A 57,671-nucleotide genomic window follows, 5' to 3' on the forward strand; every position below is an offset into this window, starting at 1 on the left:
CTAATGTTAGTATGTTTATACTTCTGTAAATTTTATTTTTTATACTAAATTATATAAAACAGGACATAAGTTACTGAAAACTTCATAAATAATTCAATTTATTATAATAAAATATATGAGTACCAATTTAATACTAATTGACACTTAACAGTGGATCGATACATTTTCAAGAGTAAATAATGAAAGAAGGAAACGTATGCTGCAAAAAAAACTTGCAACAAAAATTACTGTGGTAGTAATGGTGATTCTCCTCTCCCTTGTTGTTATTCTGATTAGCGGAGCAAACTGGATTACAAAAACACACTACCAGGACCATGTGGAGAGGGAGATTTCTGTAAGGGCTGCAGCCCATGCTAATTTCATTGAGCAGCACTCGGATGATTTAGCAATCGATTACATAGAAGAAATTGAGGAAGGGAAAAATAGCGTTTTTATTATTTTGGACAGTGATCTATCAGCTATCAGCCAATCAGCAAATGTGTCAGGGGAACTCTGGAATTTAATAACGGATTGGCTAATTGAAAACAGAGAGTCGATTGAGCGCTTGGAAAACGAACCATTTATCGATCATGTAGATACTTATATTGTTCATCACATTCCCCATGTTTGGGCAATCATGCCAATATCCGATTCTGCAACAGATGAAGTAAGGGGATATATTTTTCTGGACCAAGATACAGGTGATATCAATCAGGCAAGGATCAAACTTGTAATATTATTATTTTTGATGAGTATTGCTGCAGTTGGGATCGGTTTGCTTTTAACTAAATATTTGACAAGGAAAGTTTCAAACCCATTAAATGAAATTAGTAAAATGACAGAAAAGATTGCGGAAGGTGACTTTGACATTAAATTAAATATTAGGGGAAAAGATGAAGTCAGTCATCTGGCAGACAGTATCCAGTCAATGACACGCCAATTAAAAGTCTATCGTGATTCAAGAAGACAATTTATTTCCCATATTTCTCATGACCTGCGTACGCCAATTACCTATATTAAAGGATATTCTGCATTAATGAAGGAAAGTGAACAAATAAACCATGAAGAATGGAAGGGAAATATAAATGTAATCTATCATGAGGCGAAAAGGATGGAAAAGTTAGTAAGCGATCTTTTCTTACTGACAAAATTGGATGAAGGAAAAATAATATTGGAAAAAGAACTAATTCCAATTGATGCTTGGCTTAAACATATTTATCAAAGCAGAGTTTTACTTTTTGAACAAAAATCGATTAAACATAGTCTGGACATTTCTGGGGAATGTAAAGGCTTAAAGGTTTTATTTGATCCGAACAGAATGGAACAGGCATTAGTGAATCTCCTGGAGAATGCTATTCGTCATACGCCAGTAAATGGAGAAATCAATATTTCTCTATCAAAAAAGCATGACCAAATTGTTTTATCATTGAAGGATACTGGCGAAGGTATTGCTGAAGAGGATATTGTGAATATTTGGGATAGATTCTATAAGGCGGATAAATCCAGAAAACAAAATGAAAATAGTGCTACAGGACTTGGATTAGCGATAGTCAAAGAGATAGTTGAACTGCATGATGGCTCGGTTTCAGTTGCCAGTGTTAAAGGAGAAGGGGCGGAATTTTTTCTATACCTCCCAGTTGAATAAATGACCAATTAGAGTTAGTTAGAAACCAGATGGTATTAACTTTTTCATGTTAATAAAATGACTTCATGACAGCAGAACGTTATTAACAAATTCGTCAAATATGCGAGCAATAACTTCAAGGTTTCTTCATATCTGTGACAGATAATAAAGGTATACAAGGTGCCAATGGTTAGAAGCTGAAAAGACTGGTACTGGAAAAATGAGGTGTAGTGATGATGAATACAATACAGCCACTGAACCCGGTTGCATTTGAGTTAGGACCTGTTACAGTATATTGGTATGGTATTTTAATTGGTCTCGGAGCGCTCCTTGGATACTTATTAGCTAATTCGGAAGCGAAAAGGCGGGGGCTGCCTAAAGACACTTTTGCTGATTTATTACTTTTTGCACTGCCAATTTCCATTATTGGTGCGCGAATCTATTACGTATTTTTCAGATGGGAGCACTTTGCCGATAATCCTGCAAAAATATTTGCAATCTGGGAAGGCGGGCTTGCGATTCATGGAGGATTAATTGCAGGCGCAATAACAGCTTTAGTTTTTGCGAGAAAGAGAAACCTGTCTTTCTGGAAGATTGCAGATATAGCGGCACCAAGCATTCTTTTGGGCCAGGCTGTGGGGAGATGGGGCAATTTCATGAACCAGGAAGTATATGGCGGGGAAGTTACCCGAAGCTTTTTAGAAAGTATGATGCTCCCTGATTTTATTATAAATCAAATGTATATAAATGGTGCTTACCACCATCCTACCTTCCTTTATGAATCTTTATGGAACCTGCTTGGAGTTGCAATACTATTGATGCTTCGAAAGGCAAACCTCCGAAGAGGGGAAATGTTCATCTCGTATGCTGTCTGGTATTCCATCGGAAGATTTATAATAGAAGGGATCCGGACGGATTACCTCCTTGTATTCGGAGTAGTCAAGACTGCTCAAGCAGTCTCTCTCCTTACAATAATCGGAGGAATAATCATACTTTTATACAGGAGAAAAACTGGGTTAGCGGAAGAACGGTATTTAAATAAAAATAATATAGATAGCAACAGGAAAAAGAAACATAGGATAAGCTAACAAAAAAATTCACTATACGAATCTCCTTGAAAAGAAATTATATATTCTAAATTAGATTATTTCACAACACCTCCTGAAAATGTTTTCAGGGGGTGTTGTTCCATGTTGTTCCTCTTAATTCAGCACTAAATTTATATTCTTTTATTTGCTTGGAACAGGGAGCGGCTTACCGATGAGGTAATGGCTGAATTTAAAGAAAGATAATAATTTTGCTAGTAAAACTGAGAAAATAATCGATGACAGGAAAGAAATTGCAAAATAAATAACAGGACTCATCCCTTCAATAGGCGGCAGATAAAACAAAAAGATTTTATGGAGTAAATAAATATTGAAAGAATATTTACTTATGAGCAAAATTAACTCAGGTGTCTTTCTGTACTTTGCAGTCACATATATGATGACCATTATAACTCCTGCAGTATAAATGGGCATATCAATTCTTTTGGAGGAAACTACAGTTACTATATCTGCTCTGACAAATAATATTAACAGCAGCAGAGCCAAGGGAGAGAGAGTAAAAATAAGAGCTCTGTACTGCTTAATTTTTTCTTTTAAAAGGTCAAAATATAGGCCGCTGTAATATCCTAAAGTAAAATAAAATATCCAGCCGATAAATGGCATCCAGTATCCCCTTGCCCACAAATATTCCCCCAATGCCCCAGAGAATGGCTCTGTAAAATTAAAGGCGGCTAAGTAAATCAAATTAACAATGAATGAAATGAAAATCACAGGCTTTGCAGGCAATGTTTTTAGGAAACGTGAAAACAAAATATGCAGAATATAAAATTGAAAAATTATCAAAATGAAATACCCGGTATATCCCCCTAAAAGGAGATTGAATAAAGTTTTCTGGAAGAATTCCCCTTTTGAACTGCTTTCTATCACTGCAAATACTGCTCCCATAAACACATAAGGAAAGAGTATGTATTTAACTCGTTTTCTAAGGAAACCTGGAGGAATCTTTCTTGGATAAGCACGGGAAATCAGTAATTCTGATATAAAAACAAAAGCAGATGTTCCAAAAAAGGCCATAAATCTAAGCATTATTAATAAATATTCTTGGAATTGGCTAACAGAGCCTTCGTAATTAATGAGGGTAGTATTGACTGCATGAGTAACAACTACAGCCATACAAGCTATTGCTCTAAGCCAATATGCTTCGTGAATTATTTTTTTATTAATTGAAGGCAACTCCTTTATTTAGTTATTACAATATAACATTTTAATCTAAACAAAACTTTATGAAGAAAGTTTGAAGGCAAACTTAACAAGCAATTTATTTGCGAAGTCTTCTCTTTACAAAGTTATAAAATATTGTAAAACCATTTAATATAGGGAATAATATTTGCAGCCTAAGTAAGGTCCCTGGCGTGGTGATTTTGAGATAAAATTTTATTTTTCTTCAAAATTTCTTCATATTTTTGGTGCATAATCTAAGGAATAAAGTAAAGGGGAGAGTTGCTATTTGGATAATAAAGAGGCGAAGATGATTGCATTTTTTAGTGCTGTTCTAATAATACTCACTGGCTGTACAACAGGCGAGGAAGAGCCCCCTGCAGTTGTGGACGAACCGGAGCGGGATCCTAGTGAAGAAGCTGAACAGCCGAATGAGGATAATGAACAACAGGTCAGGGAAGCTGTAGAGGAGATTGAACATATCCATGATATGGCTTTTGATAGAGAGGAAGAAGGCATCTTATATGTAGGAACACATCACGGCCTGATGCATGCAGACTTAAACAGCGGTGAGTTTTATTGGCAGGGGACGGAGGAAGACCGGCATGACTTTATGGGTTTCCTCATCACAGCTGAAAATATCTTCATGAGCAGTGGGCACCCGGGACATGGTTCTGAATTGGAAAACCCACTCGGAGTTATGAAAAGTGAAGACCAAGGCGGCACATGGGAAACAGGGGCCTTATATAGTGAGGTAGATTTTCACCTAATGGATGCAAATGAGGGAAACTCTGAATACCTTTACGGTTTTGATGCCTATGGTGGAAGAATGTTTAAGTCTCAAGATGGCGGCGAGGACTGGTCAGAAGTCAGTGCAGAAGGTATAAATGACCGGTTTCATGAACTTTATTCAATTATATCCGATCCTGAGGATTCTGAACGAGTACTAGCAGGTATGGCTAATGGAATTTACGAGTCTCTTGATGGCGGAGAAAATTTTAATTTATTTAACAATGAACTTACTATGACAAGTGTGAGCCAGGGGCCTGATGGAATCTTATTCGCTCACGGAATAGGCCGAATAGAGGGGTTAATGAAGAGCACTGATTTCGGTGAGACATGGGAAGTTGTTGGTGAACTGCCTGAGGAGGCTGCGCCTGTACTGGCTATTGCAGTTGACCATAACAATACGGATACTCTGGCGATAGGTACTGCTTCAGATTCTATATACTGGTCTGATGACCAGGGAGAGACATGGCAAATGATTGTGGAGAATGGAGAACCAGCTTAATACAACAAAGAGAGGATGATTATGATGAAGAAATCCAGTATTTTATCAGTTCTTGCGGCTTCAAGTATTTTCCTTACAGCTTGTAATAATGATGCAAACGACACAACAACAAATGACGGCGCCAACAATAACAACGAGATGAATAATGTGGAAATGAATAACGACGACGAGCACGCCGGGCACGGAGAAAATAACGATATGCATAATGATAATGAAAATGATAATAACGACCATGGCGGTCATGGTGACCATGGCGATAATAACAACGAGGTAAATGAGGAGCATGAAGGGCATGGAGCAGGTGGAAGAGAGGAAATAGAGGCTGAAGCATCAGAAGGCCCTCAATCGTTTAATGATAATGCTCTTGACGGACTTCAAATAGAAAATACGAAAAATGTTACTAGAATCAATAACGATGATCCAGTTACATTTTCAATTCTGGCTTCACAGACCATTTGGCCGGCAACTCACGAAGGAAACCAACCAGGAACTGTTATCCTTGGTCCCGCTGATTCATGGCAGCACTCCCTAGCAGCATTGACGCTTGTTCATCATCCGAACGATGGCCCGCTCCTCTATACAGATGGCTCCATCTCCGAAGATGTTCTTCAAGAGATAGAAAGGCTTCAGCCATTAGGAAATTCCGAGGGCACCCAAGTGATGGTTATGGATGACCTTCCGGAAAATGAACTGGACAAGCTGTCCGGTTTTGAAGTGGAACAAATTACAGCGGATGACCCTGCAGAATTTGCTGCAATGGTTGACCAGTATTACGCAGATATTACTGGGGACCTTCCGCAAAGTGTAATTATAGGATCTTCCGCAGACGATGCCCAGCTAATGACATCAGTGGCTGGAGATTGGATTTCCCACATGGATGAGCCATTGTTATATGTAACTGAAACTGATATTCCTGAGGCAACAATTGAAGCCTTGGGAAAGCGGAATGGAGGAGCTAACATCTATATAGTAGGCTCTGAAAACGAAGTTTCAGGAAACATTGAAGAGGAGCTGGCTGATTACGGACCAGTGACCCGTATAGGGGGCGATACACCAACAGAACTTTCTATTGCCTTTGCATATTATTTTGATGAAGAAACAGGCTTTGGATGGGGAATTGATGAGCCTGGACATGGCTTGACTTTCGCTTCAACGGCTAACCCTGAACTGGCACTTCCTGGTGCTCCGCTTGCACATTTAGGAAAACATTCTCCTATGATCTGGTTGGAAGAAGGAGAACTAAATCAGGCGGTATTTGATTATTTAGCACAATTAAAGCCAGCATATGAAGATAATCCAACTGAAGGACCATACAATCATGGTTATATCTTTGGAAGTACGGACTCAATCACCTTCCAGGTACAAGGGGTTATTGATGAAAAACTTGAAATTGTTTCTCTCTCAGGCGATGACCATGGTGGGCATTAAACGATAATTAAGTTAATTCAAACGTTAGCAACTGTATTGAGAACTCTAGAAAGAGATAGCCACTAGTAACCTTTAGTCATATAATTGTCCACTAAGCAGCAGCTACAGATGTTAATTCTTTTGTTTTGATTATAGGGGAAATAAATTCTGTTTTAAGTAAGCGCCACTATATTTGTTATAAATTATGTGCCTGCAATCATTTCGACACATGCGGAGTGCGTTAAAGGATTGTAAAAGAAGCAGCAGGTTTCAAAGGGTTCCTGCTGCTTTTATTTTATTTCAAAAGAGAAGACTATAAATTTTAATCTACTCTCTTCATTAACTTTTATGCGCTCAATAAAGTTAAATACTCTGATACTCTGCTATACCATACAATCCGATACGGTTATTTTGTAACTATGGATTATGTAGTATTTTTGAATTAATTAGACCTATATCCATAATTTGTTCAATAGTATGCAACAGGCTAGATTAATCTGTTTTACAACGTAGTAGACATATACTACGCAGCAAATAACATCATTTGTAAAAAAAGTTTTGAGTAAAGAATTTATTTATAATTGATCAATTTCTAGAATCAGGCCAGATTGTTGAACAAGTAAATTCTCCATATTTCAAAAATAAATCGGAAAATTCATGTAAATATGATAATAGAAAATGAGAGAATTTGTGAATTTTTTCACTTAAGCTAACGGGGAGCATACTTGAATAAAGCCGAGTTTAGTTTGTGAAACTAAACTGAGGTGATAATATGAAAAAAGTATTTACTACATTATTGATAGCATTATGTTTATTAGGCTATAATACGACAGCTTTTTCACAAACAATAAATGAAGCTGATACAGGTGCTCATATCACTTATGGTGAAGATATAGTAACAGTAAGTGATGACGGAGAGCTAATTGATTATAAACATTTGAAAACTTATCCTAAAGTTGAATTCAACAAAACTCTACTACGAAAAAGACGGTGAAAGAAAATTAATAAATGATAAGAATAAAGAGTTTTTACACGATATATATAATTCCCTTACAAAACCGAATGATTAAAATTTATCAACCTTATTTAAGGAACGGGTAAGCGTTAGTGGAATTAGCGAGTTGCATTGTTGCAGCTCTTTTTTATGTCCATTAACTGGAAAATAATGATAACTTAGAGGGAGTATAGTGGAAGAAGGTATATACGAGAAGGATGAATAAATGAATTTAAATAGTTAATCAGATTGGGGGAGGAAATAGTGAAAAGATTTTTATTTATTGTAATTGTATTTTTGGTTATAATTAGTATTATTGGTTGTTCAAATGAGGCAATTCAAAAGACCGATGAAAGCTGGGAAGAAAGTCCGACACTTGATATTGAAGTCATAATTACGGATGATGGGCAAACGGGTGATTTTATTTTCCGTATTGGAGATAATGGGAAACTTGGATTTGGAGAGTACGGTCCTTTTATAGCAGGTGAAACACAAAAATATATGTGGCATTTTTGGGGTGAACAAGAAATACTAACACAACCATTTAAGGTGATTGGAATTAATAAACAAACAGGTGAAGAAATAACTGTTCTTGAGTATCCTAAAGCCTCTTCTACTCTTCTTTCGCCTAACAACGGGGCAGACCATCACCTTCCTTCCACGATGTTGTTACCAAGTGCAGGGATATGGAAGTTAGAAGTATATTTTGGCGAGGAATTGTTTGGAAATGTTATTGTTGATGTAGAAGAGAAATAAAACCTTTCTTATTGAGCTAATGGAGAGCGTTAGTGGAATTAGCGAGTTGCATTGTTGCAGCTCTTTTCTTGTATCTGCGAACTGGAAAATGGTGTTAAACAACCATGAAAATTAACTCCTCACTTAGAAAAAAAGACAACACTAAAAAAGCCGCAGCTTATTGACTTTTAAAAGAGCGCCTGGTCCGGTCCTGTTGATAAAATTAAACACATTCAAGAAGCTTCTGATTCTGTAAGTGAGACAGTGTAACATAGGCTTTTTAGCCTGCGAGAGAACTGCAAACAATGGATTGTTGCCTCTCCTTATCAAAATAATCCTCACTAATGGGAATATGCGTTCTTATAAACTCTTTTCCATCCGTATAACAAAGCTTATGAAAAGTAGTATTGTTAATCTTAAATTTGATATAAACTTCGGTTCTTTACTATACAGGGGTGTTTTTGGCATAAATAACTGAATTTTCATCCAAATTACTTTAAAGGGAATGTGAGTTCGTGTTATGATAAACGTACAGAATTATGGAAAAAAATAGGGGGGTTATTTATTTGGGAGCACATTCACAGTTCAGGAAGCTTTTAAGCGATATTGAACCAAGCCAAAACACGAAAAGTGATGCAAGCACAGGTCATGAAAACCTCAGGAAGTTCCTTAAAGGTGATGAGATATTCAAAAATTACCGTGAAACAGATTTCTTATCTGGTTCATATAAAAGAAACACGGCTATAAGACCAAGAATAAAGGACGGAGTGGTTTCTCGCCCGGATGTAGACATAATTGTTGTGACAAATCATACAAAAAATGATGACCAAAAAGAGGTCATTGATTTACTGTATGATACATTAAAGCCTAAATATTCAACTATTCGGAAACAAGCCCGATCGGTGGGAATTGAAACAAATAAAGTAGATATGGACGTGGTGCCGATTATTGCGCCCAATGGAATGGATGGCACCTTATATATCCCGGATCGCAAGAAAGAGCAATGGGTTGAGACTAACCCTCCCAAGCATACGGAATGGACAACAAAAGTAAACACGGATAGTGGAGGGCGATTTAAACCACTGGTTAAGTTGATGAAGTGGTGGCGTAGGCAAAATCCTACTATTGCTAAGAAACCAAAAGGATTTGTAATTGAATGTATTGCGGCAGAATGTATGGACAATAACGAAAAGAAGTATGACGAGTTATTTGTGGGGACCTTAGAAAAAATCGTAGAAAAGTATGCTTTTTACATTGGATTACGGCTGGTGCCTCACATTGAAGATCCTGGTGTTCCGGGTAACTCGGTCACGAACGGTATTACTTTTGATGCGTTTGAAGGATTTTATTATAAAGCTAAATCCCATGCGGAAAAAGGAAGGCAAGCAATCAATGAAACAGATAAAGAAAAGGCGCTTAAATTATGGCGAGAGATTTTCGGTCCACGATTTCCTTCGGCCGAAGTTGCTAACTCTTCTTCCCTGTTAAAAAATGCTGCAGAACCTTCTTTATCTTTTCCCGACCGCCCTGTAAAACCAAATAAACCTGGAGGGTTTGCTTAATGAAATTTTGGTTCTTATCGGACACACGCCGTCTAACCAAAGAAAAGGATGAAATTGAAAAATTGCAATCAACGGCAACATGGTTGGAGGGAACAGAGTGGACTTTGGAAAATGGGTTAGCATTGATAGCCAAAATAAAAGCCCATGGGAACCTTTATGAAGTGAAGTTAACCTATCCGCCTTTTTTTCCATCCACACCGCCAATAGTAACTCCAATGGAGGATGGGGCGCATTGGTCGACTCACCAGTATGAAAATGGTTCATTATGTCTGGAATGGGGACCGGATAATTGGTATCCATCTGTTACTGGAGCGAATATGTTGGAAAGTGCCTACCGGTTAATTTATAAGGAAAATCCTTTAGGCGAGACCGTGGAAAAGAACCTTGTCATTTCCAGACACTTTTTAACGGAAGGCCAAAATTTAAGAAACAAAGCATTCAGGTTATATGTGGAACCTGAATTTTTGAACATCATATCAAATTTACAGGATCACTATATGGGAAACATAAAGTTTACTTTTGTTTTTGGGAATGAAGATACAGCCATTTTGCATGTGCTTGAATTAGAGCACAAGGAAGGGAAGGCTTGGAAAAACTCATCTTTACCTGAAGATTTCAAGTCTAATTATGAATTGACAGGTGTATTATTGAAGTCCAACTTATCATCAACTGAAATCAGGAACATGAAAACGGTTACTCAATGGAAACAGCATTATGATTTGGAGGTTGTTACCCCTTTGTCAGATACAATACTTATTATCGCAATGGATAATGAAAACAACCCCCATGTTCTAATGAATGGTACAAACAAGGAAAAATTGTTTTCTATTCCTCTGGTAACGGAAGAGCCCAAAGGGAGGCTGCCCAACCATTTAGTCGGCTTGAACGAAAAGAGGATCGGTATAGTCGGTTTAGGATCTTTAGGAAGTAAGATTGCACTATCATTAGCAAGGACAGGAGCCCGAAAATTCTACTTAGTGGATGACGATGTCTTTTTACCGGGAAACATGATTCGCCATACATTGGATTGGAAAAGTGTTGCCTCCCATAAAGTAGATGCAGTAAAAAATCAATTAATGAATATATCTACTGCTGTGAATGTAGCAGTTTCAAAAATTAATTTATCTGGTCAAGAAGCAACAACTTCATTGAACACGGTACTATCCAAGTTAGGAAATTGCGACTTGATCATAGATGCAACAGCCAACCCAAGAGCATTTAATTTCTTGTCAGCGGTTAGGACTACCTATGAAAAACCAATGGTTTGGGGAGAGGTTTTTGCTGGCGGGATCGGGGGATTAATTGCAAGAAGCCGACCAAAAGCTGATCCGGATGCACTAACGATGAGAAAAGGTTTTAACGGATATACCATGCAGCTACCCGAATTTGAATTTAAGATCCTTGATTTGTATGCCACAGAAGACCAGCAAGAAGAAGTAATGATAGCTTCAGACGCTGACGTTTCCATAATAGCTGGTCACCTTACTCGTTTTGCGTTGGATACCGTCTTACAACCTGACCAATCCATATATCCCTATTCAATGTACTTGATAGGTTTATCAAATTCTTGGATATTTGAGGCGCCGTTTGATACACACCCTATCCATATCAACCATCTAACAGATGAAACAGAAACAGTAGAAAATGAAGAAGAACGTAATGAAACTATTGATTTTATTGCATCTTTATTGGAGAAAAGTGATGATTAAGCTAATCCTTCCTAAGGCAATTGAACAGGAATTAAAGAAGGAGTTAATAGTAGCCGAAAGACAGGAAATTGGAGGTGTGCTTTTAGGGGAACATGTAAGCGAAGGGTTATTCCGGATTAGTGATTTCACCATTCAACGATCAGGCGGGACTGTAGTTTCTTTTATTCGACACATCCAACAGTCTTTAAAAAATCGTTTGACTGATTTTTTTAATAAAACAAAACATAACTACACCAAATTTAATTATTTAGGGGAATGGCACTCGCATCCCTCCTTCGAGTTAACACCGAGTATAAGGGATAGGGAAAGTATGTGGCAAATCGTGAACGATCCTACTGTGGGAGCCAACTTCGTTATGCTTTTATTGGTTAAATGCAATGAGGGGGTAGTTGAGGGAAGAGTGTCAATTTTTGTACCGGGAAATCCAATGATCCAAGGGGAATTAATAAGAGAGGAGGCAGAGTGAATGATGAAAAATGAAAATGGTAAGCAATCACCCTCGTTGTTAGAAAAAGAATCTACAGGAGGCGATATTGCTTCCTCCGGTTTCGATTTTCAAGCGTACCTTATACTGTGCAAACTTCCACATTGGTTATCTTTTGAGGGTTTTTCTTCAGTAATTTGGGAATCGGTAGGTGATATTGAAGCAAAATTTTTCGATCCTCAGATAGGAGAAGTGATTGAGGCAATTGAAGCTAAGGACCACCGGATAACACCAACAGAATTTTGGGAAGAAATCAATCGGTTTAAAAAAATGGACGAAGGTAGCCCGGGCACATACCGATGGTTCACGCTGTCCTGTACAGGGTTATCCGAAACCTTACATCCTTTGAAAAATGGATTGAGGAGGTTGCGCGATCCTTATCCGTTTTACAGTCACACATCAGGAGTTTTTGAAAACTCTTATGAAGAATATAAGGAAAAGGTAATCGGCTTAGGCAAAAGTGAAGAAATGGCTGAATTTCTTTTCCATAAGGTTTCTATTGAGGATAAATGGGGATCACTCAGTGAAAAGGCAAAGGGTATGTTTAATAACGAATTTAACCAACATCTCCCAGGATATGATTTAAGAGGAAGTGAACAAGAAAAAGTATTTGATGTGTTACATAGCATAGTTCGGTCGCAAAAAAATAAACCGGTGTTTCGTCAACAATTAAAGCAAGCTATGCACTCTGTTATTGGTGAAGATGCTATACCAACTGATCAAAAAATTTATATTCATACAGAAATTTATAAATTGCCTAAAGAACCTAGAAAAATAAATTTTTTATGGGAACCCTTTTTTGGTGAGAAGGATAGAAAATATCCAGAGTCTGCCGTTTGGACAGAAGAGCTGTACAATAATGTAGTTGAAACAAAAAAATGGATTGAAAAGAACAGGTCTTCGAAAAGGATTCATTTAAGTGGGAATCGCAGACTATCGTCAGCTATGGCAATAGGATCTGTATTTTCATCGGTATCAGGATTTTCTATTGAAGCAGAGCAAAGAGAAGGTGGTATTTGGGCAACGGATGCACACCCAAATAACCAAACCCCAGAATGTGAATTTGTAGTTGATTTTGAAGAAGGGGTGGATAATCAGCTGATTGTTACAATAGGGATTACAAGAGACAGCATAGCCAATGAAGTTGCAGTATATTTAAAAGGTCAAAGACATAGCATTTCTTCAAAACTCCATTTGCATACAGAATCACCAATAATTACTGCAGAGCAGGCTAATCTGGTAGTGAAAAAATTAAAAAAGGAAATTAAAGCAGCAGCTACCAAAGTGGATGCAGAGAAAGTCCATTTATTTTATGCCGGTCCATCTCATTTAGTGCTTTTTTTGGGTCACCGGTGGAACGGGATGCCGTCAGTCCAGTGTTATGAATGGGTAAATACAGGACAGTATGTGCCTACTTGCACATTTTAATACTATAACCCTAACTCTCATTAAGCCGATTTGATTTGTTATACAAACATCGTCTAAAACGGGAGAATACATAATTTGGTTTCAATTACTGCTAATAGTTAAAATTGAAATGATTATTTCATTCAAAAAGGATTTCCTTTATATAGCCTGCCAGCGTATATATTTTGAATCCCTTTTTGAATACCCCTTGAATACCCTTTGTGCAAAATGTCAAAAAATACCAGTTAATACCAAAGGGGAGAAACGTTGATTTAAAGCCGTTTATGAACTCCTATTTAATAAGGAAGAAACCCGTCTTTGAAAGAGCGTAAGAAATACGGTCTTAAAGCAGCACGTCGTGCACCTCAGTTCTCTAAACGTTAATAGGATTGTTGATATACCAACGTTTACAAAAATTTTTTGGTTCAAGTTGGTTCAAATCAGTAATTAATATTACAAAGCACTTAACAGATTTAAAGCATCGGCATCTTGCTGGTGCTTTTTTTCTGGCATTAGCTCTAGATAATAATTCTGTGTGGTCTGGATATTGATATGACCGAGACGTTTTGATACATATGCAATATCAATATCTTGAGCAAATAAAAATGATGCATGTGTATCTCTTAGCCCGTGAAAGGTTGTTCTTTGAATGTTTAATTCCGTTAATAGCTCAGTTAATAATTCGGATTGCTTAAACCCACCAAAACTAAAGATATAGCCATTCTCTTTAACAGGAATTTGACGAATAAGCTCATACACCTCTTTGTTTATAGAAACATCACGTTTTGCATTCTGTGTCTTTAATGAAGTGTCTTCAGAAGTAGGACTGATGGAATGTCTAACTTTTATTCCGTATTCATAAAGACTCTCTGGGCGTATTGCTAGTAGTTCTCCGCGTCGCATACCTGTTTCTAACGCAACTAATACAAGTACGTTAAATTCGTCTTCTGGATGCTTTAAAACGTAATTACGAAGCTTTTTAAAATCTCTAATAGATAAAGCTTTGTTTCGTTTCGGTGGGTTCTCTCCACGTGTTTTCACTAAACGAGCAAAATCATTTGCGATATAACCACGAGCATATGCATCACGTAAGGATGTTTTTATTTTAAGAAGAACCTCATGTGTTGTTTTTCGAGAATGTGTCTTGGCATACTCATCAATTTTCTTTTGAACGACAATATCATTTAAATCTTTCATTTGGATATCCTGAAATAAGTTTCTAATAATGCCTAAAGTACGAACATAATTTTGAAATGTCGTTTCTTTAACATCATTGACTTTTACAAGATAAATCCAATTCTCGAAGAAATCTGCAAAAGTTGTTGTTCTATGGGCAAGTTCTTTTCCTTCACCTTTCGCTAATTCCATTTCTAAAGCCCAGAGATTTGCCTCTTTCTTTGTTGGAAAGGTTTGAGCAATCTTTTTATGTTGACCATGTTTGTATAAAGAAACCTGTGCTCGATATGACTTTCCTCTTTTTACTATACTAGCCATACTATCATCCCTCTCGTAAAAATAGCTGATAGATGCTAGTTGAATACAATTATATTGTATTTCTAAACTAGCATCTTATCAACTGTTGGCATTTTTAAACGGAGTGTTTTTCGATAAAGTGTACTAAAGATTTCATTGTGTATCGTTCATGCTTGCCAATCATGAAGCGCTCTAGCTCATCGCGTGGTCGGATGTATTTATCAAAGGATTTTGGGTCTATCCCTAAGAAATCTGATGCTTGTTCTCTAGTTAAAAGATACGGATAGTCTTTGGTAGCCATGTTAGTGCTCATGTGACATTTTCTCCTTTTCGTTATTTTTATTCATATTCGTCTAACCCTTTCATTGCACTTTCAGCACTATCTTTAATACTTGCTAATAGAGCCTCAGGCGTATAGTTGTGTTTTTGATAATCCGAATCACTGGTCTTTTTGTTGATTGTGCTTTCACCCTGTAGAACTGAGTCAACAATTTCAATCACATTCTTTATGTTTTCTCTTACTTTTGGCTTATTCATGTAAATATCATCCTTCCCAAGGCTTACCTTCTAACAGATAAAGTGCCTTGTATTTATTCACCCATGATAGATGGTCATCATTGGGCTCAAATTCTTCATAGAACTTTTTATAGAAATAATTCATTAACTCCAATGCTGTGCCGTTGCCCCATATCTGCTCAACCTTCCACAATGTCGGAAGAAGACCAGATCCCTTAATTAAATGGTCTATCGACTGTTCCAATAAGTTGTTTCGTGGTGAAGGTGACTCAAAGTGAAAATCTTTCTGGTCCAACAAATCGAGCATTAATTTTGTAAGTTTATGTGGACGATTCGAGCTCGTGTAAAAGAACATGTATCGATCAATGATAGAGCTCACTATTAAGTTTTTGAGTTGTTCATCCGTATTACATTGCTTTATTGCTTCTGTTAGCTGATGCGCATAATCACCGGAATACTCTGCTTCAACGCGTGTCCAGTCATCTACTTCTTTGGCTACATGGCGCATGTGTTTCATGACAGTTGTTCCTCTTTTTTATCATAAATGCGTAAATGCACTTTTGTATTTCTGCTCTTTGCCCCGATATACAATGTTTGAGCCTGAAAGTTTTTGGACACGTCGGACACTTTCGAGTTGTTTCTTTTGTATGGTTTTTCTTTATTGTCATCAATAACCTTTTGCAGATAGGTTTTATTAGTACTTGCCATAGCGCAATTCAGTCCTTTTCTCTTCAATTGAACGTTTTAACTTAGCGATATCAATGCCTTCATTAAAAAAGTCGCAGCACATATCAATTCGTGAAAGTCTAAAAGAATACTCATCAGTATCAATCAACTTAAAAAAGGTGTGTAAATGAATTGGTTCGTTAAATTCTTCTTCATATCGCTTCCGATATTCATGCCATGCGTAAGCGCTAAATTTGACTATGACACCCATTTTCGTGAATGCTTCATGATAGGCAATGCAAAAGTAAAATGGTGCATTGATGAATGAATAGCCTACGGTATAACCTTCAGGTAGCTTAACGTCTGCTTCATCAAAGTCGTCGAATAGCTTATACATTTTTGATTTAACCAAGAATGTGCCTATTAAGCATTTTGCTACCCAGTCACGCCATTCGTCAAAGTCAAATACGCCTGTTGCTTGTAAAACTAGTGTGAATTGATCTATATCTGGTTTAATCATGTGCTGTTCACTCCATTTCGTTCGGAAAACTTTAGGGAAAGTTTTTCAAGTGTAAAAGCCTGCTATGACGGTGTTAATTGTTAATTTTGCTTCCTATCGGAGCTGTGGTGATTACCTGCACCACAGCTCTCCTAAAGGTGTAAAGCACGGAGCGGAACCTTCCCCGCCTAGACGGCGGGTCCCTTTCCGCTCTCTGTGCCGTCTCTCCTTAAGGAAAAGCTAGGTGCTTTCATTCAAGAAGCTACAGTAAGGAACCGTCAACAAGCGTGGATTGTCTGCACTTGCAAGCCCTGGATAACTGTAAATTCCTTGACCCGCAGTAAACTCAACTGGTGGTATATCCACACCAGATGAAAATAAAGTTCTATAGGTTTGCTCATCGCTATCACCTAAAGCAATCTTTAAGACGAGCTGTTCTCTAATCGCTGTTGGCATAGTTTGAGCATTCATTTGTTGTGTCGCTACCCATAAAATACAGCCTAGTTGACGACCCATGAATGCAATATCAGACAGTATGCTGTCGACTTCATCACGTTCCTTTTTCGCCAAAGTCTTCCACGACTCTCTTAATGCCCCAAACTCATCTATAAGCAGGATTAAAGCGGGAAAACCTGCATCCTTATACGTATTGTTACGATTTGATCTGAAATAGACTTGTAATTCATCTTGACGTTCTTTCATACGCTCATGAAATTGTTTAATTAGTTCAATCGCACTTTTCTTGTCGGCAGTTCGTTCATCACCAACGGAGTGTTTTGCCATTTGGTATACGTCTGTTCGCTTCGGATCAATAATGAATAACTCGTGGTTGGCCTTTTTCGATAATATTTGTTCAACTAGCATTTGAATAAAAAACGACTTTCCACTACCTGTTTGGCCGACTAATCCCATATGATGAAACGGTACAGTTGCACGCTCATCTAAACGTAAGGCATAATCGTCTGCTGTCTTATTTGTCCATTCAATCAAATCATTTGCTGATTTAATCTCCAGTTGTTTTTGTGAGTCTACAGCATAAAACTCATAGATGTAGCAATTACGGTCTCTAGACAAATATTGACGTTCACATACATATCCATTTAACGCTGAATCAATTCTCATGTCTTCTAATTTCTTGTCGAATTTAATGGAGTTTTGGATTAACACTTTTCCTGATTTTCTGGATCGGTTATCATCAAATACAATTTCGATGTTCGGTAATCTAACTAAACGATTATCAAACTCACGTTCATCTTCAAATCTTGCATCTTTGATATGCCTTCTCAATCGTTTTATCATCGAATAGTAATGAACGGAAAAAAGTGGTCCAAACCATAATTTATTGCGAAATGACCAACCAATAAATAAGCCAATTACCATCAACCCAACAGGAACCAAGAAGATATGTGGCTGAACAAGTGGAAGCTGTAATATCGTTATTTGTTCTACAATCAATGGATACAGTTTGTAAAAGAAAAACCATAAAACGAGAAACAAGCCAATGATTAGAAATGAAATAAACCCACGTTGCATTCGGTATGTTTTCTTCATGTAATCCACATCCTAATATTGTGATTCCGGACGGTCACATGCATTGAAATGGTAATGATAGAAAGGGAACTAATTGTCCCCTGTCCTTTATTTAGGTTGAGTAATTTCCACATCATCTGCTTTAACAGAAAGTTCACTCATGAACGTTCCATACACAGCAGCTGTCGGATTTACAAACGTGATTTTACTGAATTTCTTATACTCTTTTGGCGGCTTGGCGACCTTAACCACAACCTGCTCTCCTGCATTAAGGTCAGGTGCTACATCTTCTCCCGTGTATTCTGTTCGATCGGTTGCAATTACTGTTTTGTACTTAGTGCCTACGATTTTGGGATTCTTTCCGTCCGCATCGTATTCTTTCCAGTCCTCGTGTGACATCACTCGTACATCCTTGTCCTTGAAGAACCCTACTGCGTCAAAAAGGTTAAATTGGCGTAATTTCTTCATGTGAAGAATTCATCCTTTCTCTATGGATATTTTGATTGTGGCCTCAATCTATATACATCCTATCACGTTGATTTTATCTAATCTATGGCAGATAAAGCGCGTATCTCTATGGATATTTCTTTTATGATTGTGTTATAATTTAATAAAACATGAAGGGGTTCGTTGCACATGCATAAGTATTATGGCAAGGAAGAAATATTAACGTTAATTGACAAACGATTTGGTTATGAATTTGAGGGGAAAGAAAAGGATGATCATCTGATTAGCTCGAAAGCATGGAATAAATATTATAGAGATTTTTTTGAAGCGAAAGAGGATAAATTATATGAGACATTAAAACATGATGAATGGGACAAAATAGATAGTCTGATTGATGACGAAAAAAATAGAAGAACTAAAAGTAATAATAGATATAAAAAATACAGAGAAGACCTTGTAGAAGAAATTATTGCATTTCATGAAAAGCAACTAATAGATCAACGGAATGGTAATCGAAAAACGACTATAGACCATCACGCCATAAAAATGTTTGAACGTTTTGCAGAGGTGTTAGGAACAAAAGTTGATGAAAGTATTTATGAAAAAAGAATACCAAAAACAAAATACAACAAAATGATGAACGAAAGAATTCCTTCACCTACGAAAGAAGAAATAATGGAAAAGAAAGAGCAATTAGTAAATATTATATTTGAACAATTAATAGATGAGGATAAGTTCAATGATGATATACAAGAGCACTTCATTAGTAATAATTTAATTCATGGTTTGACAACCCCTCTTAAAGCCATTGAAGGCGAAGGTGAGTGGTTAGGGTTTCAAATTGATGCTAAAAATTATTTGAAAGAAAATGTAAAGCAAGAAATCATTAATGATATTAAAGAGCCATCTAAATAAAATAGATGTAAGTCACTGACTAGCTATGTATTTTTCCTTTTCAGCTCTCCCAATTGTAATCTCCTAATGCGTCCGTAGAGAATGGACGCATTATCGATTAGGTAAAGGGTCTTCGTTCTTCGGATGTTATGAGACAGCCAAGTAGGATAAGGGTGCGTAAGAAGGCAATTAACGCTTTTAACGCACCCTAATTCATTGGGCTTCCCCAGAATATCCACGAATCACTTGATAGCTTTGCTACTTACGCCACTTGACATTAATCGATGCGAAGATTCTCTCTGTGGTGACCAAAAAGGTCAAAAAATAATAGAGAGGTTGATCTAGATGGAAACCATTTTAGAAGTAGTTCGCATTGAACAAATTATCAGAGAGGCTGAAGAATGTGTTGATTATATCATTCGTAGTCCAGAAGACGGAGCAAAGATAGCGTCTCGCTTTATTGGTCGTGATGATCGTGAAGTGTTCTTTGTTATATGTTTAAATACGAAAAATAATGTCGTCGCAGTTCATCGTTGTCATGTTGGTTCGTTAAATTCCTCGATTGTTCATCCACGGGAGGTGTTTAAATCAGCAATACTTAATAATGCAGCAAGTGTCATTGTTGCACATCAGCATCCAAGTGGTGACGTTAAAACCATCGATGGAAGATATTAATGTGACAAAGAGATTAGTCGAAGCTGGAAAGTTACTAGGCATCGAAGTGCTTGATCACTTAGTGGTAAATAGTGATAACAGTTTTACTAGCTTGAAAGAAAGAGGCTATATTTAAAAAAGGGAGAAACAATTCCCTTTTTTTCTTCAAGATATATGAACAAATATTTTATATGATAGTATATAAATAGAGATTAATAAAGATCTATTACATAGATTAAATTATTAGAAGGACGGATTTTGACATGAAAACTAAAATTAATGAAGCAATTAAACAGGTTTTACAGCAATTTGGTGAAAAATATTTTATAGGAGAATTATTAAACAAAAATAAGGTCATTCGAGATTTAGATACATATGATAAAGATTTGCTTGAAGCATTTATTTCGAATGAAACATTAAAGAGCAACTTTACAATTGATATTGCAGGGAATATCGTCATGCAATCAAATAAACTCATTCAGCTATTTGAAGCAGACGAATACTGGAAAGACTCGTATACAAAATACTCGAAGAAAATTGGTTTAACAGCGGGAGGAAAATTTATCGATGAATCTACAGACGTTGTATTAGATTTCCCTTATAAAGATAGTGTATTAAAAGCAAGCATGAGTGAAGAAGATACAGATAAAGATGATTTACGTCCAAATGAACCGTTTTTGAACGAACTCATTGCAAAAGAAGAGATTGACGTTCTATTAGATAAGAAGATTTTAGTGAATGCTAAAAAATACGATGAACGTGGTGAACATGAAGTATATAGCTTTAGTGAAGATGACAACTTGATTATGAAAGGGAATAACTTACTTGCGTTACATACGTTGAAGGAAAAATATGCGGAGAAAGTGAAAATGATTTATATTGACCCACCATATAACACCAAAAGTTCCGCAACAACCTTTCATTATAATAATAACTTTAATCATTCTACTTGGTTAACGTTTATTAAAAATAGAGTTGAACTGTCAAAGGAGCTTTTACGCGACGATGGCGTGTTTGTTATAGCTATAGACGATAATGAACTTTTCTATCTAGGTGTTTTATTAGATGAAATATTTGGTGAATCAAACAGGTTAGGTGTTGTGTCTGTTGTACATAATCCAGGAGGAAGACAAGATGAGGAACATTTCCCAACTGCACATGAAAATATGATTATATACGCAAAGGACCGTTTAAAAGTTAAATTAAACTATTTACCATTATCAAAGGAAAAGATAAAACAGTTTAACAAAAAAGATGAATATGGCTTGTATAAAACCCGGAATTTTAGAAGAAGTGGAAATAACTCTTTAAAAACGGAACGTCCGAAATTATTTTACCCAATCTATTTCAATACTGAAACTAATGATTTAACTTTAACAAAGGAATCGTCAACAATTGAAATATTACCGATCGATCCAAATGGGATAGAGCGGTGTTGGAGATGGGGAAAAGAGACATTTTTACAGAAGAAAGATAAGTACATTGAGGTAATTGAACGGAATAATAAATATGATTTGTATGTAAAAGAAAGGGAATCAGATTATCAGGGTGAAAAACCAAAGACTATATGGAACAAAAGTGAATACACTGGGCAAACTGCAACACACGGACTTAAGTCATTGTTTAAAGATAAGGTGTTTAGTTATCCTAAGTCAGAATTTCTAATTAAAGATATAATATACGTTTGTACGGATTCAGGGGATTTAGTTTTGGACTTTTTCATTGGTTCAGGAACAACACCAGCAGTAGCAAAAAAAATGAAACGTCAATTTATTGGGATAGAACAAATGGATTATATTAATGAAGTAACTGTACCACGTCTTCAAAAGGTAATCGAAGGTGAGCAAAGTGGCATTTCCGAAGATGTGAATTGGCAAGGTGGTCGAAGTTTTGTTTACGTTGAATTAATGGAGAAAAATCGTGGGTTTTTAAAATCCATTCGAGATGCTAGAACACAAACAGAACTACATGAAGTGTTTGATTTTATGTTAAAAGAAGCGGAAATTGATTTCCGTGTTGACTTAGAAGCCGTTAAGGAAACGTTACATGTACTTTCATTTGACGACCAAAAGAAAACTCTCATTAAAATCATTGATAAAAATCAACTCTACTACAACTACTCTGAAATTGACGATGAGAACGTTCGTGATTTAATTTCTAATAGCGACTATGTATTTAATAAAGACTTTTATCATGAAGGTGGTGAATAGTTGTGGCAAAGAAAAAGAAACAACTACCATTACCTTTATACGACGAAGTAAGAGGACTAAATGAAAGCTTATTTAACGAAGAAGGTGCTTGGGAAACACCTGAATACATTAAACAGAACATGGTACATACGTTCAGGGATTATCAAGATGCGGCTTTACGCTTTTTTCATTATTCACAAGCAGCGAATGAGTTTCGTTTTAGGAATGTGAATCATGTACTATTCAACATGGCAACAGGAAGTGGAAAAACAGATTTAATGGCAGGGCTTATTTTATACCTCTATCAAGAGCAGGGTTATCAAAACTTTTTATTCCTAGTAAATACAAATGGTGTATTAAATAAAACGATTGATAACCTGACTAATATGGCATCGGACAAGTATTTATATAAACCGCAAATTGAAATAGATGGGGAACGAATAGAAATTAAGCAAGTTCAATCTTTCCCAAAAAATCAAAGTAAGAATACGATCTATTTAAAATTAGCAACTGTTCAACGTGTTGCTGCTGATATTTACACCCAAAAAGAAAATGCGATGGGTAAAGAGGATTTTGCAAGGAATAAAGTCGTTATATTAGGAGATGAAGCACACCATTACTCCGCTTCTACCAAGTCAGAACAAGAAGCGGAACAATCATGGGAAAAAGCAATCTCGACGATTTTAAACGCAAATGAAGACAATCGTTTACTTGAGTTTACCGCTACAATTGACTTGGAAAATAAAAATGTCTATGAAAAATACAAGGATAAAGTGTTGTATCGCTATGCACTCGACCGTTTCATCCAAGATAAATATTCCAAGAATGTAAAGCGAATTCAGTCGAGTAATACAGACGTGGACAACATGATGAATGTAGTCTTATTAAGTGAATATAGAAGAAGATATGCACTGGAAGAGCATGGTGCATATATAAAACCTGTTATTATGTTTAAATCACAGCGAATTGATACTTCTAATGAAGCCCACGAACAATTTAACGAGTTAATTGATACATTGACCGTTGAATCTTTAAAAGTGTTTCTTAATAGACAAGCACAAATAACTTCTGAAGATGATAGTGAAACATTGGCATTGGCACATAACTATTATCGTAAACATGAGGACGATTTAAGTGAAATAGTCAGGGATATAAAACGGGAACTTGCTCCAACTCGAATTATTAATGCCAATGACACGAGTCAATCCGGTATCTTAGAAAAAGGTCACTATGAAGCTTTAAACAGCTTAGAAAGTCCAATAAATTTATATCGTGTCATTTTTGCGGTTGCTAGACTTACAGAGGGATGGGATGTATTAAACCTCTTTGACATTGTTCGTTTAAGTGATGATCCAAAAGTAAAAGGAACGAAAGCAACGACTATGTCAGAAGCACAATTAATTGGACGTGGTGCAAGGTATTACCCATTTTTACTAGATGGACAACGTTCATATACACGCAGGTTTAATGACGATAGTAAAGACAGCTTGATTTTAGAAACGATTCACTATCATACAATTAATGAACCTCAATACTTGAAGAACTTAGTGAGCGCATTAGACGAAATGAATTTACCGACTGGGGAAGATAAAAAGAATCCGTTAATTGATGTTAAGGTCAAGCCTACTTTCAAACGGACAGATGTATGGAAATACGGCAAAATTTATTACAATGAAACCATTGAAGTAACGGATAACTACTACGATTCATTAGAGAAATATGGTATTGATACAAAAAACGATGTTGTGATTCCATATATATCTGCATTAAAAGAAGTGAGTTATAAAGATACTAAAGTTCAAGAAGACTATACAAACGCTTATAACGTTGCGATTACATTTGATAAGCGTTATCTCATTAAAATTATGAATCGTTTGTCGTTCTATCATTTCTCTAACTTGAAAAAGTATATTCCGCTACTAAGTTCGAGAGAAGATTTTTTAGAAGAGAAATGGTTAAATATTTATAATCGAACAATCTATGTTACGATTCCACGAACAATGGATAGTAGTGTACTAACGGCTACTGAAAAGTTAAACATTCTAGAGCGTTACTTTTCTTATGTCGCAAAACAAATAAAATCAGGTTACAGCAAACAACGTGGAACTGGTAAATTTATCGGTTATCCAATCAAGGAGTATATTGCAAACTATCGTAAACGTGTACCAAATTATGACACGGGTAAAACGTTTATGCAGGATAGTCCGCAGACAGTGGATCGTTATGAAATAAAAGAAGATTACTTTGTTTATGATTCCGCGATTATTAACCTAACCGAAAAGCAATTAATCGATCGAATTGCAGAAAGAGTTGCAGAGTTAAAGGAAGAATATTCTGATGTGTATTTAATACGTATGGATGAAAATATGCATCGTGAGTCAGCAAAAAATAATAAATTAAAATTGCATCAGTTTGGTAGTGGACATGGTGAAGTGAATTTGGCAGGATTCCAACCCGACTTTATTCTTTATCTACAAAACAGTGATTATTTCATTCAGATATTCATCGAGCCAAAAGGACGAAATATGGAAGAAGAACAGTGGAAAGAAGATTTACTAACTTACATTAATGAACACGAAGCTGAGATAGTTTTTGAAGATGAAATAGAAGATGTAAAAATAAAAGGGGTTAAATTCTATACGATGAATGACGGTAGAGGGACGATTAAACAAATTGGTGAAATCGCTCTTGGAAGACCGTTTGACAGTTTAAGTTTAAAAAACTAGGAAGTGATATTTATATGGCAAACCTTCTATATCATTATTGTAGTATAGAAACACTTGAATTAATTATGAAGAACAAAACTTTTAGATTTTCTAGTTTAGGGGTAGTTGACGATATGGAAGAGTCAATGACTTCTGATTATGAAGATATAGGCAAAATATGTTTTGTTTCTTGTTGGACTGATTTAGAGCAAGAATCTGTAGAAATGTGGAGAACTTATACTGGTGGAGTAAATGGTGTTAGAATTGGTCTCCCAAGAAATTTTTTTAGCGCTGGATTAAATGAAAATGAAATATTTAATATAAGTGCAGAGGTTGGTAATAAAAATGATGTTTATATATCGCCGCCATTATTGCCACCAAATCGTCCAGAGCTTATACCAGTTACCTATACAGAAGATGATTATTTGATTAATTTATCAGTAGTGAAAATGGGCAATGACGTTTGCAAAAAATGTGGTAACGAAACATCTAATTTTAATATCGATACTAAATACTTAGGACGTTTTAAGAGGAATTATTGGTCTGGACAATCTGAATGGAGATATAGATTAATAGCGGTACCGCAGCAATATTATCGAAATAACCAAAGCGGAAAGTATTTAAAAGGAAAGCCAGAAGAAATGGTAGAACTCATGAGATCAGACCTAATTAATATGTCTTTTAATAATGATTATATAGATTTTCCTTTTAACGAAAATGTTTTTGAGGAAATGGAGATATTATTAAGCCCTTTAAATTCAAAAGAAGATAATGATGACGTTAAATATATTTTAGAGAAGTATACAAGCCTAACTGATTTTGAACTTAAATCATCCGAATTGAAAATTCGAAAATAAAAAATTGTATTCAACTAACATCTGCGATTGGTTCAAATTGGTTCAAGTAATGTCATTTTTAATCCTTTTTCATACATTTTTATCCATATAACAATTCCCAAAACGTTGATATTAATGGGTTACGATGTATTCAATACACTTAGAGTTTATCTGTATATTTCTCAAAACGTTAATATCCCTTATATACCAAGGGTTCAGCCCTCTTTGCTCTTTTGGAGCAGGGAGGGTTTTTCGCGAGTGGCAGCACATGTGCTAAAGGGTGAAAGTCCCGAATGCATCGACTAGCCGGCAAGCATTAGCTGACAGGTAGTGCGTTGACTGTGAAGTAGCGTGCGGAGGATCTGAAGGCAAACCTCTGAACAGAGCTGATATCCCATGTTGGCACGAGAGTTGGATGACTGTGCAAGACAACAGAAAGTCCGAATAGTTAGAAACTCAAAGTGTTATGAGGGCTGGGTTAGAGGGAAAGTACATGATGTGACCCATTGAGATCTCCCTGCTTCCTAAAGTAGGTACTGATGTCACAAGGCTAAGCCAAGGACACAGGATGAGCTTTAAAGGGAGAAGTCAGAGATCGCCATAGTAGTGAAGAAGCACATGCCAATGACCTACTGGCGACAGTAGCGAGGACAGCACATGAGTGAAACTGTACATAGATACAGTTGCGAACCTATACTCAAAAGGTAGGGATTCGTGCGAAGGGCGTGACCCATAGAAGAACAATGTGAGTAGGCTTACTTATGACTGCGGAAGTAGACAGAAGCTGGACAAGAGCCAAGGGGGCTGATGCCAGGGTGGAACAGAAGGGTACACCGTCTACCGCCAAATGAGATGCACAAGTTATTGCCGTGAGCTATCAACCTTGTAGAATCACATTTATATGGGGAAGCAGAAACAAAGGAAGAAGCGAAAGCAATGGCGTAAGGGGAATAACAGATGAAAAGACGTGTATGGTACAGTTTGTATGACAAAGTGTACAAGAAAGCGAATCTAGTAAGTGCCTTCTATCAAGTGAAGAAGAATAAAGGTGCACCAGGGGTTGATAAGGTAACAATTGAAGGCTATGAAGCAAAGCTGGAGGACAATCTAGAAGTGCTCCAACAGAAGCTAAAAGATAAACAATATCGACCCAAACCTGTTCGACGAAAGATGATCGACAAAGATAATGGCAAGAAACAACGTCCACTAGGGATACCAACGGTGGAAGATCGCATCGTACAAGCTTCTCTTCGAAATGTATTGGAACCGATCTTCGAAGAAGAATTCCTTCCGTGTAGCTATGGTTTTCGGCCCGGAATAAGTGCTCATATGGCTTTAGACAAAGTCACTGAACACTTGAATGCAGGATACCATTATGTCATCGATGCCGACTTACAATCCTACTTTGACACGATCCCACATGATAAACTGGAACATCAAATAAGGAAACGAGTGACAGATGGGTCTATAATCAAACTCATTCACCGTTTTCTCAGAGCAGGTGTCATGGTAGGAGATCGATACGAAGATACCCCTGAGGGAGCTCCGCAGGGTGGCGTGCTAAGTCCATTACTTTCGAACATCTACTTACATCAGCTTGATCAACTGATGACTGAGCGAGGTCACCGAATCGTCCGTTTTGCGGATGATTTTATCATTCTTTGTAAAAGTTCAAAAGGCGCAGAAAGAGTTATGCGAAGTGTCTCAAGATTTCTTGAGGAAGAGCTAAGTCTAACTGTGAATCAAGAAAAGACTAAAGTTGTCAACGCCAACAAAGAGCCATTTACATTCTTAGGCTATGAATTCATCGGAGATATTCGAAGAATAGACCCTAAGAAAGAGGCGACATTCAAGGAACGAGTGAAAGAAATGACTCGTCGAAACCAAACAGTTGATATTCAACTACTTATCCAAGACAAATTAAATCCATACATTCGAGGTTGGGCAAATTATTTTCGTTATGGAAATGTGAAGAACAAATTCAAAGTATGGGATAGCTGGATAAGAAGACGGTTACGAATGGTACAACTAAGAAGCTGGAGACATATAAAGAACCTTTTATAGGTTCAATGGCTTAATTTTATTATATTTTAATGAGTATTCAGAAATATTCGTTAATTATCGACATATAAATAAAGGATATTATGACCTACGCATGATGAAAAGACGGATATCCTCGAAAGAACAAGAAAACTTCGTGTAGCTAAATAAATGCTTGTTCACTATACTTTTATCTGAAAAATAAATTAGGGAGTAGGAGGCGGTTGGATGAAAAAGAGAACGAAGTTGTTTGTGAATTCAGTTTTAGCTGGAGCACTCGTCTTTACAGCGATTCCCACAATTGGACAAGCCCATGATGCATTTGAAGGTACGAATAAAGGGGAACATCCTCCTTTTGACCATGATGCATTAGAAATGCTTGCTGATCCTGAAGAAGATGGAAATAAAAATGTGAAAAATTTGAGTGAGGTAGCTGCTGTTCAGATTGAAGAAATTGACGGTGTGCAAAACAATACAGCAGATGTTTATTCACATAAAGGATTTGCATATTTAGGAACACATACAGCAAACGGGGCAAATGGTGGTGTCCGCGTTTTTGATTTACAAGATCCAGAAAATCCGGTTGAAGTCGCTCGATTTGCTCATGATATACCTCATACTTGGCAAGAAAAGGTTATCGTAAAGAGAGTAAATACTCAGGAATTTAGTGGGGATTTAGCTGTCGTAAGTTTACAGCAAACTTCACGAAATCATCCAGATCGTCCAGATAGTATTGGTGGGGCTGTATTATATGATGTATCAAACCCATATGAACCAGAACGTCTCGGTTTTTATGAATTAGATCGTGCGATTACAGGAACGCATGAGCTATATTTAACAACTCAAGGGAATCGAGCACTTATGCTTCTTTCAAATCCATATGCAGACTATTATACGAATGGGGAAGAACGAGACTTTCAAATAATAGATGTAAGTGATCCAGCGAATCCGGAAAAGTTGTGGGAGTTCGATCCACGTGACCTTCCAGATGTAGCCGATGATTTCAACGGTTATCATTGGGATTCTCCAGACGGACATACAAGACCAGTGTTTAACCATAGTGTCATTACTGATAACAACGGTCATTATGCGTATGTATCGATGTGGGATCTCGGTACAGTCATATTTGATATTAGAGATCCAGAAAACCCAGAGTACCTCGGTCGAACGGAATTTGCGGATTACCAAAAAGGAGCAGCACACTCTGCAGCTTTAGCAAGAGGAGGTAACATATTAATTGAGACACGAGAAGTGGCAAACCCGCATGGCGAAGGCTATGAAGATGCCTATGGTTATACACGAATATTTGATATTAAAGATAAGACAAACCCAGTTTTATTAAGTGAATTTACGACTGATTTAACATATGATTTTATTGGAAGTACATTTGCTAACACGGTCCATGACCCGAAAGTTCATGGTAATACATTGTACTTGTCTTATTATTCTGGGGGAGTGCTATCAGTTGATATTACTGACCCAAGCAACCCAGAGGAAATAGGCAGATACACACCTGATCAAACTAACGTATGGGGAGTATTTGTTGACCGTAACTACGTGCTCGCATCTGATATGGGACAAGGCCTGAAAGTATTATTAAAAAACAACAATGGCAACCAGTCTAACGGTAATGGTGTCAAACGGTTGAATAACTAACAATGAATGGCGTCCTGTGAAAACAGGACGTTTTTTTGGACTATCAAGACTTATAAAATTTATGGATGATAATATAACCGCAACAAAAGGTTTCTCTAAATGCTCGATTATTCACAAAAATAAATCGTCCAATGGAGCCTTATTAATTCGAAATCCGAATAAATGTTCACAAAATTGTCGGGGACCTGGTCCCCGACAATTTGTGGTAAGGGGTTGACGCTTTTACATTTCTTTGTTGCTTTGGTGTGAAGGTTTATTTGTATCATAACCGTTTTTTTTGATGATTATTTCAGTTAACTTTTGGAAGGTGTGCCATGGGTGTTTCCTCTTTGTTTGGGAAGTATTTGCCCTTATGAATTTTCAGAGAGAATAGAAACTAAAAATGTCAGGGAAGACATCTTAGAGATAAAAGTTGAGGCGAATAATCATGAATGTCATTACATCTTTAGGTGAGAAGAGAAGGAAAAAGCAATGGAAATTTGAGCGTAGCATTCTTCGCTCATTGTCGATTCAAACGATGAAGACAGATGTATTTGAAACATTTTTCTCTCATCAATTTGGCGAATCAGTCGGGAAGATGTATCTAACTGATTTTTGCCTGGATATTGGAATAGACGCCTATTTATTAGGCTCTGAATTTAGCCGTTTCGGTTATTATGGGGATCCTCCTGAAAAAGTAAAACTTCGTTGTCAGGATGAATTACGTGCATACAGTGAACAATGTGCAAGTCAGTTTATGGCATGGTTTACTCTTGATGATAAAGAAACAGCTATCATAAGAGAGAAAAGCACAGCTTTTTTAGACAGATGGTGGATCCAAGGATTTAAAGAAGGAGAAAAACGCCATCGATTGAGGCTTCATTAAAATTTTTCAATCATAAAATACAACTCGTCCCATATATATTTAGAAGGAGACAAGGAGGGACGAGGAGATGAAGAAAGCATGGAAGTATGCCATTGGACTAGTATGTCTCGGAATACTCATTATTTTTATTCAACAGCAGTTTTCAAGTAATGAAATGACAGGGTGGAATTTGCCGCTATCAGGCAAAGTCATTGTCGTTGACCCAGGCCATGGGGGAATTGATGGGGGAGCCTCCTCACGTGTAGGTCAGTTAGAAAAAGACGTCACCTTGCAAATCAGTTTAATATTACGTGATTATTTACAGGAAGCTGGTGCATTAGTGATTATGACGCGCGAGACAGATCGCGATTTAGCTTCTGATGGTACGAAGAAAATCCGTTCCAGAAAAGTGGAGGATTTACGAAAACGTGTAGACATTATTAATGAATCAGATGCAGATTCCTACGTAAGCATTCATTTAAATGCCATTCCATCTGCGAGGTGGCGCGGGGCACAGTCTTTTTATAATCGAGCCATTGAAGGAAATGAAGAGCTTGCAAAACAAATTCAAAGTGAAATTCGCAGGAATTTAGAAAATACAACACGAGAGGCAAAACCGATTAACAGTGTTTATTTAGTAAAGGAAGCACGGATTCCAGGAGCGTTGGTCGAAGTCGGATTCTTATCAAACCCGAATGAAGCTGAGCTGTTATCAACGAAGGATTACCAGAATAAAGTGGCTGCTTCTATCTATGAAGGGTTTCTACGTTATTACAATGAGGATCCGCTGCCAGCAGAAGGTTAATGCAGTCTCTTCGCTTATTGAAAAAAAACGCACCAGGTCTCAATAAGATCTGGTGTGGTTTATAAAAAAAGGAAATTCTATATGTGTGATGCATAGCACGATAAAGGTGGAGGAGATATGTTATACTTAGGTTGTAAACGTATTCGACTACATATTTAACATAATTAAGGGCAGGTGTTACGATGTTAACTGAACAACAAGTGCTCAATGCATTGAAGGATGTTCAAGAGCCTGATTTGAAAAAAAGCCTCGTTGAGTTGAACGCGGTTAAAGAACTTAAAATTAAAGAGAATATGGTTAGTTTAAAGTTGGCAATTGCCCAACCAGGAACGGCAGAACAAATGCACTTACAGCAAGAAGTCGTCACAGCGGTAAAAGGTGCGGGAGCCGAATCTGTCGGCCTCCGTTTTGAAAAAATGTCTGATGAAGAAATTGAAAAACACGGTGGCACAGGCGGGGATGAAGAAGGATCATCTCTTCTTGACCGAACTGATCGTACAACGTTCATCGCTATTACGAGTGGTAAAGGCGGTGTCGGGAAATCTACGGTTTCCGTTAACTTGGCAGTTTCTCTTGCCCGCAAAGGGAAAAAGGTAGGGATTATTGATGCCGATATATACGGGTTCAGTGTTCCTGATATGATGGGAATTGAAGAACGTCCAAAAGTTGTTGGACAGAAAATTTATCCAGTTAATCGATTTGATGTTCAAGTCATTTCAATGGGCTTTTTCGTAGAAGACAATTCACCAATTATTTGGCGCGGCCCAATGCTCGGGAAAATGCTCAATAACTTCTTCAATGAAGTTGAATGGGAAGATTTAGATTACTTAATTCTCGACTTGCCGCCAGGAACTGGAGATGTGGCGTTAGATATTCACTCAATGTTGCCGCAGTCAAAAGAAATTATCGTCACAACGCCTCATGCGACAGCAGCATTTGTTGCTGCGAGAGCAGGTGCGATGGCACTAAAAACAGAGCATGAAATTCTCGGTATTGTTGAGAACATGGCTTATTTTGAAAGTAAGCTTACAGGGGAAAAAGAGTATGTCTTCGGAAAAGGCGGCGGTAAAAAGCTTGCTGAAGAACTAAAAAGCGAAGTATTAGCTCATATTCCTTTAGGTCAGCCTGAAATTGATGAAGAAAATTTCGCTCCTTCCGTTTATGATGAAGATCATCCGATTGGAAAAACATATATGGAAATTGCAGATAAAGTTATTTCAAAAACGAAATAAGAATATATTAAAGCCGGCCGTTTTGGCCGGCTTTTTCGTTCAACTGTTTCTCGTATAACTTCTGGAGTTGATTTGGGATTTCGAACATCATAAAGGCGAAGGTCCACACATTACTGTTGACCTCCACCTCCCTGATCCTCTTGTTGTTGTTCGTCTTGTTTTTTCATTTGCTCCTCGGCTACTTTTGCTAAAATTTCATTCACTTTTGCGACAAATAATGGGCTTTCTAATGCTTCGGTCATGACGTTCATAACTTGCTGCCGGTATTCTTTACTTTGCATAAGTTCCAAATATTTTTCTTCCATTTCTGGATCTTTCATGACATTGATCATCATTCCCTGATACTCTGGGTCTTTCATTAAATTCTTGATCATTTTTTCATTTTCTTGCTGAATACTTTCGGCAAATGCTTTTGAGAACTCAGGGTCTTGCATCACTCTCTGCCAGTACTCCTTACCTGCATCGGAAGTGAGTGTTGTTTGGATTGTCTCTTTTACATAATCTTCCTCCATGACGAGCTCTCGGCGCACTTCTTCATCTTGGAGTACTTCTTTAATTGCTTGTTTTCCTTCATCCGTCTTTAACATATCAACCATCATATTCTTCGTGCTTTCATAATCTGGCTGTTTAGGTTCTTCCGCTTGTGCGGCACAGCTCGTAAGAAAGATGATCGTTAATAATAATATAAAAAATGTAGATGCTCTATTGTTACGCTTCACAAGTCGAAGCCCCTTTCAGTCTTTATTCCATTAATAAGATTTTAACGGCTTCACAGTCAACACGATAATCTGGCTCAAAACAATGGAGCAAAGGCAGACTGTTATAGTAATCCAAGGCTTGTTTATAGGATGCTTTAGTCGGAATGGATTTATTCATTTTTGAACACCTTGTGTCCGTTATAATTAAAAGTGGCGAAGCGAAAAGAAATTTTGATACAATAGTGGGTGGACTGAAGTTATACAGGAGGAAGTATTGTGAATTCACGAAAAGTCGTCTTTTTATTTTATACAACGTTCTTAATCGGAACGACTGCTGGTTTCTTAATGGGATTTATGCTTGATTGGAATACACATATTAATGACTTGGCAAATATGCAGTTTGGCGGGATCCTCATGATCGGAATTACGGCAGCGATATGGACTGTCATTGCACAAATGGGATTCTTTGCATATTTAACGATCCACCGATTCGGTTTAGGAATATTTAAGTCCCAAAAGCTCTGGACAAGGGTTCAGGTGATCATCATTGCTTTTGCACTATTTGATTTAATGTTCTTCCGTCACATGGCATTTGCTGAGCCTGGTGAATCGATGGTGGCGTTTGCTGTCTTACCTGCGTTACTTTTAATTTATGCAATGATTGTCGCATATTTCAAAAGTAAAGATACGAATTATACAGCATTCGTGCCAACGGTCTTCTTTCTCGTTGTCGTTACATCGATTGAGTGGTTCCCTGCTTTAAGAGAAAATGATTTTACATTTTTACTCAATGCCATCGTGCCGCTACTAGTTGCAAACACATGGCAAGTGCTCGTCCTTCATCGTTTGCACGAACCAACGAAAGCAAAAGCAGAAGCTCAATCTTCCAAATAAGAGAAGGTCGAGCTTTTTTTCAAAACCCCAGAAGATACCAGGTGCCAGGCACCTGGTATCTTCTGGGGTTTATCATATGAAAGGGTCTTAGGGAGGAGCCTTTGACCGCTTTTATTTAATTTCTTCAGATGTAATTTCTGAGCCTGACAGTAGATCCGAAATTGTGACAAAATCATGTTCTTTATCTTTTAATACATCAATTATTTCAGGCAGTGCTTCGTTTGTTTGCTTTGCCGAATCGGATGCGTGTAACAGAATAATATCACCATTCGTAAGGTTTGATGTGACTGTCTCGACAATCGTATCAACACCAGGATTTAACCAATCTTTAGTATCAATACTCCAATGAATGATATTGTGATCTAAATTTTCTGCAACATCTAAAACTCGTTGATCGAACGTACCGTTTGGGGGTCTTAAATATTTCGGTGTATCTCCTGTAATTTCACGCACAACCCGATTGGCTGTTTGAATATCCTTTCGAATTTGGTCATTTTCCCACCGGGTATAATGCTCATGTTTATAACCATGAATACCAATTTCGTGACCATCTTCAGCTATTCGTTCAACGACTTCAGGATGCCTCTCCGCCCATGCACCTGATATGAAAAACGTTGCCCCCGAAATGTCGTGCTCTTTTAATGTATCTAATATTGGAACTGCTCGTTCCTCTCCCCAACTAATATTAAACGTAAGAGCTGTCTTTTTTTCCTCAGTTTCCACCTTGTATATTGCTACAGCTTTTTCACCAGTTGAAAAAACAGGGATTTGCGTCCTTTCGACATAGAAAATCCCTGCGGTAAAAAACGCAGCAATTGCAATAATCATATATTTCTTTAACGTCTTGGCGTTCCACACCCAAATGAAGTTCATACCTTTTCCCCCTTGTCCATTCTTTAATTCATTTGTATTCCTTGGACAGGCAATTATGAATAAAATCCGATAAAAACGAAAATAATTTTTCTATAGTTTCTTAATCCTCTTTTTGGAAAAAGTTTTTTGAGAGATCAAAATAAAAAGCAGGTCTGGAAGCTCACAGTAGTCGGAGGTGTCGATATGTTAGGTCTAATGTTAAATGGAAAAGAATCACAGGAAATCGAGTATTTATTAAAACGAGAGCTTGAGGAATTATTATTAGATTTAACCGATTCAAGAATAGATGGGATCGTAAAAAGAGCGATGGAAGAGAGGTATCAAATTATTTTTCAGCTGTATAAACGCTTTACAACCCCAAAAGAATATTTAAAATATGTTAGGCAAAAACAATTTTCTGGTAAAAATATAAAAAGCCAAAATGATACGTGACGAACGTACCGATAAGCACTGATAGTAAAGGATTTTTGCTTGAGAAAAAAAGTTATTATTTTTTATGAAAAAGGACTTGCAATTAATAAAAAAAAATAGTAATATATCAAATGTCTCAAATAAAGCTTCTCCGAATGAGTCGGGGAGCAACATATGTCTGGTGGCGATAGCGGAGAGGTCACACCCGTTCCCATGCCGAACACGGAAGTTAAGCTCTCCAGCGCCGATGGTAGTTGGGGGATCTCCCCCTGTGAGAGTAGGACGTTGCCAGGCATTGAAAATATTCCACAGTAGCTCAGTTGGTAGAGCAATCGGCTGTTAACCGATCGGTCGCAGGTTCGAGTCCTGCCTGTGGAGCCATTGCTTCCTTAGCTCAGTTGGTAGAGCGCATCCATGGTAAGGATGAGGTCAGCGGTTCAAGCCCGCTAGGAAGCTCCATAATGCGGCCCGTTGGTCAAGTGGTTAAGACACCGCCCTTTCACGGCGGTAACAGGGGTTCGAATCCCCTACGGGTCACCATTCTTATTTTTTTTGCCTTCATTTCGTATGAAATCCTTATTGTTGGACAAGCATTGAAATGAACAGTTACGTTAAGAGTGAGTGGAGCTGACAGTGTGTTCCGGTGGCAACATGTTTGTGACGAAGTGGAGTGTTTTTAAGTACGTGAGGATGCGAGAGAGCGCATCTGACGAAGAGATTCGCCGCCAATATTAGAAAGAATTGGTTTGAAAGAAGCAAGAAGGTCGAGGAAGAAAGAGAAAGAGCACCGGATCGTATGTTGATACGTGAGAATGCGAGAGAGCGTATCTGACGAAGAGATTCGCCGCTTATTTCAAAACAATAAGGAGGATTAGCTCAGTTGGGAGAGCACTTGCCTTACAAGCAAGGGGTCGGTGGTTCGAGCCCGCCATCCTCCACCATAAATGCTGGCCTAGCTCAATTGGTAGAGCAACTGACTTGTAATCAGTAGGTTGGGGGTTCAAGTCCTCTGGCTAGCACCAGTAACTTTTATACTAAAGGGCTATAGCCAAGCGGTAAGGCATCGGATTTTGATTCCGTGATTCGCAGGTTCGAATCCTGCTAGCCCTGCCATTTTACTTTGTCTTTTATGTGTTGTTTCGGTACCGAAGCGTAATGAATAACATCATTGAAAAAGCTACGAGCCATTAGCTCAGTGACGAGCGTGTACATCACGAATCAGCTTCGAGTTGTCTCGACGGATACGCTCCAGAGAAATACTTGCAGAGGAAGAGACAGGAAAGACAACGAAGCGTGACATCGTCCGTAAGCTACATGAAAGTGCATCGTGGAAAAGCTACGAGCCATTAGCTCAGTTGGTAGAGCATCTGACTTTTAATCAGAGGGTCGAAGGTTCGAGTCCTTCATGGCTCACCATTTTAAATGTAAAGATTTAAAGTGTAGAAACACTTGGGTTAATGTGCCCGAGTTTTTTTGTTTTATCGTCATATTACTTTTGCGATGGAACTTTATATAATGTGTATATATGCCATAACACTATTGATTGTATTATAATGAACATTGAGCAAATGTTTGTGCCTGCTTCAAAAATAGAAAAACCAAATAAATTTGGTTTTTCCGTCATTACTTAGCTACTGAGCTTTATTGAATTGTTTCGCATTGATATACTGGTATTGGATTAGTAGTGTGTCTAAATACGTGCTCATTTCTACGACCTCTTTGGAGGTTCTCTCTTTTTCTGTGGATAAATGATGCATTTTATTTCTAGCATACTCAATTTCCTTTAAAAGGTCTTTTTCACTAAAAATAACTTTATCCATAAGCTCTCTCCTTTGTAGATGAGGCTTTAAATTATTTTTTATATACCCAATGTAGTAAAATGTAAAACATGGATTTTTGTTGGAAAATCCATTTATTTTTTTTCTAGTAATGATAAAATAAGATTGTTTGAAACCTTTTAAAGGTTGTTTTCGTAAATGGAGATAACCGCGAGAGAGCGGAGGTTATACAATGGATGTAGTCGTCAAAAAAATAGTTATGGAAGTGAAAAAGGGGAATCAGCAAGCGTTCGAAGAGCTTGTTGAGCTTTATAAGGATAAAGTGTATCAAGTTGCGTACCGCATGCTTGGGAATACACATGAAGCACAGGATATTGCTCAAGAAGCTTTTTTGCGAGCATATACAAACATCGATTCCTATGATATTAACCGTAAGTTCTCAACTTGGATTTTTCGGATTGCAACGAATTTGGCGATTGACCGAATACGTAAGAAAAAACCAGACTTCCACTTGGAGGATCAAGTGGCAGGAACAGAGGACCTTACCTATTATTCACAAATAGCAACAGATGAAGATTTACCTGAAGATCAAGTGGTCCAATTAGAAATGCAGGAGTGGATCCAGCACGAGGTCATGATGCTGCCGCCGAAATACAGATCAGCTATCATCTTAAAATATATGCAGGACCTTTCTTTAAAAGAAATTAGTGAAATTTTGAATCTTCCCGTCGCGACTGTGAAAACACGTATCCACCGTGGTAGAGAAGCTTTAAGGAAGAGATTGCGTGACTCATAAGTCGACAGGAAAGGAGCTATGGTGATGGCTTGCAAAAAAGAAAAACAAGAACAAATCCATAAATATTTAGATGAAGAGATGACATTGCTTGAAAAAAAGCAATTTGAAAGTCATATCGTCAAGTGTAAAGAATGCGAAAAATCTTTGCGGGAATTACGTAAAACAGTTGCAATTATTCAAAGTGCCTCTCATATTGAAGCACCTACAGGTTTTACTGCAAACGTCATGAATCAGCTGCCAAAACAATCAAAATCTGACAAGTGGAAAACATGGATGAGAAGACATCCGATCGTTTTGACTGCCGCTGTGTTTTTCCTTGTATTTGTCGTCAGTATTTCTTCGATTTGGAATGACGGTCCAAAAGAGATCAGTGTTCAAGGAGACGGACACTTTATCGTTGACGAGGATCGAGGGGTTGTCATCATTCCTGAAGGCGAAACGATTAATGGGAATTTAGTTGTTCGTAATGGTGATATCGAGATTAATGGCAGAGTGCAAGGAGATATTACGGTCATTAATGGCGAACGATATATGGCTTCAGCAGGGCAAGTTGCCGGAGATATACAAGAAATTAACCGCATGTTCGACTGGATGTGGTTCCAAACGAAGTCGTTTTTCTCAGAAGTCATCGGATTTGTGAACGGTGATGGTGACGAAGAGGAAGAGTCTTAAATTCAGGATCATGTATCATGTAACCACTCTAAAATGGAGTGGTTTTTTAAAGTGAAGAAAATAAAACAAGTTTAGGCGATACGACATAGCATAAGAAGGTTTGTGCGAAAATACTGTGCAAATAACCTATAAATTTAAAATGAAATGACATGTGGATTCCGACAAATTTCAACACTCTTCAACGAAGTAAATAATCAGGCTTCAAAACGCATACGAATAAGTCATGCAGACAAAATTTAGCAAATGTGTAGAAGTAATATGACAATAATTTATGATATAATGATAAAGTTACCACAATAGAGGGAAAAGGAAGTTAACACTATGTTGGAGGACATGCCATGCTTGAGGACATTTCCTTATTAAGAATACTTGTTGTAGTCGTTGATATATCGCTTGTAGCATATGTAATATATAAATTAATTATGGTGATTCGCGGGACTCGTGCAGTCCAGTTAGTAAAAGGGATCATCGTCATACTTGCCGTCTGGTTTTTGAGCGGCTACCTTGGTTTGAATACGATGCAATGGATTATGGGAAATGCAGTTGCGTACAGTTTCCTAGCAATCATTATCATCTTTCAACCTGAGCTTCGTCGTGCATTAGAGCAGCTTGGTCGTGGACGCTTCTTCTCGTCTGGTCAATCGGCAGAAGAAGAAGAAGTGAAGCAATCGATCGAATACATCGTTAAAGCAGCAAATTATATGGGGAAGAGAAGAATTGGTGCGCTGATTTCCATTGAACGTGAAACAGGAATGACAGATTACGTTGAAACGGGAATTCCGATGAACGCAAACTTGACGTCGGAACTCTTAACAAATATTTTTATCCCGAATGCTCCACTGCATGATGGAGCGGTTATTATTAAGCAAAACGAGATTGTTGCAGCGGGATGTTATTTGCCGCTGTCAGAAAATCCGTTTATATCAAAAGAACTTGGAACACGTCACCGTGCAGCCCTCGGGGTCAGTGAAGTGACAGATGCAATTACTCTCGCTGTTTCTGAGGAAACGGGTGGCATTTCGATGACAAAAAATGGAGAGCTACATCGAAATTTAGATGAAGAAGCTCTTCGGACATTACTTGAAAATGAACTATTGAAAAAAGAATCCAACAGTTCCTCTTCTCGTTGGCATTGGGGAGGGAAGAAGAATGGATAAGTGGTTTAGCAATCCTTGGGTCATAAAAGGTGTTTCTTTATTAATTGCGATCATGTTATTTTTGATGGTTAATATGGATAACAACAACATGAGAACTCAGCCAGGAGGGATACCTGGAATTACTGATGGTGAGAGAGTGTTAGAGGATGTTCCTTTAACGATCCTTTATGATGAGGAAAACTATGTATTAACGGACGCACCGGAAACTGTGCAAGTGACGTTACGAGGACCGCAAAATCTACTCGTTCTTTCCCAACTTTCGAGATCTACATATGAAGTATTTGTTGATTTGAGAGAGGATGGAGCAGGCGAGCATTATGAACGTATTCGCCACAGTGGTTTTCCGCAAGAGTTGCAAGTATCAATTGTTCCGATGGCGGTACCTGTAACATTACAAGAAAAACAAACCGTTTCCTATCCGGTCGAAGTTGATCTAATAAACGAAGATGAACTTCCAGAAGGATATTCAGTGGGGAGTCCATCTGTAGAACCATCAACGATTGAAGTAACGGCAGCTGAAGGGCTCATTCAACAAATTGATTCCGTTCGTACAACTGTCGATGTGTCCGATAGGGATGGACCGTTCCAAGAGTCAAGTTCAATAGTCGTTCTTGACCGAAATGGAAATGAGCTTCCAGTTGATACAGAACCTAGTGATGTCGAGATCTCTGTACCGATATCAAGTCCAGAAAAAGAAGTTTCCGTACGTGTTGAGGAAGAAGGTGAAGCTAATGAGGGTATTACCATTGACTCCATTACACCTATTCCTGAAACTGTCACTATTTTCGGTCCGCTTGATGTATTAGATGGCATCTCATACATCGATGGAATTACAGTTGATTTAAGTGAAATTACGGGTGATACGACACTCGAAGTGGACGTGCCTCTGCCAGATGACGTTGAACGCGTTGATCCAGAAACGATCACGATTGAAATTGAAACAACTGAAGAGGAAACGGTAGAGTTTTCTGATATGGAAATTGAAGTGATAGGGTTATCTGAGGACAAAAGCTATTCGTTTTTATCTCCTTCAGAAGGGTTAATTGATATTGTTTTAATGGGGAGTCCAAGTGAGTTAGACGGTATTGATCGGGACGATATAGACATATTTATTAATGCTGAGGATTTATCAGACGGTGAGCATGAAGTATCGCTTGAAATAAACGGTCCACGAAACATAACAGTGGAGTCAAATCAGTCAAATGTGAATTTCATTGTTTACGATGGTGACGATGAAAATGCACAAGCTTCTGATTCGGATGAGTCTGACGATGAAGAAAATGATGAAACGTCTTAAATAAGTGCTTTTCATATAGATAGTTGTTTTATTGATCATTCGAAAAAGTGTACGGCGGCAGCCCCAGCGGGAAAAGGAATAGTCGACATTCACCTAGGTGCACACAGTGGAGCACGCTGGAAGTATTGTCCACGGTAAAGAATGCAAACGAAGTGAAGCATGAGTAGGTGGCGTACTCGTGCCTTGGGGTGAAAGTGTCCGCCAGTAGCGGATTCGAACAATCATAAACCAAAAGCAACAATCTTTTATGAAAAGCCTATAAAGACATATTCCTGCCATTCGGATAAAGATAAAAACCTTAAGGAGAGATTCTAAATGGGAAAGTTTTTTGGAACAGATGGTGTGAGAGGGGTAGCGAATAAAGAGCTAACACCGGAACTAGCCTTTAAACTTGGGAGATTTGGTGGCTACGTATTAACGAAAGAAACAGATAAACAACCAAAAATATTAATTGGACGAGATACGAGAATTTCCGGCCATATGCTTGAAGGAGCTCTTGTGGCAGGGTTGTTATCCATCGGAGCAGAAGTAATGCGGATCGGTGTGATTTCTACACCAGGTGTTGCCTTTTTAACGAAAGCACTTAGTGCGGATGCGGGAGTGATGATCTCTGCATCCCATAACCCTGTAGAAGATAATGGTATTAAGTTTTTTGGCTCTGATGGATTTAAGCTGTTAGACAGTCAGGAAGCTGAGATTGAAAAACTTCTCGAGCAGGAAAACGAAATGGAAGATGACTTGCCGCGACCAGTAGGAGATCAAATCGGTCAAGTGAATGATTACTTTGAAGGTGGACAAAAGTATCTTCAGTTCCTAAAACAGACGGTCGGTGTCGATTTTTCCGGGTTAAAAGTTGCTGTTGACTGTGCACACGGAGCGGCTTCTCCGTTTGCAACCCATTTATTTGCTGATTTAGAAGCTGATCAAATTTCAACAATCGGAAGCAAGCCAAATGGTGTCAACATTAATGATGGAGTTGGTTCAACTCACCCAGACGGACTTGTTGAGCTTGTTAAAGAAAAAGGAGCTGATATTGGGCTCGCTTTTGATGGGGATGCAGATCGGTTAATCGCTGTCGATGAGAAAGGGACTATCGTTGACGGCGATCAAATTATGTATATTTGTGCGAAATACATGAAGGAACAAGGACGTTTAAGCGATAATACAATCGTTTCAACTGTCATGAGTAACCTCGGATTTTATAAAGCATTAGAAGAGATCGGTATTGATACGGAGCAAACAGCTGTTGGTGATCGGTACGTCATGGAAGCGATGCGTAACGGGAACTATAATCTTGGCGGTGAACAATCCGGTCATATCATTTTCCTAGACTATACGACGACAGGTGACGGTTTGTTATCTGCATTGCAGCTTTGTCAAATTGTCAAAGCGTCTGGAAAACCGTTATCTGAGTTAGCATCCGAAATGAAAAAGTATCCACAAAAGCTTGTGAATGTGCGTGTCGCTGACAAACATGCGTTACATAACAGTGATGTGATTACGGATGAAATTAATGCAGTAGAAGCGGAAATGCAAGGTGAAGGTCGTATCCTTGTACGCCCTTCAGGGACAGAGCCGCTCGTACGTGTAATGGCAGAGGCTCCATCTGAAGAGCTGTGCGATAAATACGTACAAAAAATTGTAGATGTCGTTAAGCGGGAATTAGGATCGTTAGAATAAGAGTCTATATGCATGGGTAGCACTTTCACGACTATCCGTGCATATTTTAATTAATGAGAGCGAAGTGAGGCGAAATAAGCGAACGCTTACGAAAGTTCACACCCACTCTTATATTTATACGGTATCAGCTTGTTAAAGGAGGTGACAAAGGGAAGGAAGACGATGTGCAGAGCGAAGAAAAATTTTGATTGACCATGTTCTTTGCTGTGTAGTATGATGTATCTGATTCAAAAGAAGAGAGGAGGATCGTACAACTATATTTTTCCAAAAGCGCCTGAACTATTCAATGACCGGAAAAAGTTGAATAGTTGACGAGGAGGAGGTTTATCGAAGTTTTTCGGCGGATGCCTCCCGGTTGCCCATCACAACCGAAAAGCGATGCCCTAAAACAGAAAGGCGACTTTCTGAACAAAGGGGATCGTATTGATGCAATGACGAGAGAGTGTTCAACTGTGCCGTCACTTAGGAGACGGATAGTTGATCATGATTTGAACAAAAATAAATGCTAATTGACCAATAAAGAGTGGGGCAAGAATGCCCCAGGCATTTCTTGTCCCATCGAGGGAGGAAATGTTTTATGTGTGGAATTGTCGGATATGTTGGAACAGAGGATGCGAAAGAAATATTGTTACAAGGGCTTGAAAAGCTAGAATATAGAGGCTATGATTCTGCAGGGGTTGCGATTGCAAATGACAATGGTATCCATGTATATAAAGAAAAGGGCCGTATTGCGACTCTTCGTGAAGCTGTGGACGGAAATGAAAAGGGCTTCATCGGAATCGGCCATACACGCTGGGCGACACATGGTGCACCGAGCCAAATAAATGCTCACCCTCATCAAAGTGAGACGGAACGTTATACGCTCGTACACAACGGAGTCATTGAGAACTACAGTCAGTTACACAAAGAATACCTTCAGGATGTCGAGTTAACAAGTGAAACAGATACCGAAATCATCGTTCAGTTAATTGAACGTTTTGCAAACGAAGGCAAAACGACAGAAGAAGCCTTCCGTGAAACGTTACGTCTATTAAAGGGATCTTATGCGACGGCTCTGTTGGATAAAGAAGACTTTGATACGATCTATGTCGGAAAAAATAAAAGTCCGTTACTTGTCGGATTAAGTGACGGCGTCAATGTTGTGGCAAGTGATGCGATGGCAATGCTCCAAGTAACAAATGAATTCGTTGAATTGATGGACGAAGAAATTGTTGTCGTAACAAGAGAAAGTGCGACAATTAAAGCGTTGGACGGTACGGTTCTATCCCGTGAACCGTATACAGCAGAACTTGATGCAAGTGATATTGAAAAAGGGACGTATCCTCATTTCATGCTTAAGGAAATTGATGAACAACCGTTTGCGATTCGGAACATCATTTCAAAATACCAGGATGAAAACGACAATATTAAACTCGACGAAAATATTCGTCAGGCGATGAACGACTCCGATCGCATTTATATTATTGCTGCAGGAACGAGCTATCATGCTGGACTCGTTGGAAAACAGATGATCGAGAAAATCGCCAAAAAACCAGTTGAGACGCATATTGCAAGTGAATTCTTATACAACATGCCGTTAGTAAGTGAAAAACCACTCTTTATTTTTATTTCCCAAAGTGGAGAAACTGCAGACTCGCGCGGGGTACTCGTCAATGTTAAGAAAATGGGCTACCGTACGTTAACGATTACGAACGTACCAGGCTCAACATTATCTCGTGAAGCAGATTACACATTGCACACATTTGCTGGACCTGAAATCGCGGTCGCTTCAACGAAAGCCTATACGGCACAAATGGCCGTTTTAGCGATTCTTGCTGTAGATACAGCAAAGGCTGCAGGGATTGAAATGGATTTTAATCCGCTTCAAGAACTGGCGATCGTCGCAAATGCGATGGAAATTTTAACAGATCAAAAAGAAACACTTGAGGCGATTGCTCGCGAATACTTGAGTGTTACACGCAGCTGCTTCTTCATTGGGCGAGCAGCCGACTACTTCGTTTGTTTAGAAGGTGCATTGAAGCTAAAAGAGATCTCCTACATTCAAGCTGAAGGCTTTGCAGGTGGAGAACTGAAGCACGGAACGATTGCGTTAATTGAAGAAGGGACACCTGTTGTCGGGATTGCGACACAAGAGCACGTCAACTTAAGCATTCGTGGAAATATGAAAGAAGTCGTTGCCCGCGGCGCTTCTCCATGCATGATCAGCATGGAGGGCTTTGAAGAGGAAGACGATGCACTCGTCATTCCGCGAGTACACGAATACTTGACACCGCTTGTCAGTGTCATTCCATTGCAACTGATCTCTTACTATGCAGCCCTCCACCGTGGCTGCGACGTCGATAAGCCGCGCAACCTAGCGAAATCAGTCACGGTAGAATAGAAAAAGATAGATTTTTACTCTAATTGATAAAACAAAATAAAGTTTGCCGAATGAGAAAAAAGTCTGCCTAAGAAGAAAAAAGTTTGCACAAAGCCCCGTGAGTATATCCAGTATATGGATGTATTAACGGGGCTTTTTAATGTGGAATTGTTGCCGTATAGGTGTCCTGTAGGGATTGAGGGTCCCCTTACGGGGAGAGTAATCCTTGAATAAGTATGGTAAAAGGGATGTCCGTATGTCTCTCTAAAGATATACAGACCCGAAAGCAATTCAATGAACAAGTGCCCACACCCTGTATCGTGTAAAAAGCGCTACAAGTGGTTTCCCCCAAGAAAATAAATATATATAAATAATTAGTAATTGGTCATGTAAGAGGAATCCATCAGATACCGGGGGTTTTGGTTTGTGCAGAGTATGGGATACTACTGTATGACAGCCATGTGCTATACGGGTATATAGTAAGGAAATGGGATGTATAGGTGAACCGTAAGGTGTCCTATTGTCTCCTCTATAACTTCTGTTTATAAAGTGTCAGTCTCACTTATCCCCCACTTACAATCTGAAAATGATTTTTCAAAAAAGGGGAAGTGAGAACCAGTCTATGTATGAGTCTGATAAATAGACTATCGAATCGGGAACGTATCTACGATACCTCTTCTCATTTTTTATTTGGAGAAGGTTTGAGAATTACTTTTCACAAACAAAGGAGAAAAATCATGGATAAGGATGCATGTTGTTTATGGTATTCCTTTTAAAAAGTCTTCTTTATATGTGGGTGTCAAACCAAACTGAAGTTTGAAGTATGGGAAAAAATCTGTTTATAAAGAAAAAAGTTTATACAGAGCCCCTGAGTGTATCCCTAGTATGTATATAATCACAGGGCTTTTTTTATATAAAACTGTGGTCGTAACGAGGTTACCAGAGAGGATCAGGCTTACCCTTTTCGGGGTGGATAATCCCTGCATAAGTACAGCACAAGGGACGTTCCCCTCTCACTGAAGAGTATTGGAACCAACTCAATCAAGGGAAGCCCACGTCCAGAAGTGTATAACATGCTTCGGATAGAAGCACTCGCCCATAAAAAAATAAATAAATATATAAATAAATGATTAGGCATAGGTCGCGTGGTAAGTAGGTGAATTGTGGTGGTACAAGGGAAACCGTAAGGTATACTAATGGATTATCTGTATCTGCAAGTTTACAACTCTCTTATACATTAAATAACTGTACAAGGCAGGGGAAGAGGGAGCCAACTATGTATGAGTCTGATGTATTAGTCTAACGAATCGGGGATGTATCTACGATACCTCTTCTCGGTTCTATTTTATTTGATAAAGGTGAAAATAAACAGAAAAGCCTGTCTCCTAAATACATAACTCTACTTATTAAAACTTAGTTCCATTTTAGAAAAATGAAAAAGAGCAAGAGGGAAAAGGGATTTAGGAGGATAGTGGACATCGCAAGACCTTCTTTCAAACTCACACCTACACGGTTCGGGATACAACCTTCGTTAGTTGATTTACCCTTCAATGTATTCTTGTCTTTTTACTTTATTGGCGAGGTGCAAATAACATTACTGAAACACCCACTAAACATATACCAGCACCTATCCAATCGTATAAATCAGGTGTTCTTTTATCAATACCCCATCCCCACAATACAGAAAGAACAATAAATACTCCTCCATAGGCAGCATATACTCTACCGAATGATGGAAATGTTTGAAATGTGGCAATAACACCATATAACGCCAAGGCTATTCCTCCGAAAGCCCCCCAATAAAATGGCTTACCTTCTCTTAACCATAGCCAAATAAGATAACCTCCACCAATCTCTGCAAATCCAGCAAATATAAACAATACAATTGTGTAAATCATTTAATGCCCACCCTTGATAACTAATTAACATGGTAATATACCGTATTCCAAGGGTAGTAAAGCACTGCATTACCATAGAACAACCAGAAGGCAAGAAATCGGTTATGGTACAGGTGGCACCGCAAGGTGCTCTCATGAGGTTTAGGACACTCTCTTTGTTTGGTAATCTCTACTCTATGGTTAAGCAAACTTTTTTCTTATCTGTTTTAATTATTGAGTTCATATACGGCTGAAAAGGGGCAAATCTATGAGCAAACTTTATTCTCATGAAATAAGTTGGGTAATGCCTTTGAGGCTAGATATGGCAAGGGATGGACGTGTTTACGCGTATCTGCAAACTTTATTCTAATTTAACATAGTTACAAAAACTTTTTTGCAGTAAATATCTTAGGTGTTAGAAGAATGATAATAATGTTCTCTTAAAATCATAAAAAAGATTGCTGGGGATATTGAATGTGTCTAACCGGCCCGTTAGAATCGAGTTACTAAAAATTCACTAGAATACTAGATACATATTGCAGTAGAGGAAGTGGAGTATGACTAAACGTAATCAACCTTGGAATGAGAATAAATATAATCGGTTTGTTAAAGAAGGACGAGGGCAAGGAGCAGGTAAGGAATATAAACCATGGTTGACTATTCAGGATTTTCCTTCTATGGGGCGGGTATCACGAATACTAGGATGGAAGAGTGGTAGGGTACATCATTTATTTTCGGATTTGCAGGCTCGATACTTTTATATGTTGGAGTGGGAAGATACGGTTGTGGACATACGAGAACATTTTCCCCTATTGGACCTTGAAGATACTATACAACAGAAATCAGATTTGAATTTCAAACTATTTACAGATAAAGAAAGTGGATACCCATATACACTAAGCACTAATTTCCTAATAACGATAAACAGAGCCGATGGAGTTAATTTGTATTTAGCAAGAAGCATAAAAATGGCTACGGAACTTGAGAAGAAAATGACATTAGAAAGGTTAGAGTTTGAACGCCGATATTGGACAGAAAAAGGAATAGACTGGGGAGTTGTTACTCAAAAAGAAATTTCTAATGTGTTTGCAAAAAATATTGAATGGGTGCATTCCTCCTTATATTCATATGCTGAAAGAGGCTTTACACAGGATGATTTGATTTATTTAGGTAACGCCTTAATAGAAAGGTTAATAGATGCCAAGCGTTCGATTAGAAAGATTACTGCCGACTTTGACAAAGATTTTAATTGCGATTCGGGAACAGGGTTGTTTGTTTTCAAGTTTTTAATTGCTTCAAAACAAATTGAGGTAGATATGACTAATCAAATTGACGTAAATCTATCCAACTCAATAATTGAAGTAAAACAACAAATAACGTATGAGGAGGTAAAAAGAAAATGCTTGTAGTGAATAACCTTATTTCCTTTAATACGTCAGAAAATGAGAAAGTAGTAGAAAGGGTTTTATGGCTTAATAAAGCACATAATTATGGGTATTTTTTTAATATTCATTCCATCTCTATGCCTTATGAAAGGAATATTTCGGACGTGGAAGGAGGGCTTAACAAGGGAAGCATAACTCTTGTTGAAAAAGACCCTTATAGAAGCCGCCTTATTAATGAAGAGGATATTCCCAAAAAACATCTGTTCTTACGTGACAATGCTTGGGAAATCATAAAGGATATCGTGAAGTTGGAACCATTTGTTTACCACCCAGCAGAAAGAAGAAAATTAATTCTAAAAAAATGTGAAGCCCATAATGTTCATGAAAGTACTGTTATTCGCTACTTAAAGAAGTATTGGCAACGCGGTAAAACCAAAAATGCCCTTTTACCTGATTATTATCTGTGTGGGGGTAAGGGTAAGGAAAAGAGGGCTAGTAATGTAAAAAGAGGAAGACCTAGAAAGCATGGACAGGTTACAGGAGAAGGAATAAATATTGATGAAAATATCAAAAGAATATTTAGGTCTGCTATAAACAAGCATTATTACTCCTCTGCTGAAAAATCACTAACTCTTACCTACGAATTAATGTTAAAAGATTATTTTAGCATGGACAGTAAAGTGAAAGGAAAAGTAGAAATACCCGTAATAAAATCCTATGGAGAGTTACCTTCACTAAATCAATTTAGATATTGGTTTGAAAAGGAAAGAGACATAAAAAAAGAAATCAGCCAAAGAAAAGGTCGAAAAAACTATGACCAAAACCATAGAGCAATTATTGGGGAGTCTACAACAGAAGCATTAGGTCCCGGTGCAGTTTATCAGATTGATGCAACGGTAGGCGACTTATACCTGTTATCAAGATTTAATCGTGATTGGATAATTGGACGACCTGTAATTTATTCTGTAATGGATGTTTATAGCAGAATGATCGTAGGTCTATATATTGGATTGGAAGGTCCATCTTGGGCTGGTGCAATGATGGCTTTGGCTAATGCTGCCTCTGATAAAGTTAGTTTTTGTCGGGACTTCGGAATTGAGATTGAAAAACATGAGTGGCCAGCCGCACACCTTCCAGAATCTATTTTGGCTGACCGAGGAGAATTAGAGGGAAGTAAAGTTGAGCCCCTAATTAATAACTTCGGAATAAAAATTCTAAATACACCCTCTTACAGGGCTGATTTAAAGGGAATAATTGAACAGCATTTCCGAGTGACCAATACAAGAACGAAGGCTTTTCTGCCGGGTTCAGTAAAGCCTGTTAAAGAACGTGGGGATCGTGATTACCGTTTGGAAGCACAATTGGATATTTACCAGTTTACTCAAGTAATTATTAAATGTGTTTTATACCATAATAATCAACATTATCTTACAAACTATCAGCGTGAAGAAATGATGGTGGAGGACGGCATAGAGTCTATTCCAATACAACTTTGGGAATGGGGGATAAACAACAAATCTGGAAAGTTACGTCATGCTTCAGAAGATATTGTAAAACTTAATCTCATGCCAACGGGCAAGGCTACTGTAACTGCAAAAGGGATTGCGTATAAAGGGTTACTATATGGTTCAAAACAGTCCTTAAAGGAAAGATGGTTTGAAAAAGCACGGAATCGGGGGACTTGGAAAATTGAAATAAGTTATGATCCAAGAAATATGGATTATATATATTTACGGGCTGAAGATGGTTTGAGTAAGGGCAAGATAGTTGAAGAAGTCAATTATTTGCTAGAATACGAGAAACTGAAAGAAAGGCAACACAAGGAGAAGACAATACAGTCAAAAGTTGATTTAAATACTGAAATCGAGGAAATTGTAAATCAGGCTAAACAGAAAACATCTCATAATCAAACGAATCAAACCAGTAATAGAAGCAAGATTGGAAGTATACGAGAAAACCGTACTGTTGAAAAAATGATTCAACGTGAAGAAGAGGCCTTTGAATTAAATAAAAGTAATATAGAAAACTCAGAGGTTGTTCCTTTTAATCAATCTGAAAGTAGTGAATTTATGGGGGATACAGGGTATGATTTGTTGTTGAGAAAGCAGAAGGAGGCTTTAAATAAAAAAGATGAATAGAGTCATCATTCCAAATGGTTGTGATGCTGTTGTTGCTGAATACGGGGAACAGGTTATTGAGGAATATAGTGGGAATCCCTTCATTGAAGCACTTCCTTCTATCCTTTCTACAGAGGAAGCCATTGAAAAAATGGCTATATATGCCGAATACAATTCAAAAGAAAGAATGCTAGATAAACATTATCGCATTCATTTGGTACAAAGATTATTCCAATGCTTTCAGCCGTTATGGATACACTTGGATTTGGAAAGTAGAATTTCCAGAGTTATTCGGCAGGGATATTTGGCAAGAAATCCTTTTCGAACCGGATATGCACAGGGCTTGCAGGAAGGGCATCGAAATATCAACGGATTGCAAAGTGAATTAAGCAATAATAGTGTTTTTAGAACAACAGCAGCAGGATTTACGATAATCGGTGTAAGTGGCATGGGAAAAACAACGGCTTTAAATAGGATTTTATCTTTATACCCTCAAGTCATTGTTCATAAAGACTATAATGGAATAAATTTCAGTATGTATCAACTTGTATGGCTTAAACTTGATTGCCCATTTGATTCTTCCTTGAGAGGACTAGCCTTGGAATTTTTCCGTAAGGTAGACGATTTATTGGGAACAGAGTATCACAAAAAATTTGGCCTAGGTAGAAAAACTATAAATGATATGTTGGTGATTATGTCTCAAATAGCGAGAAACACAGGGCTGGGTGTTTTAGTTATAGACGAGATTCAGCATTTAAGTAAAGCCAAAAGTGGTGGGGATCAGAAGATGCTGAACTTTTTTGTAACACTAGTTAATACAATTGGAGTTCCAGTTATTTTAGTAGGAACACCCGCTGGATTGTCTATTTTGCAAAGTGAATTTAGACAGGCAAGACGGGGAAGTGGTCAAGGAGATATGATTTGGGATAGGTTGAAAAACAATCAAAACTGGGATTTATTGATTAATGCACTTTGGGACTACCAATGGACAAGGCAGCAGATTCCTTTAACAGATGATTTTAAAAATATCCTGTATGAGGAAAGCCAAGGTATTATTGATATCTCGGTAAAACTCTATGCTATGGCTCAAATTGAGACCATTATGACAGGAAAAGAAGAGGTATTGCCTGAAACAATTAGTCAGGTGGCTAGTAAGCATCTACAACTGGTTAAACCAATGATTCAGGCTTTGAAGTCGGGCAACATTAGTAAGATTGCAAAGTTTGAGGATATCAGTACAGTGGACGTAGATTTTTTAGGATTTATCGAAAAAGAAAGTGCTTCTATTGATTTGCAAATGAAGATGGAAGCAATAAAAAGAACGCAAAAGAAAAGAGAACAAGAAATGAGTTTATCCATAAAAGAAAAAGCAATTTTGAAACTTATAGAGTTGGATTTTGAGCCAAACGAGGTTCAAAAGGTTGTAGAGGAAGTTACAGAAAAAGAGGGGAATTTGGAAATCAACGAACTGGTTGTAAAAGCGATTCAGGGAATATCCGCTTCAAATAAACGAAAGAAAAGGACAAAGAAGGAGGAATTTTCGGTAGTAAATGATATAAGGATCTTGGTAAATGAGGGACGAAAGGAAAATAAGACAGTTTATGAAATTCTTCGGTATGGTGGTTTTATCAAAAGTCATAAAAGCGATTTCGGTCAGACAGGGTGATGTGAAATGATGACCTTTTTTCCTGTACCGTATAAAGATGAACTTTTATACAGCGTTCTGGCGAGATACCACGTTCGTAGTGGAAACGTCAGTATCAAAGCCACACAAAAGGATATATACGGTACGGACAGTATTACAGCAATAATGGACTTGCCTTCTCATATCTATCGTATTATGGAAAACCTTCCTGTTGGCCATCATTATATGCCAGAATACTTAATTGCAAATCACACACTGTATCCATTCTACGCGGCTTTCCTGCCACCTGAATATGCTGCTAAAGTTAAGGGATCTATGATTGGGGACAAGGGGGGCAGTATTTACAATAGAATTGGTTTGATGGCAAGTACAGTTAAGTTTAATCAGTACTTTAAATTTTGCCCCAAATGTGCCGATGAGGAGATGTATAATCTTGGAGAAATGTATTGGCATAGAATTCATCAAATACCGGGAGTTCTTGTTTGTCCAGAGCATAATACCCCGCTGTGTGATAGCCAAGTCCCTGTTAGGGGTTATAACAAACATGATTATAGATCAGCCACCCCAGAAACTTGCAAAATAAATTACCCTAAGTTAAATTACCCTGACAATATCATGGATAAGGCAATCAATCTTGCACAGGATATTGATTATATGTTAAATAACAAAACGGAAAATAAATCATTAGAGTGGTTTAAAGGACAGTATATCAATAGGCTAAAAGAACTTGGGTTTGCAAATATAAACGGTAGGATAAAACAAAAGGAGTTGTTAGAATCATTCGTGAATTTTTATGGTCATAGATTTTTAAGAATGGTTCAATCCGACATTGGTTTCAATAGTAATAGTAATTGGCTATATGAAATGATTCGGAGAAACAATAGATCAAGCCATCCTATTAGACATCTTTTATTCACACATTTTTTAGGGATTTCTCCTTCACATATTTTTAATAAAAAGATTGAGTACAAGCCCTTTGGAGAGAGACCGTGGCCATGTTTGAATTCTGCTGCTAGCCATTATTTAAAACCTGTGATTAACGATATGGAAATAAAGTATGGTGCAGATAGTAAAAGTCCTATTGGTATTTTTATATGTGATTGCGGCTTTGTTTACCTCAGAACGGGCCCTGATCGTGAAGAAAAAGACAGATATAAAATAACAAAGATTAAGCATTTTGGCTCTGTATGGGAAAACAAATTAAAGAAACTTACTAATCAAAGACTAAGTTTAAGAGAAACGGCAAGGCAATTGGCTGTAGACCCAGCCACAGTCAAAAAATATGCGAAGAAATTAGACTTGAAAACATACTGGTTAAAAAGAAGTGGGGAAGATCAAAAAATTGTAAATATCAATAAGGAAGATTCTTCTGTTGAGAAGAAAGAAAGTTTCAGAAGAGAATGGATGAATTTAATAAAACAGTATCCGCACAGTAGTAAAACAGAATTACGCCAACTTAACAATAGAGTGTTTACATGGCTGTATCGAAATGATAGGAACTGGTTGAATCGAAACTCCCCTAAAATAAAATCAACAGTCAACGATAATCATAGGGTTGACTGGGAGCAACGGGACGAGGAAATTTACGAAAATGTAAGAATTGCAGTCAATGAAATGTTGACTGTCGGGAAGCCCATACGTATTACGATAAGTTCAATAGGTAGTAGAATTGGAATTAGACCATTATTGGAAAAACACCTTGATAAACTACCAATGACAAAAGCGTATTTGAATGACAAAACTGAGAGTATTAAGGATTTTCAAATTAGAAGGTTACAATGGGCAGTACAAGAGTTACAGAAAGACGGGCAGGATTTGTCTTTATGGAGAATATATCGAAAGGCAGGGATTAGGGAAAACTTTCAGAAAGACCTTCAGGAAGAAGCAATAAAATTAATTGTTGAGAAGAATAACTTGTGCCTATGGGTTTATTAAATAGGTATATATCGCTTTAATTTTTTCATGGTTAGGTTAGTAAATTTTATAACAGTAAGAAAGAAGAGTAAGACTAGGAAGTAATTTTCTATCTTGCTCTTTTTTATTATTTGTCAATCAAAAATTACTTCATCCGTTCTGATACATAGTAATTCTAAGTATCTTATTGCAATGGTCTTTTTAGTATTAAATCACTGAAAAATGAAGGGGAAATTGGCTCTGTGATTTTATTTAAGGGTTTCCTTATATGATCGTATAGGAGGTAAAATAAACCTCTTTTAAATGGCGTTTCCTAATAAAAATAGGTATTGATAATAAGATATTAAATTTCACTATTTTCACGATTTATTATTATGGCCATATGAAAATATCCCATCAAGAATTTCTATTAATATCGATATAGTCTTTTGAAATTTATGATACAACTAACTTGGTGGAACAAATTGATAATAAAAAAAGTAACCAGTTCCTTTCCTAATACGGAGTTATTTCCCGAATTTTTAAAAAAGGAGGTGAACAGGGGGACGTTTAATTGTACATTAGGGAAATACGGGAACGAACGTACAGTTACACGAGGGAAGGTGAACACCCGTGCAAACGGCCAGAAAAGGAGGTTGATACAAAATGAAAGAAATTAAAATAAAGGATAGTAAAGATTTCATTTTAGAATACATCCATGGAGTCCATGGACAAAAAATTGTAATTACTGAGGAGGGGGCATGCTATAGGGTAGGTTGCAATACTATTTCAGGTCTAAATTGTCCGCCGCCATTTCCAATGACGGCGGATTTTGACATTTTAGGAATTAATATTGACGTTACATGAGGTAGATTATATGTGACAATGGATTTTTGAGAAAAATATCCATTACGGAAGAAAGGCAAAATAAAAGCCCCAAAGAGATGACCGTCTCTTTGAGGCAAAAACATTTTCAAAAACCATGATTATCATAAAACATATCTCTAAATCTATCAAGGGGTACTTGAGGAATTACCATGAAGTACCACCCGTCTATAATGAACCATGCCCATTATGTGGAAGTAACCTTCATAAACATGGTTATTACAAAAGAACAGTCCTTACAAAGTCAAAGAGTTATATCCTTCGGATTTATCGCTGGAGATGCTCGAATCAAACTTGTAGACAAACAATCTCTATTCTCCCTGACTTTTTAATACCATATCGAGCTCATTACACATTGATCTATGAGAGTTTCTTTTTGAGGATTTTTCATAAAAGAGAAACGTATCAAAGTGCTAATCTAAAGATAACACGTGGCTACCCTTATCTTATACCAAAGGGAACCTTGAAACGTTGGAAACGACAATGTAATAAACAACTTCAACGTCTCACCCAGCAAATGTTAAAAATGTTATTAAGGGTGTATCCTGCCTTCAATGTTGGATCAAAGGTCCGTCACCCGAATGTGGCGGAGACTCTTATTCAACTCATCTTAACCGTTTGGAAAAAAGTTCATCCTTCGAATCCTTACCCCTTCTACGGTTTTCTCCCATGGATAAATTTGCTTATACAAGAATAAATGCCTCGCAATGGAATTTCCTTCAGGAAGTCTTTCACCGACATCATCAATGCCATTTTGTATTCGCCTAAAATACGGCTAATAATAACCATAAAGTTCCAATAAGGGTCGTGAAATCCCACAGAACTTGTCCCCTCTTCAATTGAGCCCCTTTATAAGAAAATAGAAAAGACATTTTATTTAAAGGAGGCAGGAGATGGACGAACAACTGAGAACAAACATCGCACTATTTCGGTTTGGTTTAATATCAAACGTTGTAACCAGAACCTTGGAAAAAGGAGAATTATCACAACATCTAAGATCTATATCCAATCAAAAGCACATCAATGCATATGGAGAAGAGCAAACCATTAGCAAACGAACACTCGAACGTTATCTTCAACTTTATCGTCAAGGAGGCTTCGAAGCACTAAAACCTAGTAAACGTGCAACATGTACATCAAGAGTGATTGGAGAAGAAGTATTAACGAAAGCGATTAGATTGAAAAAGGAAAAGCCTGAACGCTCTGTCGAGCAAATCATTCGTATTCTAGAGTTAGCAGGTGTTATTAAACAAGGAGAAATATCAGAGAGTACGTTATCGAAACAATTAAGAAAGCTAAATATTACGAGAAAGAAATTAAGAGGATCAAAGTCGGGGAGTTATCGTCGTTTTGAGTTCCCTTATCGAAATGCATGTTGGCAAGGGGATGTTCAACATACACTTTATCTTCCAGATCCTAATAAACCAGAGCGTAGACTCACTGCGAAACTCATTGCATTCATGGATGACTATTCAAGGTCCATCGTCCATGGCGAATTTTACTTTCAGGAACGAGGACCACAATTAGAAGACTGTTTACAAAAAGCAATGATTTCTCAAGGGAAGCCTGAACAAATTTACGTCGATAACGGAGCAGTATATCGATCGGATATTTTAAAACTTGCATGTGCAAAGTTAGGGATTAAACTTTCCCACTCTAAACCTGGACGTCCTGAAGGACGTGGGAAATTAGAGCGCTTTTTCCAGTTTGTCGATACCTCTTTTAAAGTTGAAGCTTATGACTTAATCGAATCTGGAAAAATACAAACCATTGAGGAACTAAATCATTATTTTCAAATTTGGTTAGGTACGTTCTATCATGAACGCAAACATGGAGAAACAAAGCAAACACCTAGAGAGCGTTTTGAAGAAAATGATCATCCACTCGTTTTTCCCACATTAGAAGAAATGAAGCAAGCATTCTTATGGGAGGAAAAGAGAAAGGTAGATAAGACAGGGTGTATATCCTTTCAAAATAATAAATATGAAGTAGATTCTGTGCTTAGTGGCAGTGAAATTATTGTTCGATACGACCCAATCGATTTAAATCATCTTGAAGTGTGGCACGATGGAAAAAGCTTTGGTATGGCAAACGCTTTGGAAGTTCATCGAACAATTGATAGACGGTTCATTATGGAAGAAGAAACACAAGAAGAAATAAAAACACAATATAACTTTTTAGAACTCATCCTTCCTGAGCATGAAAAGAAAAAGAAAGAGCAATTGGGACGCTTAAGTTACAGTTCCATTATAAGAGGTGAAGACAAATGATAGCAGCTTATTTTGGGTGGGAAAAAACCCCTTTTCAAAAACAAATATTAACGCATGATTTATTCCAATCCGAACAGTTCGAAGAAATGCAAGCAAGACTCGAATTCATGATTAACCAAAGAGAATTCGGCCTTATCACAGGAGAAGTTGGTGCAGGAAAAACAACCGCCCTACGGGCTTTGCATGACCGTCTTGTATCAAGTGAACATGTTTTTCTTTATTTATCAGATTCATCTTTAAAACCAAGGGATTTTTACCGAGAGATGCTTGTGCAAGTTGGGATTGAACCAATGTTTTTAGCAAGTGATCTGAAAAGACAATTCAAAGCCGCTCTACTAGACTTATATCAAAACAAGGAAAAAACACCGATTGTAGTGATCGATGAAGCACACCTTTTATCGCCTACAATGTTGCAAGAAATTCGTTTCTTAACAAACTTTGAAATTGACTCATTATCCCCTTTAGCACTTATTTTAGTGGGGCAACCAGAATTACGTGATAAAATACGCCTTCGAAGTCTAGAAGCTATTTCTCAACGAATT

At 37.6% G+C, this 57,671-nt stretch carries 47 protein-coding genes, 7 tRNA genes, 1 rRNA gene and 2 pseudogenes (1 of these 57 only partly in view); 45 read left to right on the forward strand and 12 right to left on the reverse strand.

Going from position 1 to position 57,671, the window contains the following annotated elements; genetic code table 11:
- Positions 1 to 196: 196 nt before the first annotated feature.
- Both CD001_RS03955 and lgt read left to right on the forward strand, forming a co-directional pair.
- Positions 197 to 1,624 carry a sensor histidine kinase gene (locus CD001_RS03955; protein ID WP_096186285.1) on the forward strand — a complete coding sequence of 476 codons (1,428 nt, stop codon included), beginning with the start codon at positions 197 to 199 and terminating at the stop codon, positions 1,622 to 1,624.
- A gap of 212 nt (positions 1,625 to 1,836) precedes the next feature.
- Positions 1,837 to 2,691 (forward strand): prolipoprotein diacylglyceryl transferase, encoded by an 855-nt coding sequence (gene lgt / locus CD001_RS03960; protein ID WP_096186286.1) that lies wholly within the window; start codon positions 1,837 to 1,839, stop codon positions 2,689 to 2,691.
- A 141-nt stretch (positions 2,692 to 2,832) separates the two neighbouring features.
- Here the strand turns inward: lgt and CD001_RS03965 are convergent, their stop codons facing one another.
- Positions 2,833 to 3,882: an acyltransferase family protein gene (locus CD001_RS03965; RefSeq protein WP_257009696.1), complete on the reverse strand. Its 1,050-nt coding sequence runs from the start codon at positions 3,880 to 3,882 to the stop codon at positions 2,833 to 2,835.
- 274 nt (positions 3,883 to 4,156) lie between these two features.
- On the opposite strand from CD001_RS03965, the gene CD001_RS03970 reads away from it, so the two are divergent.
- From CD001_RS03970 to rpsI, 9 genes and pseudogenes are all read left to right on the forward strand, one after another.
- Positions 4,157 to 5,158 (forward strand): F510_1955 family glycosylhydrolase, encoded by a 1,002-nt coding sequence (locus CD001_RS03970; protein WP_096186287.1) that lies wholly within the window; start codon positions 4,157 to 4,159, stop codon positions 5,156 to 5,158.
- Positions 5,159 to 5,179: 21 nt separating this feature from the next.
- Entirely contained in the window at positions 5,180 to 6,586 is a 1,407-nt protein-coding gene (locus CD001_RS03975; protein WP_257009697.1) for a cell wall-binding repeat-containing protein, read from the forward strand.
- A gap of 751 nt (positions 6,587 to 7,337) precedes the next feature.
- On the forward strand, positions 7,338 to 7,559 hold the full coding sequence (locus CD001_RS03980) for a hypothetical protein (RefSeq protein WP_096186288.1): 222 nt from the start codon (positions 7,338 to 7,340) through the stop codon (positions 7,557 to 7,559).
- Between the two features lie 264 nt (positions 7,560 to 7,823).
- On the forward strand, positions 7,824 to 8,315 hold the full coding sequence (locus CD001_RS03985; protein WP_096186289.1) for a DUF4871 domain-containing protein: 492 nt from the start codon (positions 7,824 to 7,826) through the stop codon (positions 8,313 to 8,315).
- A gap of 545 nt (positions 8,316 to 8,860) precedes the next feature.
- Positions 8,861 to 9,856, forward strand: coding sequence for an SMODS domain-containing nucleotidyltransferase (locus CD001_RS03990; protein ID WP_218839234.1), 996 nt, complete (start codon positions 8,861 to 8,863; stop codon positions 9,854 to 9,856).
- Positions 9,856 to 11,565 carry a ThiF family adenylyltransferase gene (locus CD001_RS03995; protein WP_096186291.1) on the forward strand — a complete coding sequence of 570 codons (1,710 nt, stop codon included), beginning with the start codon at positions 9,856 to 9,858 and terminating at the stop codon, positions 11,563 to 11,565. Before CD001_RS03990 ends, CD001_RS03995 begins: the two co-directional genes overlap by 1 nt.
- Entirely contained in the window at positions 11,558 to 12,031 is a 474-nt protein-coding gene (locus tag CD001_RS04000) for a Mov34/MPN/PAD-1 family protein (protein WP_218839235.1), read from the forward strand. Before CD001_RS03995 ends, CD001_RS04000 begins: the two co-directional genes overlap by 8 nt.
- Positions 12,032 to 13,477 (forward strand): CD-NTase-associated endodeoxyribonuclease Cap4, encoded by a 1,446-nt coding sequence (gene cap4 / locus CD001_RS04005; protein WP_096186292.1) that lies wholly within the window; start codon positions 12,032 to 12,034, stop codon positions 13,475 to 13,477. It begins immediately after the preceding gene.
- A 285-nt stretch (positions 13,478 to 13,762) separates the two neighbouring features.
- A pseudogene (rpsI, locus tag CD001_RS25895) lies at positions 13,763 to 13,840 on the forward strand (30S ribosomal protein S9); the annotation flags it as partial.
- Positions 13,841 to 13,909: 69 nt separating this feature from the next.
- Here the strand turns inward: rpsI and CD001_RS04010 are convergent.
- From CD001_RS04010 to CD001_RS04045, 7 genes are all read right to left on the reverse strand, one after another.
- Entirely contained in the window at positions 13,910 to 14,950 is a 1,041-nt protein-coding gene (locus CD001_RS04010; RefSeq protein ID WP_096186293.1) for a tyrosine-type recombinase/integrase, read from the reverse strand.
- Positions 14,951 to 15,044: 94 nt separating this feature from the next.
- Entirely contained in the window at positions 15,045 to 15,242 is a 198-nt protein-coding gene (locus tag CD001_RS04015) for a MerR family transcriptional regulator (RefSeq protein WP_096186294.1), read from the reverse strand.
- Between the two features lie 26 nt (positions 15,243 to 15,268).
- A complete protein-coding gene (locus CD001_RS04020; protein ID WP_096186295.1) occupies positions 15,269 to 15,466 on the reverse strand; it encodes a hypothetical protein in 198 nt (65 codons plus the stop codon).
- Positions 15,467 to 15,473: 7 nt separating this feature from the next.
- Positions 15,474 to 15,962 carry a hypothetical protein gene (locus tag CD001_RS04025; RefSeq protein ID WP_096186296.1) on the reverse strand — a complete coding sequence of 163 codons (489 nt, stop codon included), beginning with the start codon at positions 15,960 to 15,962 and terminating at the stop codon, positions 15,474 to 15,476.
- Positions 15,963 to 16,139: 177 nt separating this feature from the next.
- Entirely contained in the window at positions 16,140 to 16,631 is a 492-nt protein-coding gene (locus CD001_RS04035; protein ID WP_096186298.1) for a hypothetical protein, read from the reverse strand.
- Positions 16,632 to 16,850: 219 nt separating this feature from the next.
- Entirely contained in the window at positions 16,851 to 18,161 is a 1,311-nt protein-coding gene (locus tag CD001_RS04040) for an FtsK/SpoIIIE domain-containing protein (RefSeq protein WP_096186299.1), read from the reverse strand.
- 87 nt (positions 18,162 to 18,248) lie between these two features.
- Positions 18,249 to 18,608, reverse strand: coding sequence for a hypothetical protein (locus CD001_RS04045; protein ID WP_096186300.1), 360 nt, complete (start codon positions 18,606 to 18,608; stop codon positions 18,249 to 18,251).
- Positions 18,609 to 18,776: 168 nt separating this feature from the next.
- On the opposite strand from CD001_RS04045, the gene CD001_RS04050 reads away from it, so the two are divergent.
- The 10 genes and pseudogenes from CD001_RS04050 (at position 18,777) to CD001_RS04100 (ending at position 32,442) form a co-directional block, all read left to right on the forward strand.
- Positions 18,777 to 19,502 (forward strand): hypothetical protein, encoded by a 726-nt coding sequence (locus CD001_RS04050; RefSeq protein WP_096186301.1) that lies wholly within the window; start codon positions 18,777 to 18,779, stop codon positions 19,500 to 19,502.
- Positions 19,503 to 19,826: 324 nt separating this feature from the next.
- A pseudogene (gene radC / locus CD001_RS04055) lies at positions 19,827 to 20,271 on the forward strand (RadC family protein).
- Between the two features lie 127 nt (positions 20,272 to 20,398).
- Positions 20,399 to 22,345 (forward strand): site-specific DNA-methyltransferase, encoded by a 1,947-nt coding sequence (locus CD001_RS04065; protein ID WP_096186304.1) that lies wholly within the window; start codon positions 20,399 to 20,401, stop codon positions 22,343 to 22,345.
- A gap of 2 nt (positions 22,346 to 22,347) precedes the next feature.
- On the forward strand, positions 22,348 to 25,050 hold the full coding sequence (locus tag CD001_RS04070) for a DEAD/DEAH box helicase family protein (RefSeq protein ID WP_096186305.1): 2,703 nt from the start codon (positions 22,348 to 22,350) through the stop codon (positions 25,048 to 25,050).
- Between the two features lie 14 nt (positions 25,051 to 25,064).
- On the forward strand, positions 25,065 to 25,886 hold the full coding sequence (locus CD001_RS04075) for a DUF2971 domain-containing protein (protein WP_096186306.1): 822 nt from the start codon (positions 25,065 to 25,067) through the stop codon (positions 25,884 to 25,886).
- Between the two features lie 936 nt (positions 25,887 to 26,822).
- Entirely contained in the window at positions 26,823 to 27,929 is a 1,107-nt protein-coding gene (gene ltrA / locus CD001_RS04080; protein WP_096186307.1) for a group II intron reverse transcriptase/maturase, read from the forward strand.
- Positions 27,930 to 28,133: 204 nt separating this feature from the next.
- Positions 28,134 to 29,561 (forward strand): LVIVD repeat-containing protein, encoded by a 1,428-nt coding sequence (locus tag CD001_RS04085; RefSeq protein WP_096186308.1) that lies wholly within the window; start codon positions 28,134 to 28,136, stop codon positions 29,559 to 29,561.
- A gap of 427 nt (positions 29,562 to 29,988) precedes the next feature.
- A complete protein-coding gene (locus tag CD001_RS04090; RefSeq protein WP_096186309.1) occupies positions 29,989 to 30,426 on the forward strand; it encodes a DUF2521 family protein in 438 nt (145 codons plus the stop codon).
- A 67-nt stretch (positions 30,427 to 30,493) separates the two neighbouring features.
- Complete coding sequence (gene cwlD / locus CD001_RS04095) at positions 30,494 to 31,210, forward strand: N-acetylmuramoyl-L-alanine amidase CwlD (protein WP_096186310.1); 717 nt, start codon at positions 30,494 to 30,496, stop codon at positions 31,208 to 31,210.
- A gap of 182 nt (positions 31,211 to 31,392) precedes the next feature.
- On the forward strand, positions 31,393 to 32,442 hold the full coding sequence (locus CD001_RS04100) for an Mrp/NBP35 family ATP-binding protein (RefSeq protein ID WP_096186311.1): 1,050 nt from the start codon (positions 31,393 to 31,395) through the stop codon (positions 32,440 to 32,442).
- Between the two features lie 110 nt (positions 32,443 to 32,552).
- Here CD001_RS04100 and gerD read toward each other — a convergent pair whose 3' ends face one another.
- A complete protein-coding gene (gene gerD, locus CD001_RS04105) occupies positions 32,553 to 33,161 on the reverse strand; it encodes a spore germination lipoprotein GerD (protein ID WP_257009698.1) in 609 nt (202 codons plus the stop codon).
- Positions 33,162 to 33,416: 255 nt separating this feature from the next.
- Here gerD and CD001_RS04110 point away from each other — a divergent pair, with 255 nt between their 5' ends.
- A complete protein-coding gene (locus tag CD001_RS04110) occupies positions 33,417 to 34,034 on the forward strand; it encodes a KinB-signaling pathway activation protein (protein ID WP_096186312.1) in 618 nt (205 codons plus the stop codon).
- A 111-nt stretch (positions 34,035 to 34,145) separates the two neighbouring features.
- On the opposite strand, the gene pdaB is transcribed toward CD001_RS04110, so the two are convergent.
- Positions 34,146 to 34,907, reverse strand: coding sequence for a polysaccharide deacetylase family sporulation protein PdaB (gene pdaB, locus CD001_RS04115; RefSeq protein WP_096186313.1), 762 nt, complete (start codon positions 34,905 to 34,907; stop codon positions 34,146 to 34,148).
- Between the two features lie 183 nt (positions 34,908 to 35,090).
- Here pdaB and CD001_RS04120 point away from each other — a divergent pair, with 183 nt between their 5' ends.
- The 9 genes from CD001_RS04120 (at position 35,091) to CD001_RS04160 (ending at position 36,734) form a co-directional block, all read left to right on the forward strand.
- Positions 35,091 to 35,339: a hypothetical protein gene (locus CD001_RS04120; protein WP_096190482.1), complete on the forward strand. Its 249-nt coding sequence runs from the start codon at positions 35,091 to 35,093 to the stop codon at positions 35,337 to 35,339.
- 156 nt (positions 35,340 to 35,495) lie between these two features.
- Positions 35,496 to 35,612 (forward strand): 5S ribosomal RNA (gene rrf / locus CD001_RS04125).
- Positions 35,613 to 35,623: 11 nt separating this feature from the next.
- A tRNA-Asn gene (locus CD001_RS04130) sits at positions 35,624 to 35,699 on the forward strand.
- Between the two features lie 2 nt (positions 35,700 to 35,701).
- Positions 35,702 to 35,777: transfer RNA gene (locus CD001_RS04135), tRNA-Thr, on the forward strand.
- 6 nt (positions 35,778 to 35,783) lie between these two features.
- Positions 35,784 to 35,858, forward strand: a tRNA-Glu gene (locus tag CD001_RS04140).
- Between the two features lie 325 nt (positions 35,859 to 36,183).
- Positions 36,184 to 36,259: transfer RNA gene (locus CD001_RS04145), tRNA-Val, on the forward strand.
- A 5-nt stretch (positions 36,260 to 36,264) separates the two neighbouring features.
- Positions 36,265 to 36,340, forward strand: a tRNA-Thr gene (locus CD001_RS04150).
- Between the two features lie 16 nt (positions 36,341 to 36,356).
- A tRNA-Gln gene (locus tag CD001_RS04155) sits at positions 36,357 to 36,431 on the forward strand.
- A gap of 227 nt (positions 36,432 to 36,658) precedes the next feature.
- Positions 36,659 to 36,734, forward strand: a tRNA-Lys gene (locus tag CD001_RS04160).
- Between the two features lie 215 nt (positions 36,735 to 36,949).
- Here the strand turns inward: CD001_RS04160 and CD001_RS04165 are convergent.
- Positions 36,950 to 37,138 (reverse strand): aspartyl-phosphate phosphatase Spo0E family protein, encoded by a 189-nt coding sequence (locus tag CD001_RS04165; RefSeq protein ID WP_096186314.1) that lies wholly within the window; start codon positions 37,136 to 37,138, stop codon positions 36,950 to 36,952.
- A 190-nt stretch (positions 37,139 to 37,328) separates the two neighbouring features.
- Here CD001_RS04165 and sigW point away from each other — a divergent pair, with 190 nt between their 5' ends.
- The 6 genes from sigW to glmS all read left to right on the forward strand — a co-directional run bounded on the left by sigW (position 37,329) and on the right by glmS (position 45,078).
- Complete coding sequence (sigW, locus tag CD001_RS04170) at positions 37,329 to 37,892, forward strand: RNA polymerase sigma factor SigW (RefSeq protein ID WP_096186315.1); 564 nt, start codon at positions 37,329 to 37,331, stop codon at positions 37,890 to 37,892.
- A gap of 24 nt (positions 37,893 to 37,916) precedes the next feature.
- Positions 37,917 to 38,564 carry an anti-sigma factor family protein gene (locus CD001_RS04175; protein WP_096186316.1) on the forward strand — a complete coding sequence of 216 codons (648 nt, stop codon included), beginning with the start codon at positions 37,917 to 37,919 and terminating at the stop codon, positions 38,562 to 38,564.
- 338 nt (positions 38,565 to 38,902) lie between these two features.
- Positions 38,903 to 39,721, forward strand: a complete 819-nt coding sequence (cdaA, locus tag CD001_RS04180; protein ID WP_096186317.1) for a diadenylate cyclase CdaA — start codon at positions 38,903 to 38,905, stop codon at positions 39,719 to 39,721.
- Entirely contained in the window at positions 39,714 to 41,018 is a 1,305-nt protein-coding gene (locus tag CD001_RS04185; protein ID WP_096186318.1) for a CdaR family protein, read from the forward strand. Before cdaA ends, CD001_RS04185 begins: the two co-directional genes overlap by 8 nt.
- Before the next feature lie 315 nt (positions 41,019 to 41,333).
- Positions 41,334 to 42,698, forward strand: coding sequence for a phosphoglucosamine mutase (gene glmM, locus CD001_RS04190; RefSeq protein WP_096186319.1), 1,365 nt, complete (start codon positions 41,334 to 41,336; stop codon positions 42,696 to 42,698).
- A gap of 577 nt (positions 42,699 to 43,275) precedes the next feature.
- Positions 43,276 to 45,078 (forward strand): glutamine--fructose-6-phosphate transaminase (isomerizing), encoded by a 1,803-nt coding sequence (gene glmS / locus CD001_RS04195; RefSeq protein WP_096186320.1) that lies wholly within the window; start codon positions 43,276 to 43,278, stop codon positions 45,076 to 45,078.
- Between the two features lie 1,550 nt (positions 45,079 to 46,628).
- On the opposite strand, the gene CD001_RS04200 is transcribed toward glmS, so the two are convergent.
- Positions 46,629 to 46,955 (reverse strand): YnfA family protein, encoded by a 327-nt coding sequence (locus CD001_RS04200; RefSeq protein ID WP_096186321.1) that lies wholly within the window; start codon positions 46,953 to 46,955, stop codon positions 46,629 to 46,631.
- A gap of 536 nt (positions 46,956 to 47,491) precedes the next feature.
- Here CD001_RS04200 and CD001_RS04205 point away from each other — a divergent pair.
- The 8 genes from CD001_RS04205 to CD001_RS04245 form a co-directional block, all read left to right on the forward strand.
- Positions 47,492 to 48,343, forward strand: coding sequence for a TnsA endonuclease C-terminal domain-containing protein (locus CD001_RS04205; protein ID WP_096186322.1), 852 nt, complete (start codon positions 47,492 to 47,494; stop codon positions 48,341 to 48,343).
- Positions 48,334 to 50,457 (forward strand): Mu transposase C-terminal domain-containing protein, encoded by a 2,124-nt coding sequence (locus CD001_RS04210; protein WP_096186323.1) that lies wholly within the window; start codon positions 48,334 to 48,336, stop codon positions 50,455 to 50,457. Before CD001_RS04205 ends, CD001_RS04210 begins: the two co-directional genes overlap by 10 nt.
- Positions 50,450 to 52,102 (forward strand): ATP-binding protein, encoded by a 1,653-nt coding sequence (locus tag CD001_RS04215; RefSeq protein ID WP_096186324.1) that lies wholly within the window; start codon positions 50,450 to 50,452, stop codon positions 52,100 to 52,102. Before CD001_RS04210 ends, CD001_RS04215 begins: the two co-directional genes overlap by 8 nt.
- Positions 52,103 to 52,108: 6 nt before the next feature.
- Positions 52,109 to 54,016 (forward strand): TnsD family Tn7-like transposition protein, encoded by a 1,908-nt coding sequence (locus CD001_RS04220; RefSeq protein ID WP_096186325.1) that lies wholly within the window; start codon positions 52,109 to 52,111, stop codon positions 54,014 to 54,016.
- Between the two features lie 624 nt (positions 54,017 to 54,640).
- On the forward strand, positions 54,641 to 54,841 hold the full coding sequence (locus CD001_RS04230; RefSeq protein WP_096186327.1) for a hypothetical protein: 201 nt from the start codon (positions 54,641 to 54,643) through the stop codon (positions 54,839 to 54,841).
- Between the two features lie 115 nt (positions 54,842 to 54,956).
- Positions 54,957 to 55,556, forward strand: a complete 600-nt coding sequence (locus CD001_RS27220) for a DUF6431 domain-containing protein (RefSeq protein ID WP_407081092.1) — start codon at positions 54,957 to 54,959, stop codon at positions 55,554 to 55,556.
- A 196-nt stretch (positions 55,557 to 55,752) separates the two neighbouring features.
- Complete coding sequence (locus tag CD001_RS04240) at positions 55,753 to 57,129, forward strand: DDE-type integrase/transposase/recombinase (protein WP_096186329.1); 1,377 nt, start codon at positions 55,753 to 55,755, stop codon at positions 57,127 to 57,129.
- A protein-coding gene (locus CD001_RS04245) for an ExeA family protein (RefSeq protein WP_096186330.1) crosses the window boundary here: on the forward strand, positions 57,126 to 57,671 show its 5' portion. It continues 255 nt past the right edge of the window; 546 of the gene's 801 nt are visible here — the first part of the coding sequence; its start codon is at positions 57,126 to 57,128; its stop codon lies off the right edge, out of view. The genes CD001_RS04240 and CD001_RS04245 overlap by 4 nt, the downstream gene beginning before the upstream one ends.

The organism is Evansella halocellulosilytica (genome assembly GCF_002335745.1).
Lineage (GTDB): Bacteria > Bacillota > Bacilli > Bacillales > Salisediminibacteriaceae > Bacillus_CA > Bacillus_CA halocellulosilytica.

Excerpts from the sequence above, each read along its gene's own strand:
- CD001_RS03955 (WP_096186285.1), top strand. The coding sequence starts at position 197 with ATGCTGCAAAAAAAACTTGCAACAAAAATTACTGTGGTAGTAATGGTG.
- lgt (WP_096186286.1), top strand. The coding sequence starts at position 1,837 with ATGATGAATACAATACAGCCACTGAACCCGGTTGCATTTGAGTTAGGA.
- CD001_RS03975 (WP_257009697.1), top strand. The coding sequence starts at position 5,180 with ATGATGAAGAAATCCAGTATTTTATCAGTTCTTGCGGCTTCAAGTATT.
- CD001_RS03980 (WP_096186288.1), top strand. The coding sequence starts at position 7,338 with ATGAAAAAAGTATTTACTACATTATTGATAGCATTATGTTTATTAGGC.
- CD001_RS03995 (WP_096186291.1), top strand. The coding sequence starts at position 9,856 with ATGAAATTTTGGTTCTTATCGGACACACGCCGTCTAACCAAAGAAAAG.
- CD001_RS04000 (WP_218839235.1), top strand. The coding sequence starts at position 11,558 with ATGATTAAGCTAATCCTTCCTAAGGCAATTGAACAGGAATTAAAGAAG.
- cap4 (WP_096186292.1), top strand. The coding sequence starts at position 12,032 with ATGATGAAAAATGAAAATGGTAAGCAATCACCCTCGTTGTTAGAAAAA.
- CD001_RS04010 (WP_096186293.1), bottom strand. The coding sequence starts at position 14,950 with ATGGCTAGTATAGTAAAAAGAGGAAAGTCATATCGAGCACAGGTTTCT.
- CD001_RS04015 (WP_096186294.1), bottom strand. The coding sequence starts at position 15,242 with ATGAGCACTAACATGGCTACCAAAGACTATCCGTATCTTTTAACTAGA.
- CD001_RS04020 (WP_096186295.1), bottom strand. The coding sequence starts at position 15,466 with ATGAATAAGCCAAAAGTAAGAGAAAACATAAAGAATGTGATTGAAATT.
- CD001_RS04025 (WP_096186296.1), bottom strand. The coding sequence starts at position 15,962 with ATGAAACACATGCGCCATGTAGCCAAAGAAGTAGATGACTGGACACGC.
- CD001_RS04035 (WP_096186298.1), bottom strand. The coding sequence starts at position 16,631 with ATGATTAAACCAGATATAGATCAATTCACACTAGTTTTACAAGCAACA.
- CD001_RS04040 (WP_096186299.1), bottom strand. The coding sequence starts at position 18,161 with ATGAAGAAAACATACCGAATGCAACGTGGGTTTATTTCATTTCTAATC.
- CD001_RS04045 (WP_096186300.1), bottom strand. The coding sequence starts at position 18,608 with ATGAAGAAATTACGCCAATTTAACCTTTTTGACGCAGTAGGGTTCTTC.
- CD001_RS04050 (WP_096186301.1), top strand. The coding sequence starts at position 18,777 with ATGCATAAGTATTATGGCAAGGAAGAAATATTAACGTTAATTGACAAA.
- CD001_RS04065 (WP_096186304.1), top strand. The coding sequence starts at position 20,399 with ATGAAAACTAAAATTAATGAAGCAATTAAACAGGTTTTACAGCAATTT.
- CD001_RS04075 (WP_096186306.1), top strand. The coding sequence starts at position 25,065 with ATGGCAAACCTTCTATATCATTATTGTAGTATAGAAACACTTGAATTA.
- ltrA (WP_096186307.1), top strand. The coding sequence starts at position 26,823 with ATGAAAAGACGTGTATGGTACAGTTTGTATGACAAAGTGTACAAGAAA.
- CD001_RS04085 (WP_096186308.1), top strand. The coding sequence starts at position 28,134 with ATGAAAAAGAGAACGAAGTTGTTTGTGAATTCAGTTTTAGCTGGAGCA.
- CD001_RS04090 (WP_096186309.1), top strand. The coding sequence starts at position 29,989 with ATGAATGTCATTACATCTTTAGGTGAGAAGAGAAGGAAAAAGCAATGG.
- cwlD (WP_096186310.1), top strand. The coding sequence starts at position 30,494 with ATGAAGAAAGCATGGAAGTATGCCATTGGACTAGTATGTCTCGGAATA.
- CD001_RS04100 (WP_096186311.1), top strand. The coding sequence starts at position 31,393 with ATGTTAACTGAACAACAAGTGCTCAATGCATTGAAGGATGTTCAAGAG.
- pdaB (WP_096186313.1), bottom strand. The coding sequence starts at position 34,907 with ATGAACTTCATTTGGGTGTGGAACGCCAAGACGTTAAAGAAATATATG.
- CD001_RS04120 (WP_096190482.1), top strand. The coding sequence starts at position 35,091 with ATGTTAGGTCTAATGTTAAATGGAAAAGAATCACAGGAAATCGAGTAT.
- CD001_RS04165 (WP_096186314.1), bottom strand. The coding sequence starts at position 37,138 with ATGGATAAAGTTATTTTTAGTGAAAAAGACCTTTTAAAGGAAATTGAG.
- sigW (WP_096186315.1), top strand. The coding sequence starts at position 37,329 with ATGGATGTAGTCGTCAAAAAAATAGTTATGGAAGTGAAAAAGGGGAAT.
- CD001_RS04175 (WP_096186316.1), top strand. The coding sequence starts at position 37,917 with ATGGCTTGCAAAAAAGAAAAACAAGAACAAATCCATAAATATTTAGAT.
- cdaA (WP_096186317.1), top strand. The coding sequence starts at position 38,903 with ATGCTTGAGGACATTTCCTTATTAAGAATACTTGTTGTAGTCGTTGAT.
- CD001_RS04185 (WP_096186318.1), top strand. The coding sequence starts at position 39,714 with ATGGATAAGTGGTTTAGCAATCCTTGGGTCATAAAAGGTGTTTCTTTA.
- glmM (WP_096186319.1), top strand. The coding sequence starts at position 41,334 with ATGGGAAAGTTTTTTGGAACAGATGGTGTGAGAGGGGTAGCGAATAAA.
- glmS (WP_096186320.1), top strand. The coding sequence starts at position 43,276 with ATGTGTGGAATTGTCGGATATGTTGGAACAGAGGATGCGAAAGAAATA.
- CD001_RS04200 (WP_096186321.1), bottom strand. The coding sequence starts at position 46,955 with ATGATTTACACAATTGTATTGTTTATATTTGCTGGATTTGCAGAGATT.
- CD001_RS04205 (WP_096186322.1), top strand. The coding sequence starts at position 47,492 with ATGACTAAACGTAATCAACCTTGGAATGAGAATAAATATAATCGGTTT.
- CD001_RS04210 (WP_096186323.1), top strand. The coding sequence starts at position 48,334 with ATGCTTGTAGTGAATAACCTTATTTCCTTTAATACGTCAGAAAATGAG.
- CD001_RS04215 (WP_096186324.1), top strand. The coding sequence starts at position 50,450 with ATGAATAGAGTCATCATTCCAAATGGTTGTGATGCTGTTGTTGCTGAA.
- CD001_RS04220 (WP_096186325.1), top strand. The coding sequence starts at position 52,109 with ATGATGACCTTTTTTCCTGTACCGTATAAAGATGAACTTTTATACAGC.
- CD001_RS04230 (WP_096186327.1), top strand. The coding sequence starts at position 54,641 with ATGAAAGAAATTAAAATAAAGGATAGTAAAGATTTCATTTTAGAATAC.
- CD001_RS27220 (WP_407081092.1), top strand. The coding sequence starts at position 54,957 with ATGATTATCATAAAACATATCTCTAAATCTATCAAGGGGTACTTGAGG.
- CD001_RS04240 (WP_096186329.1), top strand. The coding sequence starts at position 55,753 with ATGGACGAACAACTGAGAACAAACATCGCACTATTTCGGTTTGGTTTA.